We start from the raw sequence: 57,671 nt of genomic DNA on the forward strand, positions 1-57,671 counted from the left end.
TCTTAATCACTTTTGTAGAATCGATTTCTCGAGTTTCGATATTATGAACATCATTTCTTCGTGCTCTACGTTTCAGTTCTTTTAGTTTATTTCCGTAGATATCAAGTGCAATAATTTGCCCTTTGTTTTCCATTTTAGCAGCCAAGTGAAGCGATTTCCCACCAGCCCCAGCGCAAGCATCTGCAACACGCATTCCTGGTTGTACATCTAGATATTCTGCTACCAATTGAGAAGAAGCATCTTGAACCTCAAAAAATCCGTTTTTAAAAGCCTCTGTTCTAAAGATATTACCACGTTCTTTTAGCTGAATCGCATCTGGATATCCTTCAATAGATAAGGTATCTATACCTTCTTCCATTAAAAGGTCTTGCAATGTTCTTTTATTAGTTTTAAGTGTGTTTACACGTAAAATAACACTGGCTTGCTCATTAAGGGCGTGTAATTCTTTTGTCCAAAGCTCTTCTCCAAGTTCTTTCTCTCCGATAGCATCTAACCAATCTGGAACCGACTCACGGTATTTTCTAACTCTTGATAGCTCATCAAATCGACCTTTAATTTTTCTAGAAGGAGTCCCCTCTAATTGTTTCCAATCTGGAAGTTTTATACCTTTTAAAGTAGCCCAAACAGCAAAAATACGCCATAAGTTGTCTCTTGTAAAAGGTTCTTTTACTTCAGCAATCTCGGCATACAGACGTTTCCATCTAACAATATCGTAGGTAGTTTCAGCAACAAAACCTCTATCTCTAGCGCCCCATCTCTTGTCGCGCTTAAGAAGTTGTTCTACAACTTTATCGGCATATTTATTTTCATTAAAAATAAGGTGTAGCCCATCAATAACGGCAAATACAAGATTTCTGTGAAGACGCATATAATTCTATTTTTAAAAAGTAATTCGCAAGAGTTTATACAAGCGAATGTTATAATGATATTATCTTTTTTCTGACACACGGGAAATGGATTATAAAACCAGTTCGAATCTGTCAAAAAATAATTGTTTGCAAAGGTATTGCTTTGTAAGCGATAAAACTTATTTTTAAAGCAAATTATACTAGTTTGAAGAAAATATTTGCCTTTTGTTTATTTATAGTCGTTTCCTGTGGAAAGGAAAAGTATGTGCCTCATAATTATACAGATGTTTCTGTGGAGGAAGTTTTTAATGATTCTATAAGTATCCGTGCCATCACCTTGATGCAGGGGAGCGTTGGTTTTGCAGGATCGAATAATACTTTTGGGATTTATAATATTGCTGATGATAAAGTAATAACTCAAAAGATGAATCAAGATTCACTAGCAATAGAATTTCGTGCCGTAGCCAGTACCAATAGCGATTTTTATATGCTCAGTATTGGGAATCCTGCGCTTTTATATAAAACAGGAGATACAGGAAAAATGGAATTAGTGTATCGTGAAGACCATGAAAATGTATTTTATGATGCTATGAAATTCTGGAACGACCAAGAAGGAATCGCCATGGGAGACCCAACCGATGGGTGTTTATCTGTTATTGTAACAAGAGATGGCGGTAAGAGTTGGAATAAACTTTCTTGTAATGTATTGCCTGCCGGGAATGATGGTGAAGCAGCCTTTGCAGCTAGTAATACTAATATTACCGTTGTAGGGGACCATACGTGGATTGCAACAGGAGGAGCAAAAGCAAACGTTTTTTATTCTCCTGATAAAGGGAAAACATGGCAAGTTTATAAGACTCCAATAGTGCAAGGGAAATCAACACAAGGGATTTATTCCATCGATTTTTATGATGAAATGAATGGTTTTGTAATTGGTGGTGATTATACCGATCCAACTGATAATAAAGCAAACAAAGCCGTTACTATTGATGGTGGGAAGACTTGGAAGTTAGTAGGAGAAGGGCAAGACCCTGGATATCGTTCTTGTGTACAGTATGTTCCTGGAGGAGAGGCAAAAGAGCTTGTTGCTGTTGGCTTTAAAGGAATTTCTTTTTCTAATAATAGCGGAGAAACATGGAAACAGATTTCAGATGAATCTTTTTATACCATTCGCTTTGTAGATGATAGTACAGCTTATGCCGCAGGTAGTAATAGAATTGCTAAATTACGCTTTAAATAATACCATATAGGGGCAAAAGTTGCCTCATAAAACCCCAAAACTAACCTTTAAAATGAAATTAATTGTAAAGTGCCCTAATTGTAATACCGAGAATAAAGCACCCCACACAATGGATAATAGAATTGATTACGCCATGAAATACGGTGATAATTTCTCTGTTAAATGTGTTTCTTGTGGTGAGACAACAACCTATCATGTAGATGAAATCCGAGCTGTAGATTATTCTTTTAGCGAACTGCTAATAAACAAACTATTAATTTTTGGAGTGGTGTATGTTGCTACTTTAGTTTTAGGGATATACTTGGTAGGAGCTATCGGAGGAATAGTGATTTCTTTTGTAGTAATATTATTGGCCTTCTTTTTAGCTAAGAGGAATGATACCTCTAAAAACCTAACGTTTAATAGGCATAAGCTAAAAAGAAGAATGGCCAATGTAAATCTACGTAAATAGACTTACTAAAATCAAAGTGTGTCAATTTTTGTTCCTGTTGCGATGTTCGCTACGGAGTTTGTCTAAAAGTTTTCTATTAAAATCATCTTCTAATTTTTTTAGATAGATGATTTTTTTTGCTGAAAGCACTTGGTCTAAGTCGCTCACAAACTTTTTATTAAGCTCGAATTCATTTCTTTCTATCTCTTCGAGTTTTTTTAGCAATACTTTAGCTTCGCTCTCTGTGAGTTTTTCGAAACCTTCATGCTTTAATTGATGCTTTATGTTTTTATATGCTAAATACTTTGCCTTATACATAGCTTCATCATAAGCATTGTAGATAGGCCAGAACTTTTCTGCCTCTTGTGGAGTAAGTTCTAAGTGCTCGGTTAGAAACCCGATTTTAAGAGACTTTATATGATCTCTCTTGCTGTCTTTTTGTGCCTGTAATTGGAACGAAAAGATGCTTAATAATATTATTAGCAGGTATTTTTTCATGTTTTTATATAATTAAAACTATGACTTTATTAGTTATCGTCTGTAATTGTTGCCCCGTAGGTGCTCATATTCTCATCCAGATAATCAAAGATATCATCTTCACTTAAATTGGAGGCGATATCTATATCTGTTAGCGATATATCGCTAAATGTATCTGTTATTTCAAAGGTATTTAAAGGGAAATAACCATCTTCTATATAGGCATCAATCTCTGAAATTGCTAGTCCGTCGAAATCTGCATCCGATTGCTGAGGGATGAATTTACTGATAAAAAAACCTATAATAAAAATAGCGGCTATTCCTGCGGCATTATAAAACCATGATAGTTTGATAACACGAGATTTATCTTTTGGCTTCACTTTAGATAAAATAGAATCTTCTAAAGTATCAAAATAAGTCTCCGGAACTTTAAAACCAGATTTTTCAGGAAGAATTGCTTCAGAAGCTAACCTTTCTGATAAATGATTTTCAAATTCCGAGAAATAATTCTCTGGAACCTTAAAACCATCTTTTTCTATATGTAGCTTATCGTTTTTCATTTAATCCTTTAAAAATGTTTCAATCTTTTTTACTGCATGATGGTATGATGCTTTTAATCCTCCAACGGAAGTATCTAAAATTGCTGAAATTTCTTCGTATTTCATCTCTTGAAAATATTTCATATTAAAAACCAATCGCTGTTTTTCTGGTAATGTGGCTATGGCTTGTTGCAATTTTAGTTGTATCTCATCTCCATCAAAATAGGTATCTGCTTTTAAGTTATTTACTAATTGTGTTTGTATTTCTTCACTTGTTGTTTTGTATTCATTAGCTTTCTTTTTTATAAAGCTAAGCGACTCATTGGTTGCTATGCGGTACATCCAAGTGTATAATGTACTGTCTTCTTTAAAAGAATGGATGTTTCTGTAGACCTTTATAAAGGTATTTTGTAAAACATCATCAGTATCATCATGATCTAGCACTATTCTTCGAATATGCCAATATAAACGCTCCTTGTAAAAAGACACAAGATCTTTGAATGCTGCTTCTTGTGTGGCATCATCCTTTAGGTTTTTAATTAAAATTTCTTCTTGCAATAGCGTTTATTTATTCTTTGACTCTAAATTAATAAAAAGGTTTAAAATAGTATATAAAGTTATTCTTTTCCGAAAGACTTAATAGCTTATATGAAGCTATAATTGTGTTTTTTAATAATAGTCGGTATTGGGAAATAGGTAAATTAAAAAAACCTCGAGTGTTGATTCTCGAGGTTTCTTGCTTTGTATACTATATATGAGTTTTGTTTATTCGAAAGATTGCATTTCTACTAATTTCTGATAAACACCTTTTTGGTCTAATAACTCTTGATGTGTTCCTTGTTCTACAATGATTCCCTTTTGCATCACGGCAATGGTATCTGCATTCTGGATTGTAGAAAGACGGTGAGCGATGACAATAGAGGTTCTATTTTTCATCATATTTTCTAAGGCCGTTTGTACTAGCTTCTCGCTCTCAGTATCGAGTGCAGAAGTGGCCTCATCTAAAATCATAATTGGAGGGTTTTTAAGTACGGCACGAGCAATAGAAAGACGTTGCTTTTGTCCACCACTTAATTTCCCACCGGCATCACCAATATTAGATTCGAATCCATCAGGGAGTTCTTTTATAAAATCGTAAGCGTTAGCAATTTTAGCAGCCTCTTCAATCTCTTTTTGTGTAGCGTCTGGCTTACCGATGCGGATGTTATTGGCAACAGTATCGTTAAAGAGAATAGAATCTTGAGTTACGATTCCCATTAAAGTACGTAAGCTTTTAATAGAGATGTCTTTAATATCAGTCCCATCAATTTCTATACTTCCTTTATTAACATCGTAAAAACGAGTTACTAAATTGGCAATCGTACTTTTCCCGCTTCCCGATTGTCCCACTAAAGCAACTGTTTTACCTTTAGGAATAGCGAGGCTGAAATCTTTTAAGACTAATTCATCTTCGTATTTAAAGGAAATATTTTTGATGTCTATTTCTTTATCGAAGCTTGTTTTTTCAATAGCATTTGGTGCGTCTATTATGGTGTTCTCTGTTTCAAGAAGTTCTAAAATACGCTCTGCAGCACCGTTTCCTCTTTTTAAACTATAACTAGCTTTAGATATTGCTTTGGCTGGTGTTAGGATATTGTAAGCAAGCATAATGTATCCTAAAAAGAAACTAGCCTGCATACTTTGATCGATAAAGACAAGATATCCGCCATAAACTAATAAAATAGCTATAACGATAATACCTAATAACTCACTCATTGGAGAAGCTAAATTCTGTCTGTTTAATACCGAATTGGAATACTTATAAAAACGTTCGTTAGATTCTGAAAAACGTTTGTTAAAAGAATCTTCCGCAGTAAAAGCTTTTATTACGCGCAGTCCCGACATTGTTTCTTCTAAGATAGAAAGGAAGAAGCCTTGTTCTTGTTGAACTTTTATAGATTTTTTCTTTAATGACTTTCCGATTTTTGAAATAGCAAAACCTGCAATAGGAATGAAAACAAAAACGAAAAGAGTTAATTTCATGCTGAAGAAAAACATGAATATTAAAGAAAATAGGATTGTTAAAGGTTCTCTCACAATCATTTCTAATACGGAGAGGATGGAGTTTCTTACTTCTTCAACATCACCACTTACACGAGAAATAGTGTCTCCTTTTTTCTTTTCAGAATAGAAAGAAAGAGGAAGGGAAACGATCTTTTTATACATGCTAGATCGAATATCTTTTAAGACCCCATTCCTTAAAAAGGTAATGTAAAACATCGCCATATAATTGGAGAGGTTTTTAAGTAAAAATAAGGTGATGATTACGGAAACCATGACCATAAGTGCATAAAAGCTTCCTTTTTCACTAATTAAATCTGATAGGAAATAATTAAGGTAATCTTGAGCGAAATCTTTTATGTGATTTATTCCTTCGAATACAGGTTTTTTAGTAATTAACTTGTTGTCACCAAAAATAACTTGAAGCACAGGAATTAGCGCTACAAAAGACAGTGTGCTAAATAATGCGTAAAGAATATTAAAAAAGATGTTTAGGTAACCATACTTTTTATATGGCTCAGCAAAACGTAGTATTTTCTTGAAGTAATTCATTTAATATTTTTAAATAAAATATTTATTTATGCTAAAATAAAACAGTTGCAAATGTACGTTTTATTATGAAATTAAGCCTGCCTATATTAAAAGGCAGGCTTAAGGAATTTTATAATTATAGATAAAAAATATTATTAACTCAGCTTTAATTCTTCGATAATACGACTTATTTTTTCATCTAGTTTTTCTGTTTCTTCATTATAATGAGCAACTTCTTCTAAGTTTCCTTTAACGCTGAAATAGAATTTTATTTTTGGTTCTGTACCACTCGGTCTAGCGGCAATTTTAGTTCCGTCTTCCGTATAATAGATTAATACATTTGAAGAAGGGATATCAATATCTTCTTTATCTCCAGTTAATAAGTTGATTCTAGTAGAGCTTAAATAATCTTCTACATAGCTAACTTTAGAACCGTCTATAACTTTAATAGGATTCTCTCTTAAATCGATCATCATTTGTTTGATTTCTTCGGCTCCAGAGATACCTTTTTTTGTGATAGAGATAAGTTTTTCTCGGTAAAGTCCAAACTCTTCGTAGGATTTCAAAAGGTCTTTATAGAAAGAGCTTCCTTTAGCTTTAGCATCCGAAGCAATCTCGCAAGCAAGTAGGGAAGAGGTAACAGCATCTTTATCTCTAACAAAATCGCCCACCATGAATCCGAAACTTTCTTCACCACCACCAATAAATTCTTGCATCGGGAAGTCTTTTATCAGCTTAGCGATCCATTTAAAACCAGTGAGTGTTTCTTTATATTCAACTTTATAACTTTTAGCTAAAACGTTCATCATTGGAGTAGAAACAATAGTAGAAGCTATAAACTGATTTCCATTGATGCGATCAGATTTCTTCCATTTATCCAATAAGAAACGCGTCATTAAAAGCATGGTTTGGTTTCCGTTAAGAAGCACCATTTTACCTTCGTTATCTCTTACTGCGATTCCTAATCTATCACTATCAGGATCGGTACCAATAACCATATCAGCATTAATCTCGTCGGCCTTTTTTATAGCTATAGCAAGTGCTTCAGGTTCTTCTGGATTTGGAGATTTAACAGTAGGGAAGTTTCCGTCTGGCTTACGTTGTTCTTCTACAACATGCACATTATTGTAACCAGCGCGCTTTAAAACCTCTGGTAAAACGGTAATTGATGTTCCATGTAAAGAAGTGAAAACAATAGAGAAATCATTTTTTCCTTTTGCGCCAAAACTTCCATTTTCTACGGAAGCGTTTATAAATGCCTCATCAACCTCTTTATCGATATAATTAATCTTACTGTTGTCTGCGTTAAAATTAATCGCATCAAAAGAAAGACTTTCAATTTCCTTTATAATTTCGTTGTCTTGAGGAGGCACTATTTGTCCGCCATCTTTCCAATATACTTTGTAGCCGTTATATTCTGGTGGGTTGTGAGAAGCAGTAAGAACAATACCGCATTGGCAATCTAAATGTTTTACTGCAAAAGATAACTCAGGAGTAGTTCGTAATTCAGAAAACAAATAAACTTTGATTCCGTTAGCGGAGAAAACATCTGCAACTACTTTAGCGAGGGTGTCGCTATTATGGCGACAATCGTATGCAATAACTACTTTAAGCTCTTCATTTGAGAAGGATTTCTTTAGGTAATTACTAATTCCCTGTGTGTTCTTTCCTAAAGTATATTTATTAATACGATTGGTTCCAACGCCCATTGTTCCACGCATTCCTCCAGTTCCAAACTCTAAGTTTTTATAGAAGCTTTCATTTAATTCTTCTGAATTGGAGTCTATAAGTTGTTGGACTTCTTTTTTTGTATCGGCATCAAAAAAATCTGTTAACCAAGTTTTAGCATTTTTTAAATTCTCTTCTGATATCATCTTTTTCGGTTAATTTTTCAATAGGATTTTAAGGTAAGAAATTATGAGGTTATTTCTACTTTAAAATTATCTAAATTAATGGTTTGTTGTATTTTATATCTTTTCTCTTGATTTTTTGATCTTAAAATGAGTTCTCCTAAAAAACCAGCAATAAATAATTGTGTACCAATAATCATAGCTGTTAAAGAAATATAGAACTGTGGTCTTTGCGTAATAAGTCGGCCATAGGGACTAAAAAACAGTTTATCGATTCCTAAATATATAGCAAAGCAGCACCCAATTATAAACATAAGAACCCCTAAAGCTCCAAATAAATGCATGGGTTGTCTTCCAAATTTGGAGATAAACCATATAGTAATAAGGTCTAGGAAGCCATTTAGAAAGCGTTCCATTCCAAATTTTGTAGTACCATATTTTCTCGCTTGATGTTTTACAACTTTCTCTTGAATATTTGTAAAACCAGCATTTTTTGCAAGAACAGGAATATAGCGATGCATTTCGCCGTGTACATCTATAGTTTTTATAACCGCTTTACGGTATGCTTTTAATCCGCAGTTAAAATCGTTTAGCTTAACACCAGAAGTTTTTCTAGCAGCCCAGTTAAATAGTTTAGAAGGTAAGTTTTTAGAAATTACAGAGTCGTAACGCACTTTTTTCCAACCAGAAACTAAGTCAATGTTATTATCTTTTATAAGGTGGAATAATTCTGGGATTTCCTCAGGGTTATCTTGGAGATCGGCATCCATGGTTATAACAACATCTCCTTGTGCCATTTCAAATCCAGCATGCAGGGCTTGAGATTTCCCGAAGTTTTTAAGGAAACGGATTCCTTTTACAGCGCTATTATTGGCAGAAAGTGTTTGTATGGTATTCCAAGAATCGTCTGTACTTCCGTCATCTATAAAGATGATTTCATAAGAAAAACGATTGGATTGCATAACCTTTACAATCCAATCGTGTAATTCTTTTAAAGACTCTTGTTCGTTGAGTAGTGGTATTACTACTGATATATCCATGAATTCCTTTTATCTAAAATAAATTCAAAGATATAAATTACAATTCACTTTTAGTTTTTTTCATTACTAAAGCAGGAATAAGGGTTAGAACAAACCCTAAAAATATACTGAATATTAGTCCAAATGCAGCTTGAATGAAAGGACCTGACATTTTTTTAGAAATTTCAAGCTGACTCTCAATTTGTTCTTGTGTCATTCCATAGTCTACCATTTTGGCTTTAGCAATTTCCATTTGTTTATCTACCATACCTGGGTCGATTACGTTAGATAATAGTAATTGAAAAAGCATACTTATTACACCTCCAATAAGACACAATCCAATTCCGATTTTTAAAGCCTCTCCAAAGGTCATATATCCATCATTTGCTTTTTTAAATTGGAATAGAGCAATAAGAATTACAGCAAGCATAATAGCAATACTTATTACTAAGGTGCTAATTTCTTGTTGGTAATGCATATCTGTTAAGTAAAGCATTATTCCGAAGGTAACGCTCACCGCACCTAGTAATAGCCCGTATCTAAGCGCGAATTTCCCTGTTGTTGGTTGTTTGTTTTCCATTTTTAATAGTTGAATAGTTTTATATAAAATTAGTAGATATTCTTGTATATTTGTTACAGAATATTAGAATAAAAAAAATACTTGCAAATTTCCATATAAAAATATGGTTTATATAAAATAAATTGATAAATTTGCACCTCGAAAAAAAATCTGAAGTTTAAAAAATATATAGCGATGAGAAAAGGTATACATCCAGAAAATTATAGATTAGTAGCATTTAAAGATATGTCTAACGATGATGTCTTTATTACAAAATCTACAGCAGATACGAAGGAAACAATTGAAGTTGATGGTGTTGAATATCCTGTGATCAAATTAGAGATTTCTAGATCATCTCACCCTTTCTATACTGGAAAGTCAAAACTTATAGATACTGCTGGACGTATCGATAAGTTCAAAAACAAATACGCAAAATTCAAAAAATAATAGATTTCTATTTATAGAAATACTAACCTCTGATATTTTCAGAGGTTTTTTTGTTTTCCAAAATCTAACCTTCATATTCTGATATTTTTTGATCTTTTTTTAGCATTATTATAATGATCATTAAACTATCTTTATCTTAAAAATTTATAGCTATGAACTATATTCTTTTTGATGGTCCTGTTCGCAATGCTTTATTGCCTTTTACATATACGCGTCCTGTTGCAGATATCCGTATTGGGATTCTGACGATTAGAGAAAAATGGGAAAAATATTTAGGATACACGACCACTACAGTTACTGAAGAATATCTAGAAGAGAGCTATCCAATGGTAGAAATGGAGGAGAATATTCTTATAAACTCTTCTTTTATACCAAATGAAGGTGTTGTAGAGTTGGTGAAAGATCTAAAAGAGAATCAGGCTATATTTTTTGGAGAAGAGGTAATTGCATTTTATACAAAAGAGGGGCAAGAAGATGTAGATTTAAGTACCTATGAGGCTTTTGAGTACGAAGGAGAATGTTTGCAGTTGCAAAACACTTGGGATATTTTTTCGAAGAATGGAGAGGCTATGGAAGCCGATTTTAAACTGTTGACTTCAGGAAGGAGAAGTGAGCCGATCCCGAGTAGTAATAATGTGATTGCTCCAAATAATATTTTCTTAGAAGAAGGAGTAACGATAGAGTTCTGTACGCTAAATGCTACAAACGGACCTATTTATTTAGGGAAGGACTCTTTAGTTATGGAAGGGAGTATTATTAGAGGAGGTTTTTCTCTTGGGGAGAACTCTATTGTTAAAATGGGAGCTAAAATATATGGTCCAACTACTATTGGGCCAGGTTGTAAAATAGGAGGAGAGGTTAATAATTCTGTTCTTTTTGAAAACTCAAATAAGGGGCATGAAGGATTTTTAGGGAATTCAGTCTTAGGAGAGTGGTGTAATATTGGAGCAGATACCAATAGTTCAAACTTAAAGAATGATTATTCTCCAGTTCGTTTATGGAATTATGAAACTGAAAATTTTGCTAAAACAGGATTGCAGTTTTGTGGAATGATGATGGGAGATCATAGTAAGTGCGGAATCAATACAATGTTTAATACTGGGACTGTTATTGGTGTAAACGCTAACATTTTTGGAAGCGGTTATCAGCGTAATTTTATACCTAGCTTTAGCTGGGGTGGTGCTAATGGTTTAACTACATACCAACCTAAAAAAGCTTATGCAGCTGCTGAAGCAATGATGAAGAGAAGAGGGGTTGCGTTTACAGAGGCTGATAAAGCTGTGCTAGATCATGTTTTTGAAACTAGTAAAAGGTGGCGTAAGGAGTAAATCTAATTTCAGTCACTTTTTTAAAATTTATTAATGTTTCTCGAGCTTATCTTATTCGAGATCATTTACTTTCAAATAATTAAAATATTAAAAACCAAAAGGCTAGTACTTTAATACCTCCAAATAAGTTGGTATATTTGTACGCTTTTTTCTGTGGCTCTATATGTGTTTCAGAAAGGTTTAAAATTTGTCCAAAATGGAAAGAAAGAAAGTTGCATTTTATACTTTAGGTTGTAAGCTGAATTTTTCAGAAACATCTACTATTGCTCGTAATTTTACTGAAGAGGGATTTGATAGGGTTGATTTTTCTGAAAAGGCAGATATTTATGTTATTAATACTTGTTCTGTAACGGAAAATGCAGATAAGCGTTTTAAAACAATAGTAAAGCAAGCACAAAAGGTAAACGAAAATGCTTTTGTAGCTGCAATTGGATGTTATGCTCAATTAAAGCCAGAAGAGTTAGCAGATGTTAATGGAGTAGATTTGGTACTTGGAGCAACCGAGAAGTTTAAAATTACAGATTACTTAAACGATCTTTCTAAAAATGATTTTGGAGAGGTTCATAGTTGTGAGATTGAAGATGCAGATTTCTATGTTGGAAGTTACTCTATTGGAGATAGAACACGTGCATTTTTAAAAGTTCAAGATGGGTGTGATTATAAATGTACTTACTGTACGATTCCACTTGCAAGAGGAATTTCTAGAAGTGATACTTTGGAGAGTGTTTTAAAGAACGCTAAAGAAATCTCTGAGCAAGGAATAAAGGAAATTGTACTTACTGGAGTTAATATTGGTGACTACGGTAAAGGTGAGTTTGGGAACAAAAGGCATGAGCATACTTTTTATGAATTGGTAACTGCTTTAGATGAAGTGGAAGGAATAGAGAGACTCAGAATTTCTTCTATTGAACCGAATCTTCTTAAAAATGAAACGATAGATTTCGTTTCTAAAAGTAGAACGTTTGTTCCTCATTTTCATATTCCATTGCAAAGTGGAAGTAACCATATTCTCGGATTGATGAGAAGACGTTATAAAAAGGAATTATATGTAGACCGTGTAAGCCAAATTAAAGAGGTGATGCCGCATGCGTGTATTGGAGTGGATGTTATTGTAGGTTTCCCTGGGGAGACGGAAGAGCATTTTCTTGAGACTTATAATTTCTTAAATGAATTAGACATTTCATATTTACATGTATTTACTTATTCAGAAAGAGATAATACTGTAGCTGCTGAAATGGATGGTGTTGTTTCTAATAAAGTTCGTGCTAAGCGTAGTAAAATGCTGAGAGGATTATCTGTTAAGAAAAGAAGAGCTTTTTATGAAAATCAAATAGGAACAACAAGAACAGTTCTTTTTGAAAGTGAAAATAAAGAAGGATATATACACGGATTTACAGAGAATTATGTGAAAGTAAAAGCACCTTGGAATCCTGGTTTGGTAAATACGTTGCAAGAGATAACTCTTACTAAAATCGATGAAGATGGTATGGTGAGAATAGCATTTGCAGAAGAGCAAGTAGCTGTAAATTAATAAAAGAAGTCTTTCTTAAGGAGGTAGTTTAATCGCTGCCAATTAGAGCAGTTTCGAAATATTTGTATTATAAAATAAGATATTTCGATGCTGCTCGAAAAGACAGTAATTGTCGTTCTAGACAATTTTTTAAATTCTAATTCCTACTGGTAATAAATCTTTAAATTCTTTGTGTTTTCTAAGAAAACCAGCGATTTGGGGACTTGTAGGAACTACACTTAAATTTTTCTCTTCAATATGCTTCAAAACAGTTGTAATGAATGCATCCTTGAAGTCTGGATCTGTTACCTCTTCTGGGATAACAAGTTTTGTTAAGAAGATTTTTCGTTCTTGAGAAGCATACTCTATTTTAGCTAGCTTATCATCAATTTTTGTTTCAAATTGGCGCAAAAACTCATTGTCATTAATTACTACTTCATTCATTATTATGAGGTTTAAAAATCATTAATAATTAGTGCTCAGAATCCTATTTGCTATTACGAAACGTATATTTCGTAAAGTAAGTTCCATCGGATTCGATATAATTAATTTAAGGTCGGTAGTCTTATTGAAGGAGAATTATATACCTTTAGCAGCGCAAAGGTACGAAAAAAATAGCTAACCTTCTATTTTTCAATTATTAATATCGATGAAAGCAGAGTTAATACATGTTTATTTGATGCCAGGCATGGCCGCGAGTTCTTCAATCTTTGAAAATATTAAGTTGCCTGAAGATGTTTTTAAAATTCACTATTTAGAGTGGGAAGTTCCTAAGCCAAAAGAAACTTTGGAGGAATATGCTGAAAGAATGGCAAAGACCATTCCTTATGAATCGCCTGTATTAATAGGGGTTTCCTTTGGAGGGATTCTTGTGCAGGAAATGGCTAAATATATTTCAGCAAGAAAAATAATAATTATATCCAGCGTTAAAAGTAATAAGGAACTTCCTAAGCGAATGCTTCTTGCAAAGTATACGAAGCTTCATAAATTATTGCCTACAGGATTGGTTAGTAATATCGAATTGCTTGCTAAGTATGCATTTGGTGATGTTTCTAAAAAGAGGTTGCATTTGTATGAGAAATATCTTTCCGTTAGAGATAAGTTTTATATAGATTGGTCTATTGATAATATTGTAAATTGGCAGCAGTGCGATGCTCCATTAGAAGTGATTCATATTCATGGAGATAAAGACCCTGTTTTTCCTATCGGAAGAATAAAAAATGCTATTAATATTAAAGGTGGAACTCATATAATGATCATCAATAAATATAAGTGGTTTAATGAGAATTTACCTTTGCTAATCTTAGGAAAATAAAAAATCTAATTTTGTATATTTATAAAAAAAAGAGAAAATAATGAAACGTTTAAAAAATATAATCATTTTAGGAGGTGTAGTTGCTGTTTCTGCAGTTTTTATCAATGCAGTTCAAAGTACAAACACTGGGCAGACATATAGCAAAGAGGTGACAAAAGTTGTGGATAGCACGAGTTTTGTTAATGATTATAATGTATATGCATTAAAAATTCCTGATGGAATAAATTTTGCTGGTGAGCGCGCTCCTATCGAAGATCCAGACGTAAAAGAGAGAATGGATCGTGAGTTAATGGTGAATACTTATTGGCAGTCTAACGGTTTGTTGCTTATAAAGAGAGCCAATAAATACTTTCCGATTATAGAGCCGATTTTAAAAAAACACGGCGTTCCAGACGATTTAAAATATATTGCAGTTATAGAAAGTGGACTTACGCAGGCTGTTTCTCCAGCTGGAGCAACGGGATTCTGGCAGCTAATGAAGGGAACTGCACGTGAATATGGTTTAGAGGTAAATGATAATGTAGATGAGCGTTATCACATTGCGAAAGCTACGGAAGTTGCGTGTGAGTATCTTAAAAAAGCGAAAGCTAGATTTGGTAATTGGACAATGGCAGCCGCAGCATACAATGCAGGTCAGTTTGGAATGGCAAAACAGTTGGAGAGACAAGATGTAGAAGATTATTATGATGTTTTATTGGGGGAAGAAACTGGGCGTTATGTATTTAGAATTTTAGCAATTAAAGAAATATTATCACACCCTAAAGAGTACGGTTTTAACTTTGAAGAAGAAGATTTATATACAAATATTCCAGTAAATAAAGTGGAAGTAGATACTGTGGTTACAGATTTCCCTGCGTTTGCAAAGAAATTTGGAATCAATTATAAGATTTTAAAAGTTCATAATCCTTGGTTAAGAGATGCACACCTTAATAATGCATCAAGAAAGAAATACTTTATAGAAATCCCAAAGGATGGGTATTACCCAGCTGTTAACTAATGTGGTATTATATAAAGGAACATCTTTGGGAGTTTTTATTATTGCTGAATTATATCTTGGCGTTAATTGCTGCGGTAACAATTTTGTTAAAAAATATTAACCCCACAAAGACTCTTTCTTATTTAATAGCGCTTTTAGCCTTTCCTTTTGTAGGTCTTATAGTTTATTATTTTTTCGGACAAGATTATCGGAAGTTTAAAATATTCAAGAAAAAGAATGTTTTAAATCAGAAGAATATAAAAGATTGGGCACAACAGCTTATTTTAAATAAAGAAGAAGCTTACGATATAAGTGCGGATGCTTTACATGGAAATACTAAAATAATAGAGCTTGTAGATAGCGAAAAACGTTCACCGCTAACTGTTAATAATAAAGTAGAGATAATAATTAATGGAGAAGAGAAGTTTAAAAGGCTCTTTGAAGATATTAAAAAAGCTACGTCTAGTATTCATTTAGAATATTATATTATTAATGATGATGAAATTGGCGGGGAGTTGATTGATTTACTTTGCGAAAGAGCAAAGGATGGAATTCTGGTTAGAATTAACTACGATTCTGTTGCGAGTTCTTTTACGCAGAAATCAATCCGCTGTTTAAAGGAAAGTGGAGCAAAAATGTATCCTTTTATGCCTGTGTACTTCCCAAAGTTTGCTAGTAAAGTAAATTATAGGAATCATAGGAAAATAGCGGTTATAGATGGTAAAATTGGTTATGTTGGAGGTATTAATATAGCCGATGAATATGTAAATAAAGAGGGAAGACGCTATTGGAGAGATACACATTTAAGGATAGAGGGTCAGGCTGTTGGAATTCTTCAGTTTCATTTTTCTTTAGATTGGGACTTTGTTACGGATAACGATATCGAGATTGACGAAACTTGGTTTCCAGATACGGAGATTACTCATAAAACACCAATGCAGATCGCTGCAAGTGGTCCAGATACAGAATGGGCTAATATAATGGAAGCGATGTTTACGGCCATTAATTCCGCTAGTAGATATGTTTATATTACAACACCATATTTTATTCCTAATGATGAAATGACTTTAGCGATGTCTACTGCATCGAGAAGTGGTGTAGATGTTCGTTTGATAATTCCTAAGAGTTGTGATTCTTGGGCTGCAAAATATGCTACCTATTCTTATTTAGAGACTTTATTGAAGGCAGGAGTTAAGGTTTATTTATATGACAAAGGGAATATTCATGCTAAAACTATGATTGTAGATGATGTTTTTACTACGGTAGGAACTTCTAATATGGATTACCGTAGTTTTCATATAAATTTTGAAATAAACGCTCTGATTTATGATGAAAAGATAACGAAAGAGTTGTTGGAGATTTTTATAGATGACCTTCAGTATAGCGAACAAGTAGATGCAGAGAGGTGGATGGATCGTGGACTTTCACAGCGATTAAAAGAATCTTTCTGTAGATTATGGGCTCCTTTATTATAAAAGGTATGGGTCGAAAAAAAAACCTAGAAAAGAGCTTTTTTAAAAAAGCTCTTTTCTAGGTTTTTTTGTTTAAGTCGTTAATATAGAAGAAGTAATATTTTCTGCTGAAAAGAATTAGATTTTCTTCATTTGCTGTTGCATCATTTTAATTTGATCTTTCAGCATATTTTGTTTGTCGAGTTTTTTCGCTTCATTTAAAAGCATTGTAGCCTCTCTTTTTCTACGTTTTTGCATTGCAATACCAGCAAGACTTAATTTTGCCATTGCCAAATCATAATCCATACTCAATCCTAATTTTATAGCTTTTTTGAAGTATTTTTCAGCAGCAGTAAGATTAGTTTGAGAAGATATAATCCCTTTTAGGTAATTATAATACCCTTGTTGTTTTGTAATTAATGCAGTTTCTGGGTTCTTAATTTTGTTAAGCCATTTTTCAGTTCCTGCCATATCTTGCTTTCTCATTCTTAAAAAAGCAAGCAAAATCATCTCGTTTCTAAAGTAAAGGAAGATAAAAATAAGTGAAAGTAGAATTAAAAAAATCCCATTACCTATTTGGCCTTCAATGAATTGATAAATCGCGTAAGCAATGATTAACGCTGCAATAACTAATTTTATATTTTTGTTGAACATATTGGGTATTTTCAATTGAAGTGCAAAGGTAAGAAAATAAATAAAAATATTTTTAAAAAGGTATTTGTAAAAGTAAAAAGTCTTTGTATATTTGCGCCGCGCTTTTGTGAAGTATATTGCAAGCCGAAAGAGATAGAATTACCAAAGAGATAAAGATATTACAATGAGTAAAAGAACATTTCAACCCTCGAAGAGAAAAAGAAGAAATAAGCACGGTTTCAGAGAAAGAATGGCCTCTGTTAACGGTAGAAAGGTGCTTGCTAGCAGAAGAGCAAAAGGTAGAAAAAAGATATCAGTTTCTTCAGAACCTAGACACAAGAAATAATGGTCTATTTTGATTATTAAAATATAAGGTGTTACTTTTATGAGTAACGCCTTTTTTTATACCCAACAACATCTTATATTTATACAATACGTTATTAAAAAATGCCAAAAAGAGAAAACTTAAAGAGTATATTGTTAATAGGTTCAGGTCCTATTATTATCGGGCAAGCATGTGAATTCGATTATTCTGGTTCGCAAGCATTACGATCACTAAGAGAAGATGGAATAGAAACTATTCTGATTAATAGCAATCCAGCTACAATCATGACAGATCCATCAATGGCAGACCATGTCTACTTAAAGCCATTAACTACAAAATCTATTATTGAAATCCTTAAAAAGCATCCAAATATTGATGCAGTTTTACCTACAATGGGAGGACAAACTGCACTTAATCTTTGTATTGAAGCTGATGAAAAAGGAATTTGGGAAGATTTTGGAGTAGAGATTATTGGAGTTGATATCGACGCTATTAACATTACGGAAGATAGAGAGCAGTTTCGTGAATTGATGCTTAAAATAGGTATTCCAATGGCGCCACAAGCTACCGCTACATCTTTCCTAAAAGGAAAAGAAATAGCGCAAGAGTTTGGATTTCCATTGGTAATTAGAGCATCTTATACTTTAGGAGGAGCTGGAGCATCTATTGTTCATAAACCTGAAGATTTTGACGAAATGTTGAGTCGCGGTCTTGAAATCTCTCCTATACATGAGGTGATGATTGATAAGGCTCTGATGGGATGGAAAGAATACGAGCTAGAATTACTTCGAGATGATAATGATAATGTTGTTATTATCTGTACAATCGAGAATATGGACCCAATGGGGATTCATACAGGAGATTCTATAACTGTTGCACCAGCAATGACACTTTCTGATAGAACGTTCCAAAGAATGCGTGATATGGCTATCCATATGATGCGTAGTATTGGAGATTTTGCAGGAGGATGTAATGTACAGTTTGCAGTAAGTCCAGACGATAAAGAAGATATTATAGCGATAGAAATTAACCCACGTGTATCTAGATCTTCTGCATTAGCTTCTAAAGCTACAGGATATCCTATCGCAAAAATAGCTAGTAAATTAGCTATTGGGTATAACTTAGACGAACTTAGTAACCATATTACAAAATCTACTTCTGCTTTATTCGAGCCTAGTTTAGATTATGTGATTGTAAAAATACCTCGTTGGAACTTCGATAAATTTGAAGGATCAGACAGAGAATTAGGGTTACAAATGAAAAGTGTTGGTGAGGTAATGGGAATTGGACGTTCTTTCCAAGAGGCATTACATAAAGCAACACAGTCTCTAGAGATCAAAAGAAATGGTCTTGGAGCAGATGGAAAAGGATATAAAGATTACGACCAAATAATAGATAAATTAACGCATGCTAGTTGGGATCGTGTTTTTGTAATTTATGATGCCATCCAAATGGGAATTCCATTGAGTCGCATTCATGAGATTACTAAAATCGACATGTGGTTCTTAAAACAGTATGAAGAGTTATCATTCTTAGAAAAAGAGATTTCTACATTCAAAATAGAAACTATTTCTAAAAGCCTATTGCTAGAAGCAAAACAAAAAGGTTTTGCAGATAGACAAATAGCACATATGCTTGGATGTTGGGAAAGTGAAGTTCATACGAAGCGTGATGAAATGAATATTAATAGAATCTACAAATTAGTAGATACTTGTGCTGCTGAATTTAAAGCACAAACGCCATATTATTATTCAACTTTCGAAGATGTTATCGAAACAGCAGACGGAAAAGTATATTCTGAGAATGAAAGTGTTGTAACTGATAAAAAGAAAATTATAGTTCTTGGTTCTGGACCAAATAGAATTGGACAAGGAATTGAGTTCGATTACTGCTGTGTACACGGAGTTTTAGCTTCTGCAGAGTGTGGTTATGAAACGATCATGATTAACTGTAATCCGGAAACTGTTTCTACAGATTTTGATACAGCAGATAAATTATACTTCGAGCCTGTTTTCTGGGAGCATATCTACGATATTATCCGTCATGAGAAGCCAGAAGGTGTAATTGTTCAGCTTGGAGGGCAAACGGCGCTTAAATTAGCTGAAAAGCTTGATAAGTACGGAATCAAGATTATAGGAACTAGTTACGACTCTTTAGATCTTGCAGAAGATCGTGGTAGCTTCTCTACTTTATTAAAAGAAAACGATATTCCTTACCCAGAATTTGGAGTAGCAGAAACAGCAGATGAAGCTCTTGCTTTAGCAGATAAGCTTAACTTCCCAATTTTGGTGAGACCTTCTTACGTATTAGGAGGACAAGGAATGAAGATTGTTATCAATAAAAAAGAGCTAGAAGAACACGTAGTAGATCTTTTAAGAAAGATTCCTAATAATAAACTTCTTTTAGATAATTATTTAGATGGAGCTATCGAAGCAGAGGCAGATGCAATTTGCGACGGAGAAGATGTCTACATAATAGGTATAATGGAACATATTGAGCCTTGTGGTATTCACTCAGGAGATTCTAATGCTACTTTACCACCGTTTAACTTAGGGGATTTAGTACTTGAGCAAATTAAAGATCATACTAAAAAGATTGCCTTAGCACTAAATACAGTAGGTTTAATTAACATACAGTTTGCTATAAAAGATGATAAGGTTTATATAATTGAAGCCAATCCTAGAGCTTCTAGAACAGTGCCTTTCATTGCAAAAGCTTACAAAGAGCCGTACGTAAATTACGCTACAAAAGTGATGCTAGGAGCGAAGAAAGTAAAAGATTTTAACTTCAATCCGCAACTAGAAGGATATGCAATTAAGCAACCTGTTTTCTCTTTTAATAAGTTCCCTAATGTAGATAAGAAATTAGGACCTGAAATGAAGAGTACAGGGGAGAGTATATTGTTTATCGATAGCTTGAAAGACGATGCTTTTTACGATCTATATCAACGTAGAAAAATGTATTTGAGTAAATAATTCAGATATTATATCATACAAAAAAGGCTGTTGAAATCTCTCAACAGCCTTTTTTATGTTGTAATTTTATTATGAACAATAGGTAATAAGGAGTGAAGTTATAATAGCAATTCCGAAGCTTAAAAGCGTTCCTATTAAGATGTATTCTGTTAACTTTCTATCTTTTGCTTCTGTAAGATCACTAAATCTAAAAATTGATTTAGCTGCAATTAAAAAACCAACTCCTTCCCAATGGTTGGTAAGAATAAACGTGAAAACTAATAGGCGTTCCAGCATTCCGATATATTTCCCTGCATTTTCTAAAGAATCTCCCTTGTCCATTTCTGTTTTAGGGGTATAAATAGATATGATTGTTTTTATTAAAATGGATGCAGGCTGTGTTAAAAAGATGATTCCTGTTCCTATTAATAGTGTTTTCTGATTTATAATGTCTGTAATTATTATTTCTGATGGACTACATATAATACAAATAATAGCAATTACAATAATGTGTAAAAGCTGGTCTATAAAGAATAATAATCTTCTGTTTTCTTTTGTCTGAAGTATGAGTTTAGCAGCATCGATACAAAAATGTGTGATTCCTATAATAAGAGGGATATACCATAGTTGAAGATCCCATATAAATAGATATGACAGTAAAACATGAATAAATGTATGAAGGTATAGCTTGGGTGATTTTAATTTTTGATCCTCCTTTTCAGCAACCCATTTTTTAGATTGAAAAGTAAAATCTCCCAATAAATGTGCTAAGAATAGCTTTAAGAATAACACCATATCTCTATTTTTTTATAACATGCTTATTTTATGTCGGTACATTAAATCGAGCTCCATAATTTCATCAAAAGAAGCTCTTTTTATACGCTCACTAACAGCACTTTGTTTAATTCCTATTAAATCCCCTAACTCTTCCTGTGACAAACCGGGATTTTCTATAGCGGTTTTTATAATCTCCGCAGAGTTTGTTGTCCAGTTATCCATTGCTATTAATGCGAGCTTAAAGTAAAGATTGAGTTCTTTATTTATGGTTTCACTAGCAGTCATAATAGCGAGATTTATTTTTTGTTGCTTTAATTTCTCAAATTGTAGTCCCGAATTTACAAAAGCACTCCCATTAGATTCAGAAATTGATTTACCTTCATAGGTTTTCTCTCCAATCCCAATTGAAATCCGAACATCAATCCCTTTTATACTTCTCATAGTAGACTTTATTAAAACAGCCATTAAAAAAGTGCTATATATGTCTTCTATTTCTACTTGAAAACTATCACCTCTATATACCTCCCAAGAAGTATCAGAAGTAGTAATCTTACTGAAAACCTCTTTTAAAGGGGTTAACCATTTCTCAGGGTCTTTGCTTCCTCTTGAATTTATAATATCTCCTGTTAAAACACCTGTCATAATCTTTTGGTTAAAGTAGGATGTAAAAAATCGTTCATAGTTTAAACTATTGTTTTAAACGTCAATAATTCACAATAACGGGTAATTAGTCAATAATAATTAATATTGGTTTTTAACCCAATAATGACAAATATCGGTTTTTTAATCAATAATTACAAATATTCTTTTAGGAGTAGGAGTTTTTAGATATCAATCTTTACATTGTAGCCTTCCAATTCATGGATAAGCTCATTAACAGTATAATCAAGTTCATTAGCATAATCATGACGCTCTTTGCGGAGTTGATTTCTTTTTACACTTTTAAAGAAACGTTTTAAATCCTTTTCAGACTCTAAAATTAAACCAGGAACTTTGACACTATTTCCTTCATCATCTTTAGCTACCATTGTAAAATATGAAGAATTACAATGTTTAACGGTTCCATTTTGAATGTTTTCTGCTTCCACACGAATTCCAACTACGATAGAAGTATTCCCCACAAAGTTTACAGAAGCTTTCATGGTTACGAGCTCTCCAATCTCTATTGGTTTTAAGAAATCTACGGTATCTACAGAGGCGGTAACACAATAGGAACCACTGTATTTAGAAGCGCAAGCAAATGCTATTTGATCTAAAAGAGATAATATAAAACCTCCATGTATTTTCCCACTAAAGTTTGAGTGGGAGGGAAGCATTAATTCCGAAATTTCTAATCTAGAATCGCTTACAGGTTTAAATTTTGGAGTCATGTATAAATTGGTGTTTTAATTAAAGATATGGATGTGAAATTATAATAATTTATTTTGGTTGGTTCCTGGTAGTTCTTCAATATCGTCGTCGTCAGAAGCACGATTAAGCCATTTTTGGTCTATTTGTTTGCTTGCTTTGGCGCCTAATTTTTTTAATTTTTCTACACGTCCTAATAAGTTTCCTTTACCAGTAAGTTTGGTCATAGAACTGCTGTAGGTATTCTGAACTGTTTGTAATTGTTTACCTACCTTTTCAAGATCGTCTAGAAGGTTTTTAAACTGATCGTATAGACGTCCCGCTTGAATGGCAATTTCCATGGCATTTTTATGCTGCTTGTCGTTCTGCCACATACTATCAATAGTGCGTAATGTAGCTAAAAGTGTAGAAGGCGTAACAATAATAATATTTCTCTCAAAGGCAATATTATAAAGCTGTGGTTCCTGTTGTGATGCTATAGCAAACGCAGGCTCCATTGGAATAAAAAGTAAAACGAAATCAGGACTTTCAATTTTATACAAATCATGATAATTCTTTGCACTCAATTGATCCACGTGTTTTTTAATAGAATTTACGTGCTCTTTCAATAACGCAGGCTTTAGCTCATCATCCTCTTCATTTACATAACGTTCATAAGCTATTAAAGAAACCTTCGAATCGACAATCATTTTCTTATTGTCAGGCAAATGGATAATTACATCTGGAAGTACTCGTTTTCCTTCATCCGTAGTAAAACTATTTTGAACAGTATATTCACTTCCTTTTTCTAATCCAGATTTTTCTAATACCCTTTCTAAGACTAATTCACCCCAATTACCTTGCATTTTAGTGTCTCCCTTTAATGCTTTTGTTAAGTTGGAAGCCTCTTTTGTTATTTGCTGATTGAGTTCTTTAAGGTTTACTAATTGTTGTTGTAAGGCAGAATGACGAGTAATACTTTCTTTATTACTATCTTCAACTCGCTTCTCAAAATGCTGTATTTTTTCTTGTAATGGGTCTAGAATGTTTTTAATATTTACTTTGTTCTGAAGCGTAAATTTTTCTGATTTTTCTTCTAAAATTTTATTGGCAAGAAGCTGGAAGTCTTTAGTAAAACGTTCTTGAAGTTTTTCTACTTCTTCTTTTTGTTCTTTGTTTTTTTCTAATAGATTGTCAAAATCTACTTCCTTTCTAGAAAATTGAATCGCCAAAGAATCTTTTTCTTGTCTGATGGCTTCTTTAGCTGAAATTTCTTTTTCTATAGTATTGTTAAGTTGAGCGATTTGTTGAAGCAGTTGATTTTCTCGTTCTTCAAAAGCACCTTGATTGTTATTACTTTTTAATTTCTGAATATAGATCCCGATAAAGATTCCGAAAGCAGCAAAAATAAATGCGACAATTATTAAAAGAAGATTTTCAGTCATTATATGTATTTTCGTTGAAACTTTAAGTTTTTAATTAAGACGTAAAGATAAAAGATTAGCATTAATTAAATGCTTTCCATATTAATAATTGACAATTCATTGTAAAGTAGTATTTTAAATAAAAATAAAGAAACCTATGCCGCTCCAGCGCTTGTTATATACACTAAAGTACTTCATAATATTTTTTTCTGTTTGCCAAATATTTGGACAACGGAGACCTCCCATTCATAACTTTAACATTCACGATTATCAAGCAGGAATTCAGAATTGGGGAATCGCCTATGGAGATAAAAATGTATTTGTTGCCAATAACGAAGGACTGCTTGAGTTTGATGGAAACACCTGGAGGTTTTATGAGTTGCCTAATAAAACAATTGTTCGTTCTGTAGCTTATTTTGATGGAAGAGTATACACGGGTTCTTATGAAGAGTTTGGTTATTGGGAGAAAACAAAGACTGGAGATTATAACTATGTGAGTCTTAGTGAGCGTATTTCAGGGAAAAATATTGAAACAGAGTCTATTTGGAGTATTTATAAGCTTAAAGAAGCTATTATTTTTAAGTCTTTCAGCGGCATCTTTGTATATGAAAATGGAAGGATAAAAACGATCAAAGCGGGAACTACAATTTTAGGAGGTAATGTGGTTAATGATGAGTTTTTTGTCTTCGGAAGAGAAAAAGGAATTTATAAACTTAAAGATGATAAGCTACTTCTGGAGTCAGAAACAGCACTTTTAAAAGACTTCAAAGTACAATCTATCGCTCCTTTTGAGGAAGGTAAAGTAATGATAGGAACTTCTTTAAATGGTTGTTTTATATGGGAAAATGACAGGATAACGCCATGGAAACATCCATTTAATGAGCTGATGAAAGAAAATCAGCTAAACAAAATTAGTATAGAAAAAGATTATATTTTTCTAGGAACCATAAAAAATGGGGTTTACGTATACAACCGTAAAAACAATCAATTTTATAACTTAAATGTTCGGAACGGACTTCAGAATAATACAGTTTTAGGAATTTTATTTAACGAGAGAGGAACATTGTGGCTTTCTTTAGATAATGGTATTTCTGCGGTGCCTATAGATTTTGATGGGTACTATTTAAATCCTTCTCAACAAGATATTGGAGGAGTCTACGATATGGTTTCCTATAATAATAAAACATATATAGCTACAAATACTGGAGTGTATGTAGGAAATCAAGATGGAATAAAATTTATAGAAGGTTCTCAAGGGCATATTTGGAACCTTAGTTTGGTTGACGATGTAATTATCTGTGGGCATAATCTTGGAACTTATGAGATAAAAAATGATAAATGGACAAGTATATCTAATCAGAATGGTGGTTATGTATTTAAAGAGCTGGAGGGAGTTCCAGATACGTATTTGCAAGGGAATTATTCTGGACTTACTTTATATAAGAAAAACGGAAACGGTTGGGATGTAAAGGATGTAGAAGGAATAGATTTTCCAGTTAAAAATTTAGTTTTCGAAAAAGACCATATCGCATGGGCTGCACATACCTATAAGGGAGTGTATAGAATTCATTTTTCAGAAGATTATTCTAAAGTAATAAGGGTAGAGGAGCAGTATAATAAATATTTCCAGAACAGTTATTTGATCAAGTTGTTTAATATAGAAGGTCAGATTTCATTCTATAATGAAGGGAAATGGTTTATGTTTAATCCTTTAGAAAGTAAAATTGTAGATTTTGAATCGCTAAATACTATTTTAGGAAAAGATAGTGATGCATACCCAATTACCGATGAAGGGGTGAATCCTATTCTTTTTAAGAAGTCAGATGGGACTTTATTTATTAGAGAGCAATTAAATAATGCGGAAACTCAATTTTACTTACCAACACGATACTATCAAAATCGATTATTAAAAAATGACGAGCGCGCAATTGTTGTAAACGATTCTATTATTCAGATAGCGCTCTATAATGATATTTTAGCTGTTAATACAAATAGAATTAGTAGTCAGAAAGAACCTGAAGCTCCTTCTATTCATAGGATTTTGAAAAATGGTACACCTTTAACTTTAGATAGCTTACCTACGTTTAAACAACGGGATACTATTGTTATAGAGACCTCGCTACCTTTTCTATCTAATAGTACAATTGTTTATTCACTTCCTAATGTAATGGATTCTGAATATAGAGAAGCTAAAGATGGAAAGATCGTAATTACTAATTTGCCTTATGGGGAAACGACTGTAGATATACGAACAAAAGTGAAATCTAAAATTTCAGATACAGGTGTAAAACTAGCAATTGAAACACAAAAGCCATGGTATTTAGGTGTTTGGGGAATACTATTAGCAATTTTGATATTCTTGATTATAGGTCTAGTGGTGCTTACAATTAATAAGTATATGCTCATCCGACATAAAAAGTATTTAGAGGATCAATTTGAGCACCAAAAGGAGTTGAACCGAAAAGAGGAAGCATTAATACATGAGAAGAAACTCAATGAGCTTCAAAAATTACAGCATGAAAAAGAGCTTAAAGGTAAAACCAAAGAGTTGGCAAATACAGCTCTAGAAATGACAAAAAAGAATGAGATACTTTCAGATTTAAGGGAAGAATTGGTTTATTTTAAATCTGAAATAATTGATAAGTTACGCTTTAATAAGCTTTTAAAGAAAATAGATCGAAATATTAATAATGCAAACGACTGGGAGATTTTTGAGTCTAACTTTAATCAAATACACGATTCATTTTTTAAGAATCTAATAAAACTGCACCCAGAGAAATTAACTTCAAAAGATCTAAAATTATGTGCCTACCTCAAGATGAATCTATCAAGTAAAGAGATAGCTCCATTAATGAGTATTTCGGTAAGGGGAGTTGAAATTCATAGATACCGACTTCGTAAGAAACTCAACCTTTCTTCAGAACAAAACCTTAACGAATATCTAATGAATATCTAATTCCTAATTTTAATAGTTAATATTAAGTACTACACTTTGTTTTGAAAAGGAGCTTTAATTAGCTCTTATTACGTAACCTATTTTTAAATTAAATTCTTACACGTATTTAAGGGCGATTTATTGCAATTTATTCAGTTAAAAACAGGAGATATGTGAGCTTTAGGTAATAAATTTTAACAATTATAGTAATGTTAAACTCACAAAAATTTAAGTTTTAATCGAAAATTCATTATTTTTTAGTGTCTCAAATTGAGAATTAGGCAACAATAAATTACATCATTACTACATCAAAATACTGTTTTTAATACTTCATTGTATGTTTTAACACCTACTTATCTCTTTAAATACAGGGGATACAAACAATTCGAGTTAATGATGTATTTAAGGTGAGGTGATTTACAACTACATCGTTGTAGTTTATAATAATTTTAAGAAGCTAACTTTAATATTTAAGAATAATGAAAAATTATTTATTGACATTTATATTGTTATGCTGTTTTTCTGGGTTCGCCCAACAGCAAACAATAACTGGTGTTGTAACGGATGATCAAAACTTACCGTTACCAGGAGCATCAGTTTTAGTAAAAGGGACAACAAACGGAACCCAAACAGATTTTGATGGTAACTATACATTAGATGCTTCGAGTGGGGAAACCCTCGTTTTCTCATACGTAGGTATGGATTCTAAGGAAGTTGTAGTAGGAAGTTCATCAACCATTAATACAACTTTAGTAGTATCTACAAATCAACTCGACGAGGTAGTTGTTGTGGGTTATGGTACGCAAAAGAGATCAGATCTAACAGGTGCTATTGTTTCAGCAAAGTCTGAAGATATTGCTGAACAGCCTGCTTTAAATGCAATGCAGTCCTTACAAGGAAAAGTATCAGGGGTTAATATTATTAATAGTGATGCACCTGGAACTGATCCTAAAGTAGTAATTAGAGGAGTAGGTACTGCTTCTGCTGGTAGTTCTCCTTTATATGTAGTGGATGGAATTACCGTAAGTAATATTCAGAATATTAGTCCTAGTGATATCGAAAGTGTAGATATTATGAAGGATGCTTCTTCTGCGGCAATTTATGGTAGTGATGCTGCGAATGGTGTGATTATCATCACTACTAAAAAGGGTAAGTCTGGAAAAGCTAGAATTAAAGTAGAATCATTTTACGGTGCAAAATCAGTTTTAAACCCTGTTAAAATGGCTAATGGAGAGCAGTATGCCACTTATTTTAATGAGAAACAGAGCTCAATAGGTGGAGGGTATCAATTACTAACTAATCAAAAATATGATACAGATTGGTATGATGAGCTAATTGGAACTGCTTTTTCAAATAATAATAGTGTTTCTGTTTCTGGAGGATCTGATGTAGCAGATTACTTTTTTAGTGTAAATAATTACAATGAGGACGGATTATTAAAAGATCAGAAATACAATAGGACAACTGTAAGAACAAATAATACTTTTAAGTTATTTGATGGAAGGTTAAGATTAAGTCCTAATTTAAATTTATCCTTTACTAACGAAAATCCAAAAGGATCAAGTCCTTTTAATGATGCTTACAGACAGTCACCTTTGGTTCCAGTTTATTATGAGTCAGGACAATTTGGACAAAGCTATGTAAATCAAACAACAGGAGAGGTTACATATATAGCTGCTCCAGGAGAGTCTATTGGGAGTCTAAATTCTATTGGAAATCCTGTTGCGAATGAGTATTTTGATAATCAAAAAATTCAAACAACTAATATTCAAGGGATATTCAATGCAGAGTTTGATATTACAGATTGGCTGAAAGTAAGTTCACGTTTTGGAGCTACAAAATACTATTATACCAAGAGAGTTTTTAATGATACAAAAGGAAGATGGCTTGCAGCAAACCCAAATAGAACGTCTGAACAATTTGATCAGTTAAAAGAAGATAATCCAACTTCTTTGGAATATGCAAATAATGATATCTCTTATGAAGATTTAGAGCAATTCCGTTACAATTGGGATAGTTTTTTGACTTTTGATAAAACTTTTGATAAGCATAGTGTAAATATTCTTTTAGGGTTAACAAAAGACTTAAGAAATGATAATTCTAGAATGTATGTTAAGGGCTATGATGTGCCAGACCAAGAGCAGTATTGGAATGTAGATTTAGCTTCTTCTCAATATGCGAAAATTGCAGAACAGAATTTATCTAATATCAGAACAAAGCTTTCTTATTTTGCAAGACTTCAGTATAATTATGATAATAAATATTTTCTTACTGCAAACTTTAGAAGAGATGGTGATAGCTACTTTAAAGAAAATAAAGAATATTGGGGGAATTTTCCATCAGTAAGTGCTGGTTGGGTAATTTCTCGTGAAGAATTTATGAGTGATTCTTGGATTGATTTTCTTAAGTTACGTGGAGGTTATGGTAAACTAGGAAATGCAAATGTGCCACAATTAAATACGAGTACAATCTCTACAAGTACAGGAAGTAGTAGTAACAACTATGTGTTTGGACCTAATCAAGACTTAATTTTTGGTTCTAGTTTTGGAACTCCAGTGACTGAGCTTACTTGGGAGAAAACGAATGAAATTTTTGCAGGGATGGATATCAGTATATTTAATAGTCGTTTAACTGCAAATTTTGATTACTACGATAGAACTACAGAGAATGCAATAATGAATGTAAAACCGTTATTAAATTCAGCTTATCAACAATCTTATTATGACCACGGAGGGAAAGTGAAAAATGAAGGTTTTGAAATTGCTCTAACATGGAAAGATGATGTTTCTGAAGATTTCTCTTATAGTATCGGTGTAAATTATGGATATAATAATAACACTTTAGAGAATGTAAAACCAGCATATGATGGTAATACTGGAGGAAGTTTGTCAAATGGACAGATAACTAAGCGATTAGAGGAAGGCCAGCCACTGTATGCTTGGTGGATGTATGAAGCAGAAGGTGTGTGGCAAACTCAAGAAGAGATAGATAATACCACAGCTTATCCAAGTACTCCTAAGCCAGGATACTTAAAATATAAAGATCAAAATGAAGATGGTGTAATTGATGACAGAGATAAGAAATTCTTCGGATCTTATTTACCGTCTTTTAATTATGGAATTAACTTAGGTTTGAATTATAAGAGATTTGATTTTAATTTAGATGCTTTTGGAGTAGGCGGAAACAAAGTGTATAATGGGTTAAAAGGGGTAAGAATAGATGGAGGAGAGAATGTTACTCAAGACGTATTTAATGAGAGATGGACAGGAGAAGGATCTACAAATGTAAACCCAGGTGCAGATAGAGATGCTTTAGCTTCTAGTTATTATCTTGAAGATGGAGATTATTTAAGGATTAATAATATATCTGTGGGATACACTATTCCAGAAGATGTATTGAAAGCTTTTACCAAAATAAGAATTTATGCGACCGCTCAGAATCCATTTCTTTTTACTGATTACAGCGGCTTTACTCCAGAACTATTATCCTCAGGATCTCCAAATGGGACTGCAGGTATAGAGCTTTCAGCATATCCTAATGTAAAAACATTCTTATTAGGTGTTAATATTGAATTATAAAAATATAAAAGCAATTATTATGAAAATAAAATTAAATAAATGGCTTTATCTTCTTGTAGCAACTGCTTTTTTAGCAGCTTGTAGTGAAGATTATTTAGATGTAGATTCTAGAGAGGATATTTCTTTAGAAGATTCTGGGGTTACTTTGAAAGCAGAGAATTTTGTTACTGCTACTTATGGTATGTTAACAGAGTGGCCTTATGCCTTTTCTTATCTAGGGGTTACAGAAATAATTTCTGATAATGCAGATAAAGGGGGAAGACCAACGGATAGCGGTGCAGATAAAGACGTACTTGATGAGTTACAACACAATTCTTCATCTCCTTCTATTAGAGCTATGTGGGAGCACTGGTATAAGTCAATAGGTAGAGCAACTTCTGCAATAGAGTTTATAGAAGACTCTGAAGCTACAGATAATGAATTAAATACAAGATTGTTAGGTGAGGCAAAGTTCTTAAGAGCTTTAAATTATTTTTGGTTAGTGCGTTCTTTTGGAGATGTTACTATTCAAGGAATTACAGATCCTATCAGTAGAGCGCCTAAGGATGATGTTTATGCATACATAGAACAAGACTTACTTGACGCTATCGAACATTTACCTGTTAAAAGTGGTTATGCGAGCAAAGATCTTGGAAGAGCAACAAAAGGAGCTGCACAAGCATTATTGGCAAAAGTATATTTATACGAAGAAAAGTGGCAGCTTGCTTATGATTATTCAAATGAAGTAATAAATTCAGGGGAATATAGCTTAGAGCCAAATTATGAGGATTTATGGCGTGTGTATGCCGAAAATGGTGTAGAATCTATATTTGAAGTTCAAGCTAGAGGGGAATCGATAGCACATGGAGTTCAACAATACTCTCAAACTCAAGGCGCCAATGGAGGTAGCAATGGTTGGGGTTGGGGATTTAATAGTCCTTCTCAAAATTTAGTTGATGCTTATGATGCAGAAAACGATGAGATAAGAAAGAATGCTACAATAATTTTTGCTGGTGAAACATTATGGGACGGTAGAGAAGTGAGTGCTTCATCTCAGAATCCTAGATATAATGAAAAAGCATATTCTAGCGCCAATGCTGGCTCTAGTGATGGGGATAAAAATGTAAGGATCCTACGTTTTGCTGAAGTTTACTTGTTAAAAGCAGAAGCAGCAAACGAATTAGGGAAATCTTCAGAAGCATTAACTTCATTGAATATGGTTAGAGCTCGAGTAGAGCTAGATAACGTAACAGTTACAGACCAGGCTTCATTACGTCAAAAAATATGGAATGAAAGAAGGCTGGAATTGGCTTTTGAACATGATCGTTGGTTTGATTTAATAAGAATAGGAGAAGCAAAAGAAGCAATGGCAGCAGATGGTAAAACATTTGTAGAAGGGAAACATGAGTTATTTCCTATTCCAAATGATCAATTAATTCAAACTCCAGAGATGACTCAAAATCCAGGATATTAATAAAAAACAATAAACCCTCATGCGATTAATATTAGCATTTTTAGCTGTCACATTCACTTTGGTAGGATGTGACAGTTCAAAAAAAACAGATAAAAAAGAAGCTTCAGAAGTTACTAATACGGAAACTTCAACTTTTACACCGTCAGCCTCAGATAAGGAGTTGATGGACAAAATTCAGAAGCAAACCTTCGAATATTTTTGGGATGGAGCTCAGCCTAACTCTGGGTTAGCGGCAGAACGTATTCATCTAGATGATATTTATCCTTCAAACGATAAACATATTGTTACAACTGGAGGAAGTGGTTTTGGAGTAATGGCTATTTTAGTTGGTGTAGAGAGGGGTTACATTACAAAACAACAAGCCTTAACGCGCTATATTAAGATTGTCGATTTCCTTAAAAAGGCAGACCGTTTCCATGGGGCATGGCCGCATTGGATGGATGATAATACAGGAAAAGTAAAGCCATTTAGTAAGTATGACGATGGTGGAGATTTGGTTGAAACGGCATTTTTAATTCAAGGGCTTTTAACTGTTGCTGAATATTATAAAGCTGATTCTACTGAAGAATCAAAACAATTAGTTGCAGATATTCAAAAACTATATGAAGATGTAGAATGGGATTGGTATACTAAGGGAGAAGATGTTTTATACTGGCATTGGTCGCCAAACAACGGTTGGAAAATGAACTTTGCAGTTTCGGGGTATAACGAATGTCTTATTATGTATATTCTGGCTGCTGCATCTCCAACACATCCTATTTCTAAAGAAGTTTACGAAAAAGGATGGGCAAAGAGTGGTGCTATTGCAACAGATACTACATATTATGATTTAAAAACAGTATTAAAGCATAATAGTGATACGGTAGGTCCTTTATTTTGGGCTCATTATTCATATTTAGGATTGAATCCAAAAGGATTAAAAGATCAATATGGAGATTATTGGGAACTAAATAAAAACCATGCGCTTATAAACTATAAATACTGTGTGGACAACCCTCAAGGGTATAAAGGTTACGGAGAAAATTGTTGGGGATTAACCGCTAGTTATTCTGTAAACGGATATGCCGGACACCATCCTGGAAAAAGTGATTTGGGAGTAATTTCTCCTACAGCTGCACTTTCTTCTATGCCTTACACTCCAAAAGAGAGTATGCAGTTTTTAAGATTCATGTATAAGGAGCAAGATTCTTTAATTGGAAAATATGGACCCTATGATGCCTTTAGTATTGAGGAGGATTGGTTTGTACCAAGATATCTAGCAATCGATCAAGGGCCAATTCCTGTTATGATTGAAAATTATAGAACTGGATTGTTTTGGAAATTATTTATGAAGAATGGAGATGTTCAAAACGGACTAAATAAATTAGGATTTACATATGAAAAATAACAGCAAATTAGTTTTATTAGTATTGCTTTTCTTGCCAATGCTAATAATAGCACAAAATGAACTTTATCAAAAAGATAATTTTGTTGTAGGTAAGGATACCTTGAAGTATAGAATCTTATTACCAAAGAATTTTTCAAATCAAAAGGAATATCCATTGGTACTTTTCTTGCATGGTGCAGGAGAACGAGGAAATGATAATGTAAGTCAGCTTACACATGGGAGCTCTTTATTTACAAAAAAGGAAAATATGGAAGACTATCCTGCCATTGTAATTTTTCCGCAATGTTCAAAAGATGATTACTGGTCGAATGCTGACGTAGATCGCTCTGGTAGTGATGGTGTGAAATTGGTTTTTCATGATGATAAAAAGCCAACGAAATCTTTAGATCTAACAATGAGTTTACTAAATCAATTTTTAAGTAAATCTTTTGTGAAGAAAGATCAAGTCTATATTGTAGGGCTTTCGATGGGTGGAATGGGAACTTTTGAATTGCTTTCTAGAAAGCCAACAACTTTTGCTGCTGGAATTCCAATTTGTGGAGGAGGTAGTACAGAAGCCGTAAGCAAATATGTAAACACACCGCTTTGGGTATTTCATGGCGCGCAAGATAATGTGGTAAACCCAATGAACTCTATTAAAATGGTAGAAGCGCTTTTAAATGAAGGTGGTCATCCTAGATTCACCCTTTATGATGATGCTAATCATAATAGTTGGGATCCAGCTTTTAGTGAGCCTGATTTTTTATCGTGGTTGTTTTCTCATGAGCGCAATCAATAGTTTATAATGTAGAGTTTGAGTAAGATGTTTGTTTGAAAAATAAACTCAAAAATAAAAATAGTCCCTTGTTTGGGATCAAAAAATGTTAGAATGAAAATAGTAAAAGCCTTAATATTAGTTTTTATACTTGGTGCCACAACAACTGTAATGGCACAAAATAAAGATAGAATTCCAGAAGTAGAATCTCTATTGGATAAAATGACTATTGATGAAAAAATTGGTCAATTAAACTTATTAACTCCTGGTGGCGGTGTAGCAACAGGTTCAGTAGTTAGCGAAAATGTAGAGGCTAAAATTAAAGCAGGTAATGTAGGTGGACTTTTTGGAGTTGCTAGTCCGAAGAAAATGAAAATAGCTCAGGACTTAGCAGTTAAAAAATCAAGATTGCAAATCCCTTTGCTTTTTGGTTCCGATATTATCCACGGATATAAAACAACGTTTCCAATTCCACTTGGTCTAGCTGCAAGTTGGGATATGGACTTAATAAAAAGTACCGCACAAATTGCTGCAAAGGAAGCTACAGCAGATGGTATTAATTGGAATTTCTCTCCAATGGTAGATATTTCTCGCGATCCTCGTTGGGGAAGAATTTCTGAAGGAGCAGGAGAAGATGCTTATTTGGGCTCAGCTATTGCTAGAGCAATGGTAACAGGTTATCAAGGAGATAATCTTATGGATACAAATACAATGTTATCTTGTGTTAAGCACTTTGCTTTATATGGAGCGGTAGAAGGTGGTCGTGATTATAATTCTGTTGATATGAGTCGCGTAAAAATGTTTAATCAATATTTACCTCCTTATAAAGCGGCTATAGATGCTGGTGCAGCTAGTGTAATGACATCTTTTAATGATGTAGATGGAATTCCAGCAACTGGAAATAAATGGTTGTTAACAGATTTATTACGTGACTGTTGGGGTTTTGAAGGTTTTGTAGTTTCAGATTATACTTCTTTAAATGAAATGATAGCGCATGGTTTAGGAGATCTTCAAGCTGTATCGGCATTGGCTTTAAAAGCTGGTTTGGATATGGATATGGTTGGAGAAGGTTTTCTTTCTACACTTAAAAAATCTTTAGAAGAAGGAAAAGTTACAGAAACCGAAATAAATAATGCTTGTAGAAGAGTATTAGAAGCTAAATATAAATTGGGGTTATTTGATGATCCTTATCGCTATATTGATGATTCTCGTCCTGAAAAAGATATTCTTACTGAAGAAAACAGAGAGGTAGCAAGAAAGGCTGCACAACATTCTTTTGTATTGTTAAAAAATGAAAACAATGTTTTACCTCTAAAAAAAGCCTCTAGCATTGCATTAGTAGGACCTTTAGCAGATAGTAGAAATAATATGCTAGGAACTTGGGCGCCAACAGGGGATGTGAAAAATGCAATCACAATTTTAGAAGGATTTAAAAATGTCGCTCCAAATGCAACTATAAATTATGCAAAAGGAAGTAATATTTTAAATGATGAAGAACTTGCGAAGAAGATTAATGTTTTTGGACCACGTGTAGAAATCAGTAAAGAATCTCCAGAAGCATTGTTAAAAGAGGCTTTAGCGATGGCTAATAAATCTGATGTAGTAGTTGCAGTGGTTGGAGAAGCTACAGAAATGAGTGGAGAAGCAGCAAGTAGAACAGATATTACAATACCAGAAGCTCAGAAGAAATTAATAAGAGCTTTGGTTGCTACTGGAAAGCCTGTAGTATTGGTATTAATGAGTGGTCGTCCGTTGGAAATCCCAGAAGAATTTGATATGCCTGTTAGTATTTTGCAGGTTTGGCATCCAGGAGTAGAAGCAGGAAATGCTATTGCAGATGTCGTTTATGGAGACTACAATCCATCTGGGAAATTAACAGCTACTTGGCCACGTTCTGTTGGGCAGATTCCAGTATATCACAGCATGAAAAATACAGGGAGACCTGCTCCAGCTTCAGAAGAATTTCAGAAATTTAAGTCTAATTATTTAGATGAGAAAAACTCACCTTTACTTCCTTTTGGATATGGATTAAGTTATACAACTTTTGAATATTCAAACATAAAACTCAACAAAGAAAAAATTTCACAAGGGGATGCAGTTGAGGTTTCTGTAACTTTAAAAAATACTGGAAATTATGATGGAGAAGAGACAGTACAATTATATTTACATGATGTTGTAAGAAGTATAACACCACCTAATCGTCAGTTAAAAGGATTTAAAAAAGTGTTTTTAAAGAAAGGGGAAAGTAAAACAGTAATGATTACTTTACAACCAGAAGATTTGAAATTTTATAATTCAAACATAGAGTTTGTTGCCGAACCTGGAGCTTTTGAGGTTTTTGTTGGAGGAGACTCTGATGCTAGCTTAAAAGCATCCTTTATTTTGCAATAGAGAATGGTTAGCTCGCTTTATACTTTATAACGATCTCAGTTAAGATTCTATTAAACGTATAAAGCGAGTTTATAATAAGAATAAAAATGAAAACAAATACACTAGTTTTATTAGTAGCTCTTTTTCTTTTATCGCTTCAAATAGAAGCACAACAATATAAAGATTATGTTTCTGATGAGGTTACATCGGAAACATTCACGTATTCTGACACATTAAATCTAGATTTCTATTCTTCAGAGGAAAACATATCTTCAAAGAGACCATTGCTTATTTTGGTTCATGGAGGAGGTTTTTCATCAGGGAAACGAGATAATCCTTTAGAAAAAAAGTTTTGTATAGATATGGCAAGACGAGGTTATGCGGTAGCTTCAATGAGTTATAACCTTACAAGAAAAGGGAAGTCATTTGGATGCGATTATTCTTCAGTAGGAAAAATGGTAACTTTTAATTCTGTAACTAAGGATATCCTTAATGCTACAAGTTTCCTAACTGATAAAGCATCAACTCTTAATTTCAACGCTAATAAAATCATTTTGGTAGGAAGCAGCGCTGGCGCCGAAGCGGTTTTAAATACCGTTTATATGCAAGGAAGCCCTAAAACGAAAGATGTTCCATTTGGAGCTGTAAAATATGCTGGAGTTGTTTCATTTGCTGGAGCGCTTGTGAGTACAGATTATATAACTGAGAAAAATGTTATTCCTTCGATATTCTTTCATGGAAAGAAAGATAATTTGGTTCCTTATTATATTGCGCCTCACCATTATTGTAAACCTACTAGTCCAGGTTTTATAACCTTATTTGGAGCTAAAGCTATTACAGATAAGCTTAATAAATTAGGAGGCTCTTATTTACTAGCAACGGATCCTGAAGGGAATCACGATTGGGCAAACCTAGCATACAATTATACAGATGAAATTGCAGGTTTTATATCAGAGACGATAGTTAATAAGAAGCATATAGTGTCGAACATACAAGTATCATCAAAAAAATGATAAACCTATACTCATGAAATTGATATTTAAATTTATACCTTTTTTAATCTTAGCAGTTTTATTTACAAGTTGTAAAGAAAAAAAAGAGCAGAAACCAGAAGTAGCTACCATTACTCAGAAGCCTAATATATTATTTATTATGGCAGATGATCATGCATTTCAGGCGATAAGTGCTTATAATCATCCAATCGGGAAATTAGCTCCAACTCCAAATATTGATAGAATAGCAGAAAATGGCGCTATCTTTAATCATACATATTGTACAAACTCTATTTGCGGACCAAGTAGGGCTGTTATTTTAACCGGGAAGCACAGTCATATAAATGGTTTCAGACAGAATGGAGAGCGTTTTGATGGGAGTCAGCCTACATTACCTAAAAAATTAAAAAAACTGGGATATGAAACTGCATTGGTTGGTAAATGGCATCTTTACGGATATCCTCAAGGGTTTGATTATTGGAATATAATAGACGATCAAGGACACTATTATAACCCTGATTTTGTGAAGATGGGCGACTCCATAAAGATTGATGGATATGCAACAGATATTATTACTGAAGATGCTATTAATTGGCTAGATAAAAAAAGATCTAATGACAAACCTTTTTTTATGATGCTTCACCATAAAGCTACGCATAGAAACTGGATGCCTCCTTTACGTTATTTAACGGTGTATGACACTATTAAATTTCCTCTTCCTGATACTTATTTTGATAAGCATGAAAATCAAGTTGCCGCACAAGAGCAAATACAAACTATTTATGATGATATGTATGAGGGACATGATCTTAAATTGAGCAAGAAATTTGCTAGTACAGAGCTTTCTAATAATCCGTGGACAAACGATTTCGATCGAATGAGTCCTGAGCAACGTAAAATTTGGGATGAAGCTTATTTACCAAAAAACAATGCCTTCTGGGAGGCTGATTTACATGGAAAAGAATTAGCAGAATGGAAAGGGCAACGTTATTTACATGATTATTTAGCAACAGTAAAGGCTGTAGATGATGGAGTTGGCGAGGTTTTAGATTATTTGGAAGAAAATGGTTTATCAGAAAATACAATTGTAGTTTACACTTCTGATCAAGGATTTTATTTAGGAGAAAAAGGTTTTTTTGACAAGCGTTTTATGTATGAAGAATCGTTTAGGATGCCTTTTTTAATTCAATATCCAAAGGCAATAAAACCAGGGACTGTTGTAGATGCGCTTACTCAAAATTTAGATTTTGCTCAGACTTTTTTAGATTATGCTGGCGGAAACGAATTAACAGATGGAATGCAAGGACAATCTATAAAACCACTTTTAGATGGTACTGTTGAAGATGATAATTTTAGAGATGCCATTTATTATCATTATTATGATTTTCCAGCTTTTCATATGGTTAAAAAACACTATGGTGTAAAAACGAAACGATATAAGTTGATGCATTTTTATGATGATATAGATGCTTGGGAGTTTTACGATTTAGAAAAGGATCCGCAAGAGTTGCATAATGCTATTAACGACGAAGAATATGAAGATGTTATTGCAGAAATGCATACAAAGTTAGATACACTTCAAAAAGTATATAAAGTTACTGAAAAGGAGTATGAACAAGCTCCAAAGAGGAAAATTGAAAATAGTTACAAGAATTTTGATAGAATGCGAGGGACTCCAATTAAATAATTTAAAGATTTTATAACTATACGACCAGATTATTTTTGGTAGTTTAGTTCAATCTAAACTTAATAAAATGAAAAGATTTTCACTCCTGTTATTATTTTTTGCATGCAGCTTTTTAAGTGCTCAAGATTTAAAAGTAATGACCTACAATATTAAATACAATAACCCTTCCGACGCTGAAAATAATTGGGATAGTAGAAAGGATTTTCTTATCTCTCAATTAAACTTTTATGCTCCAGATATATTTGGAACACAAGAAGGACTCCATGATCAATTAGAAGATATTCAGCATGCTTTGAAAGACTATAAGTATATTGGAGTAGGAAGAGATGAAGGAGATACAAAAGGCGAATATTCAGCTATTTTTTACAATGTTAAAAAGTATGATGTTGAAAATGGAAGCACTTTTTGGTTATCACCAACATCAAATAAACCTTCAAAAGGTTGGGATGCTGCTTTAAATCGTATTTGTAGTTATGCTACTTTTAAGGACAAGGAGTCTGGCAAAGAATTTATGGTTTTTAATACTCATTTTGATCATGTAGGTCATGTTGCTCGATTGGAAAGTTCAAAGCTTATTTTAAAGAAAATGAAAGAACTGAATCCTAAAAATTTACCGATAGTCTTAACGGGGGACTTTAATTTGGATAGTAATTCTGAAGGTGTGGTGGCTATTAAAAAGGAAATGCTTGATAGTCATTTAGAAGCTGGAAAAAATGCTTTTGGTCCAGATGGAACTTTTAATGGATTTCATTTTGAAAAACCTGTAGACAATAAGATTGACTTTGTGTTTATTTCAGATAATGATTTTGAAGTATTAAAAAGTGGAATTTTTAGTGATTCTAAGAATTTAAAATATCCATCAGATCATTTTCCTGTAATGGCATATCTTAACTTTAAATAATTATTTTTTAATCTTAAAAGATCCTGTTGCAGGATCAAAAGATACTAAATCTTCGGGGAAGAGATTTTTGAAGCTTCCTTTTTCGATTAGCGAACAAGGTTCTCCAAATGCTGATTTTTCAGTATCTAAGATTAATATTTTATCACATAACTGAATAGCCAGATCTATTTCATGCGTTGAAAATAGGATGGCTTTTCTTGTTTTTTGAGCGATTGTTTTTAGCAGTTTTAAAATATAAGCCTTGTGGTAAATATCGAGATGGGTAGTGGGTTCGTCTAAAATAATAATAGCAGTGTCTTGAGCGAGCGCTCTAGCAATCATTACCCGTTGCATCTGACCATCACTTAATTCAAAGCACTTTTTATCTTTTAGAGCCTCTAATCCTACAAGTTTAATAACTTCCCTTACTTTTTCAATATCTGTCTCGGAAAGTGTCCCTATCCAGTTTGTATAAGGTTGTCTTCCCAATGCGATGACTTCTAAAACACTTAAGTTTCTTGCTGGAATATGTTCTGTTAAAACAATGCTTATTTCTTTAGCTAAATCACTGTTTTCAAAGGATTCTAGTGCTTTGTCTTTTATAGCTATTTCTCCTTTTAATTTAGGTTGAACGCTGGCTAGAGTTCTTAAAAGTGTAGACTTTCCAATACCATTTGCGCCAACAACGGCAGTAAGTTCTCCAGTTACTAATTCAAAATTAATCTCTTTAGCGATGGAATTACTACTTTTTTTAGAAATATATCCTACTTCTAAGTTTTTTGTTTTTAGTATTTTAAGTTTTTCGTTCAACTGATTTATCAAAATAGATATATCTTTTAATAAAAATTAAATCCCCACAATTAGCAGTTAATTATGGGGATTTAAAGTTAAGGTTTTTTTGTTTATATTATTTCATAACCTTAATATCTGTCAATAATCTTCTTGAGTTAATTGCAGTAAGCTTGATAGCTCCTTTTTTACCATCTTGAGTTTCAAATAATACAACAACAGGAAAATCTAATGTTCCTATAGCACTATTATCTTGAACTACCTCAATGTCATCAAAGTCTGATGCATCATCATAACTATCAAACATTTCAGCGGTAATTCCAGTTTCATAATTCATAATTTTAGTAGATCTAGCATTAGGAATTTCCAATTCAGTAAAGTTTATGTAATCTGGACTAGTAAAAAAGATAAAAGCTGATTCAGATCCATAATATGAGAAGTCAATCACATCTCCGTTTTGCAGAGCCATTTCAGGCGTGAAAGTTTCACCAGTAGCTGTAGAGAAAAAAATACCAATTTCAGAATCAAATGTTTGACCAAATTCAACATCATTATAAACTAACAATGTTTCTTCAATTTCGACTTTCTCAGAATTGTCATCATCACTGCTACATGACATAGTAGTTAAGCCTATAAATAATAGGCTAAGGATAAAATAATTTTTCATTTAATAAGATTATAGGGTTAATATTAACCACAATTATAGTCATATTAATCGGATTGATAAAATATTCTATATTATATTAATAAAAAACATTTATATTTTGTATTTAATCGCCTTAAATGAGTGTGTAGTGTTTTTGTGAGTAGAAATATTAATCACTAATTGAAGTTTAAAACACCATTTTACGTTTCCTAACCAATAGCCATATCACTACGGGAGCTCCAATAATAGAAGTGATTGCATTAATTGGAAGTGAATATTCACTTGTTGGCAATTGCGCAATAGTATCGCATATCAGCATTAAAATAGCTCCGAATAAAATAGTTGCAGGTAACAGGATATGATGATTTTGTGTATTGAATAATTGTCTTGTTAAATGTGGAACTGCTAGGCCAATAAAAGCAATTGGTCCAGCAAAGGCTGTTATACTTCCTGCGAGAATGCTTGTTGCTATAATGATAAGATATCTAGATTTTTTTAGTTGAACTCCCATACTTTGAGCATAATTTTCTCCTAATAGAAAAGCATTAAGTGGTTTGAGTACGGTTATTGTAATTAAGATTCCTATAATGAAAAGTATGAATAGCAGCAGCAGTTGACTCCAACTAAGGTTTCCTAGACTTCCAAACGACCAAAAAATATATTGTTGTAGTTTTTCTTTGCTTGTAAAATAGGAAAGCACACTTACAACGGCTGTAGTGATACTCCCAAACATGAGTCCAATGATAAGTAATGCCATGGTGTCTTTTACTTTATTTGCGACTACAAAAATGGAAAGTAGCACTAAAAAACTACCCATGGTTGCAGCAATTGTAATAGAAATTCCGCTTAAAAAAAACGAACTAAAAATACTAGCAAATAGGGAAGAACCCATAATAAGAATTGCAACCCCAAGGCTAGCTCCAGAGCTTATTCCTAGCACAAAGGGTCCTGCCAAAGGATTTCTAAAAAGTGTCTGCATTAGTAAACCGCTAACGGAGAGTCCGCTACCTACCAAAATTGCTGTAAATGCTTTTGGGAGTCGGTAGTTTAGAATTATATATTGCCATGATTGTTTCTCGATTTCATTTCCAATAAGAGAATTTATAATCTCTTTGATTGGAATATTAACAGATCCTAAACTTATATTTATAAGAAAGAATATTATCAATAAGACTGCGAGTATAATAAACTGAAATCGATATGTTTTTATTGAATTCAAGGTTGCAATGGCTTAAAAAATACAGGTTCGTAATCTGGTAATACTTCAGGGTGCAAAATATGAATTATATCTTTTAAAACGATATCTGGTCTGTTTGGAGCCAATTCATAATAAAGAATACCACCTGTTGCGCCTGTAGTTAAGCTATAAGTATATATTTTTTTATTGGCATAAGCATCAAATTGAGTATAATGTACGTTATTATCTTGCAGCTGACTATAGCTTGTAAATTGCCCAGGACCAATCCAGAAAACCGCTGATTTTGATTTTTCAAGCACACTTTCGAAGTTTAAAGATAAGCTCCCATTTCCAAAGGTATCTTTCCATATATAATTAGCATTTGCATCATTTAAAAAATGAGCAACCCAACTTTCTCCAGCAGGAGCGTACCAAATATCTTTAAACATAGAGCCGCTAAAAACAGTAGGCTTGTTATCAGTATTTGCCGCTAATGCTTTTGCTTCATTATAAGATTTAGCGATGTTATTAAAAATACTATCGGCAAGTTTTTCTTTATTAAAAAAAGCTCCAAAAAATTTAATCCACTCTGCCTTTCCAAGGGGAGTAGCTTCTATCCAGTCTCCATTGTAAACAACAGGAGTACCAGAATTTACGATATTTTGATAAGTTTTATTTTCGCCTTCAACAGTAAAACCCATTACTAAATCTGGCTCTAAATTTATTAATACCTCAGTATTTATAGATTCATTTAACCCCAGCTCTTTTACTTTTCCAGCTTCAATTTTTTCTCTTATTGGCTTAGAAGAGATATAATCTGTTCCAGGAAAACCAATCAGAGTATTTTCAATTCCCAATGCTTCAATAGAAGGAATATGCGTAGTTGAAGTTGCAATCATTCGTTTTACGGGTGTTTTAATAATAGCATCGTAAAGAGAATCATCAAGGCTAATAGTTTTCAAATCCTTTTCAGGAACTAAAGCATATGTAAAGGTTTTATTTGCACTTGGCCAAGGTGCATTTACTTTGATAATTGTAATTTTATCTTGCTTTGTTATGCTAAAACCCTTTGCGTAACTAATGGGAGTGCTAGTAACATTCTGTTCTATTACTTTATGGGATGGAGTTGTTTGAGTGTTTTCTTTGGGTGTTTCTTTACAAGATAGGAACAGGAGAATTGTTAGAAATAATAGATTTTTCATTTATAAGGAGTTCTTTAGTATGGTAGTCAATAATATTTCAGCAATAAAATTAAGATTAATATCTCTTTTAATGGTAAGCTTATTTAAAATGTTTAATTTTGTGGCGAATTTATGGTTTTAAATCTGTTTTCAATAGATTTAAATTAAAAGGGAATACGGTTAAAATCCGTGGCTGTTCCCGCAACTGTAAGCTTTATCGTTACAATAAGTTTATTATTAGTAGCGTATCTTTTATAAAGTGTGTTATTTTCTTCGAAAACCACTGTTAAGGCAATTTTGCTAAGATGGGAAGGTAGAATAACATAAAAGCAAGCCAGGAGACCTGCCAAGATTCAAAATTTATTTATGTCAAACTTTCGGGATAAAGGTTTGCGTATGGGTAAACTCATACTTTTTTCCCTTTTATAAAACTTTTAGAATGAACAAAAGAATTTTTTCTCTTTGTGCAGCAGGATTTATATGCACACTTGCGACTGCACAAGAAAAAAGTAACCTCCAACAGGATGAAGATATCCAGCAGTTGGAAGAAGTAGTAGTATCTGATTCACGATTTTCATTAAAGCGTGAGAACTCAGGTAAAACAGTAATTAAAATCTCCCAAGAAGAATTACAACGTAACCAAGGGCGTTCTGTGGCCGAAGTAATAAATACCAAGAGTGGGATAGAAATTAATGGGAGTAGAAGTAATGCTGGTCAGAACTTATCTTATTTCGTTCGTGGGGGAAACAACCGACAAGTATTAGTATTGATAGATGGAATTCAAGTAAGTGATCCATCTCAAATAGCTATGGATTTTGATTTGAGATTATTAGACCTTAATCAAATTGAATCTATAGAAATTGTAAAAGGTGCAGCGAGTACTTTATATGGAAACCGTGCTGCTACAGCCGTAATAAATATAACCACCAAAAGCGCAGGAGCGAATAAAATAGGAGCTAATTTTGAGAGTAGCATAGGTTCTAATCAATCATCAGAAGAAAACGATTACAATTTATCCGACTTTTCTAATAGAGCTTCTGTTAATGGAACTTTAGGGAATTTTACATATTTAGCAGGATTTGGAAATCAATATACAAACGGACTTTCCGCAGTAATCGGTGAGGAAAAAGACCCGTTTAACAGAATTAATTCTAATATTAATTTAGGCTATAAATTCTCAGATCGTTTTTCATTTAAAGTATTAGGATACTATGATAAATTTAAAGCAGATTTTGATAGTTCTTCGCCTCAACAAGATAGCGATGACTATTCGGAAAGCGAGCAATTTAGAGTTGCTATAACTCCAGAATATACCTATAACAATGGTAGCGTAACTTTAAATGCATCTTACAATACTATTGATAGAGATATTTATTCTTCTTTTCCAAATTCTTATGAAGCCAATAGCACTGTAGTAGATTTATTTAATAAATATAATTTTAGTGATATATTCTATACTATAATCGGTTTTAATTATATGAAAAGCGAAGCAACTTTGGGTGCTGATACCGATTTTTCTACTTCCGATCCTTATGCAAATGTTGTTTGGGTTTCCGATTTTGGATTAAACATGAATGTTGGAGGGAGAATGAATAACCATAGTGAATATGGTACTAATTTTACTTATAATTTTAATCCATCATATACATTAAAGTTTAATGATGATTACTTAAAATTCTTGGGATCTTACAGCACATCTTATATAGCGCCAACACTTTCTCAGCTTTTTGGAGCTTATGGTGCAAATCCAGATTTAGAGCCTGAAGAAGATAGAACTTTAGAAGGAGGAATGGAGTATAACAACGAAAAATTTAGAATTAGCGGGGTTTATTTCAATCGATATGAAGAAAATTTTATTAGTTATACTGATATTGGATATGAAAATTCTGATGATGACTTTACGGTGAATGGGGTAGAGGTAGAAGCTACGGTAACACCAATAGAATCTCTTATTATTGATGCTAACTATACATTTACAGAAAATAGAGATAAGGTTGCATTACGAATCCCTAAACATAAGGTAAATGCAGGTATTCAATACGAGTTATTGAAGAAAACTAATTTTGGACTTCAATATCAATTTACAGGAAAGCGTTTAGATATTCAGTACAATCCAGATTTTACATCTCAGAATGTTGAATTGGATGCTTTTTCTCTATTGAATTTTAATGTGAATCACCAGTTATCAAACAAGTTTACAGTTTTCCTTAATCTTGATAATATTTTTAATGAAGAATATGAAGAACTTTTAGGATACACTACTAGAGGGAGAAACATACGAGTAGGATTTAGGTTAGGTTTGTAGAGCCTCCGGGGTGTTGAGGGGCATCCCGAGTTTTTGCTATGTTTAAACAAAAAAGTCTCAGATATTCTGAGACTTTTTATGTTTTATGTAGTGACTTTATTATTTCATTCTGTAAAAATCATAATTTGAAATGTTTCTATATGGCATAAAGTCGTTAGAACTTTTAATCGTATTAATATTTAATTTATCAGAAGTTCTTAGATTTAAAGACTTGTTTGAAACTCCAGTAATTTGCTCAATGACAACAGCAAGAAGAGGTTCATTAGGATCTCCTAAAACTCCTAAATCTCCTAACACTTCTAATTTTTCAATATCTGGATCTAATCCATCTGTAAACTCAGAAAATCCAGCAGAATTTTCATTGGTTCCAACTAAAGGCTGCAAAGCATACTTATGATTTGGGTTTACACCTGCTAATGAAGCGCTTCCAGTATATGCGTATGGACTACTTGTATTAGGGTTATCTATAAGTGTTATAGAAAATTCATTTTTACCAACTGTTTTATCCCCAATATGGGTTACTCCTATCCATGGATCCAAACCATTAATAAGTAATTCACTTGCAGAAGCACTTGCGTCTGTAGCAATTATATATACTCTTGATAGATTTAAGCTATTTAGTGCTGTGCCATCAATATTGTCTACGAAATTATTGTCTTCATCAAAATCACTCCATTTAGGATTCCAAGTGGCTTTAGAAAATAGCTCTCCAGTAAACTGTCCAGTAATGAGACTTGCTAACCTTGTAGAAGATGCTACTGAACCACCAGGATTGTATCTTAAATCTACAACTAAGTCTGTAACACCGTCAGCTTTAAATTCACTGAATACATTATTTAATTCTTCATCGAAATCACCAACAAACCTGTTATACATCAAATATCCTATTTTAGCGTTGTTAACATCCAGTGTTTTGTGGATATGAATAGGATTCTCAGTAAGTTCACTTTTATTAAGTTCAATGTTTACATTATTAGAAACAACTAAGTCGTTTTCAATAGTAGCAAAATTCATGGTATAACTTTCTTGATTGAAAAGGCTAAAATTACTTTCAATTATAGAGCCATTACTATCAGTAATAGCATATAATTCAGTACCATCAATAGCGTTAAAAAGGTCGCCCCTTTTAACATTTTTATTACTAGCATCACTTCCATTTATAACATAAGTAACTACACCAAGTACTTTATTTCCTCCTTCTGGAGGTCTTGTAACAACAAACTCAACTCCGTTGGTTGTAGCCACTCCCGAGAATGAGTTGAATAAATTATCATAATCGCTCTCAATGTAACTAAAACGATCTTTAGCAGATAATACATCAGAAAAGATACCTTCTGGGGTTCCATAATTACTTAAGAAAGCATTATACTGTTCATTATTATCGTCTTTAGAATCAGAAAGATTTTCTACTTCAGGTTGCCATAAATACCAACTATTCATGCTTTTCCATATAAAATCTTGAATTTCAAGATCGCTACTTACAGGTGGTTGTGGTTGTACAGGATTGTCATCTTGATCGGAGCAACTGTAGGTAAATATTAATGTAAAAATTAAAGCCCATTTTAATTTAAATAGGTGTCTCATAGGTTTGTTTTTAAAAGGATAAATTAGCTTCATATTTATATGAGTCGTATTAAAGACTAAAAAATATCAAAATTAATGCCAGTTTATGATTTGCGTTATCAGCGTAATATTACTTACATTTATTTTAATTATAAAATTATTGTAACAAAATCTATTCTTGTTCGTCTAGAAAGTAGAAAGCAGTTTTAAGCGATCTAATTAACCAACAAAATGCAACAAACGGAGTTTTTACATACTGTAATGCCTTTTAAGGATAAACTGTTTCGGCTGGCAAAGCGGTTATTGGTTTCTACGGAGGAGGCTGAAGACGCTACGCAAGAAGTATTATTAAAATTATGGTCTAATAAAAAGAAGATTAACAATTATAATAATGTAGAGGCGTTTGCTATGACGATGACAAAGAATTTTTGTTTAGATCGTTTAAAATCGAAGCAAGCAGGAAATTTAAAATTGGTTCATACCAATTATGAGGACAATAATACATCTTTGCAAAAGAAAATAGAGGTTGATGACAGCCTAAGTTGGATGCAAAAAATAATGAATACCCTCCCTGAGCAGCAGCGTATGGTATTACAATTAAGAGATGTAGAGCAATATGAATACAATGAAATAGAAGAAATGTTAGGAATGAATCCTACTGCAATTCGAGTTACTTTATCGAGAGCAAGGAAAGCAGTTAGAGAACAATTACTAAAAAAGCACAGTTATGGCATCAGCAAATAATAATAACAATTCTAATGATAAGCATGTGAGGAATATTAATCCTCAAACAGCTAAAAAAGAATTCTCACTTAGTGAGATTGAAAAACTACTGGAAAAGTATTTTGAGGCAACTGCAACTGTTGCTGAAGAAAACAAACTAAAGGAGTATTTCTCTCAAACAGATGTGGCGCCACATTTAGAGGAATATAAACCTATGTTTGAGTATTTTTCTGTAGCCAAAGAAGAGAAGAGCACGCAAGACATACCATTAAAACCTAGAAAAAATAGAAATTATTTAAAATGGATATCTGTCGCTGCCGTTGCTGCCATCATTTTTGGTGTTTACTTAAATAGACCTATAGATACTCCATCTCCTGAAATTGCTTTAGAAGAAGAGTATACCAAAGAAGAAATTCAATCTGCACAATTGGCATTTGCCTTATTAACAGATAATTTTCAGAAGGGAACACAAGGAGCATCCTATTTAAAAGAGTTTGAAAGAAATACAAATCGTTTTATTAATAACTAATAAATTAAAAAAGACTATTAACTGATACAAGGTTTTTTAATAGTTAGAAACAAATAATTACGCTAAAAAGGACTTAAAGAAATAATAAGAAAATATGAAAAAGATAATTTTAATTATAGCATTAACGGTAGCGCCGTTTATATCTCAAGCACAATCAATTTTTGATAAATATTCGGAGAGCAACGATGTAACATTTGTAGCATTACAGCCAAAAATGTTTCAGATGTTAAGTAAAATTAATATCAGTACCGACGATCCAGAAGCGGATGCCATATTTGAACTTGTAAACAACGTTACAAGCTTCAAGGTAATCACAACAGAAAGTGCTACAGTAACAAAAGATATTGATGGTTGGGTTACAAATCATTTAAAAAAGTCTTCTTTTGAAGAATTGATGCGTGTTCGTGATGGTGAGTCTAATGTTAAGTTTTATGTAAAGGAAGGTAAAGATGAAAACCACGTACAGGAGCTTTTAATGTTTGTTACGGATCTTAACTATGAAGAGTTAGAATTTAATGGTAAAAAGCCAGAAACAGTTTTACTTTCTCTTACTGGAAATATAGATTTACGTCAGATTTCTAAGCTTACCAGTAAAATGGATCTTCCTGGGGGAGACCAATTAGGAAAAGCTGGAAGTCAGCAATAAGACTTTTATAACCTCCAATATCGCTATAGTTTGTTCGCTATTGGAGGTATAAAATATTAACTAAAAACATCAATCAATAATTAATAGAAAATGAAAAATCTTAAAAGTATATTTTTTCTCCTTGCTGTTACAATTCTAGCAGCGTCATGTGGAGACGGAACTCCGAGTTTACAAGAATATTATGTAGATAAAGCAGAGAACCCTAATTTTATCTCCATAGACCTTCCAACAAGTTTATTAGGTGTTGCAAGTAGTTCTTTAACTGAAAAGCAAAAAGAAGCTTATGAGTCTGTTAAGAAGCTAAATGTGTTGGCTTTTAAAGTTAATACTGAAAATAAAGCAGCTTATGAAGAGGAGAAAACTACGGTACAGACAATCTTAAAAGATGATAAGTATGAAGAGTTGATGGTGATAAATAGTGGAAAATACAAAGGAACAGTAAAATACCTTGGAGATGACGAAGCTATAGATGAAGTTATTCTTTTTGGAAGTGATGATGAAAATGGATTTGCACTTGTACGAGTGCTAGGAAATAAAATGAAGCCAGAAAATATGATGTCTCTAGTGGAAGCGGTACAAAAAGGAGCTGTAGATTCTGGTGCTTTAGAGTCGCAATTAGAAGGTATTTTTAATTAACGAAAAGCTTTTTAAAAAAATAACCCCAAAAACCTTTTAAAGGTTTTTGGGGTTATTTTTTTCTAAATCCTATTAAAGATTATATTCCAGTATAATTAGCAGGTGTAATTGCTTTTAATTCTGCTTTTATAGCATCAGAAACATCAAGAGTTTCTATAAAAGAAGCAATAGACTCCTTGTTTATTACTGCATTTGTACGTGTTAGACCTTTTAAAGCTTCATAAGGATTAGGATAAGCTTCACGTCTTAATATGGTTTGAATGGCTTCTGCAACAACCGCCCAATTACTTTCTAAATCAGCTTCAAATTTAGGAGCGTTAAGTAGTAATTTATTCAATCCCTTGATAGTAGATTGAAAAGCGATAAGCGTATGTCCAAAAGGAACTCCTATATTTCTTAGAACGGTACTATCTGTTAAATCTCTTTGTAAGCGAGATACAGGAAGTTTAGCCGAAAGGTGCTCAAAAATAGCATTTGCAATTCCTAAGTTTCCTTCTGAATTTTCAAAATCTATAGGGTTTACTTTATGTGGCATAGCAGAAGAACCTACTTCTCCAGCTTTAATTTGTTGCTTAAAGTAATCCATAGAAATATACGTCCACATATCTCTATTAAAATCGATAATAATAGTATTGATACGTTTTAGCGCATCAAATAAAGAAGCCATATGGTCGTAATGCTCAATCTGTGTAGTTGGAAAAGAGTGTCTTAATTGCAAACATTCTTCTACAAATTCAGTTCCAAAAGTTTTCCAATCGATAGTTGGGTAAGCAACTTTATGAGCATTATAATTTCCTGTAGCACCTCCAAATTTAGAAGCGATAGGAATATTTTTTAATCCGTTGAACTGTTCATTCAAACGAACAATAAACACTTCAATCTCTTTTCCTAATCTTGTTGGAGAAGCTGGCTGTCCGTGTGTACGTGCCAACATAGAAACATCTTTCCAATCTTCTGCCAAACGACTTAAAATAGAAATTATTTCTTCATAAACAGGTAAATATACTTGCTCTAAAGCTTCTTTTAAAGAAAGAGGAATAGCAGTATTATTAATGTCTTGAGAAGTTAATCCAAAGTGAATAAACTCTTTATATTCTTGAATTTCTAAAGCGTCAAATTTCTCTTTTATGAAATACTCAACAGCTTTTACATCATGATTGGTTACCTTTTCGATATCTTTTATCGCTTGAGCATCAATAGTTGTAAAATCACTATAAATTGCTCTTAAATCGCTATATAGATCTTTATTGAAATCTTTAAGCTGCGGAAGCGGGATTTCACATAGTGCAATGAAATATTCAATTTCAATACGAACTCTATATTTTATAAGTGCTTCTTCAGAAAAGAAGTCAGCTAATTTTTCTGTTTTACTACGGTATCTTCCATCTATTGGAGAAACAGCGTTTAATGGTGTTAGTTGCATGTCGATATTTTAAGAAAGAGCAAATTTAACCTTCTCCATTAAAAGGGTCAACTATTTTAGGTAAAACTTATTAAGTTAAGAGCGTTAATAAGTTAAAGATTTAAAAACTTGATGAAATCTAGCGCTTTTTGACATTATATTTTATTTAGAATGTGCCTAGCTCGCGCTTTATATGCTGAAGAATGGTTGGGCATATCTTTTAAAAGAATAGGTTTCAACTCTGGATAAATCCAATCGTATTTTTTTCCTAGAAAATATAAATTTCTCATAGCGTATGCTTTGGTTGCTACTTTTGCATCAGAAATGAGCCAATCGAAGTTAGTTTCTGTAAGATGCTCTAAGATCGGATTTGTTAAATGAGAAATAGTTTCTTTATTTTTCTTCTGAAAGTATGATTCGCATAAAAGCTCACAAATTTTCGCCATAGGTCTAATAGAAGAATCGTTGGTTAGCGTAGATAAGTTCTTTATAAAATATTCAAGTTGAGGAAAAAGTATATCCAATTCACTTTTACAAACAAATTCAGTTACCCAACATGCTTTATGAGAAAGCTCTTTATTTTCGGCAAAGCATAAATCCAATAATTCAGGAAAAATTGCTTTGTTTTGAAGGACCATATTAGCAACCTTTATACGGTTTTCTCTATAGCCGTTTACATAAGAAAGTTGATGTTCTAAAGTCGGATTCAATATTTATTCATTAAATTTAGCTCTATAAAGATACTAACATACCTACTTTATTTCTTATTTGGAAGTATTGTTTTTTCAAAAAAATAGAAAATGATTAAAAAAATTCTAACCCTGTTAATTATAATATTAATTGTAATGCAATTTTTTCCTCCTGCGGAAAACAAATCTGATACTACGCCGCCTACAGACTTATTATTAGTAGAATCAGTTCCAGAACCTGTTGAAGCAGTATTGGTAAATACGTGTTACGATTGTCATTCTAACAGTACAAATTACCCTTGGTATGCAGGAATAGAACCAGTTTCTTATTGGTTGGCAGGTCATATTAATGATGGAAAGAAGCATTTAGATTTCTCTCAATGGGATTTATACGCTCCTAAGAAAAAGGCGCATAAGCTTGAAGAAGTAGCGGAAGCTGTTACAGAAGGTTGGATGCCTTTAGACTCCTATAAATGGTTGCATAAAGACGCTAACTTAACAGAAGCAGAAAGTAAAGCTGTAGCCGATTGGGCAAATATGCTTCGTCTTAAGTACGAGACAAAAGAGAAACCGCAATAGGAACACCAACGGTTGCTTTTTCAGCAATTATTTCAAGTCCTGTCATAACTTTATTAGACATGGTGGGCTTCGGATCTATAAAATAAACAGGAATTTTAGATTTCTTATAATTTAATAGGCCTGCAGCTGGATAAACTTGCATAGAAGTTCCAACAATCATAATAATATCTGCTTTGCTAACCTCTTCAATAGCAGCATCTATTAGCGGAACAGCTTCACCAAACCATACAATGTGTGGTCTTATTTGATGGTTGTGTTCGCAAAAATCACCTATGTTGATATCCTTAGTCCAATCGAAAACTAGATCTTCATCAAACGAACTTCGAGCTTTTAGGAGCTCTCCATGTAAGTGAATCACATTTTTACTTCCCGCTCTTTCATGGAGGTCGTCTACATTTTGGGTTATAATAGTTACGTTATAATCTTTTTCTAATTTAGCTAAAGCAAAATGAGCTTCATTAGGTTTCGCTTCCAAGAGTTGTCTTCTTCGCTGGTTATAAAAATCGAGAACGAGTTCCATATTATTTCTCCAACCTTGTATAGAAGCAACTTTCATTACATCATGTCCTTCCCAAAGTCCATCTGCATCTCTAAATGTTTTAAGTCCGCTTTCTGCACTAACTCCAGCTCCGGTAAGAACAACAATACTCTTCTTCATTTTATTTTTTAGTTGAAGTTATTGTTTTCTATGCAAACCACCAAGCTAAGAAAGGTTGAAAGCTGATAATGAAAGATTTTTTAAATTTACTACCTATAAACAAAGTGAATGTCATTAGATTTATTAGAATATTTAGAGGGTTTTATTACTGAAGAACGAAAACAACGATTTCTAGAAGTATTGGCACAACGTACCAATCATTTTACCGTAGCGATTGAAGATGTATATCAATTGCATAACACAAGTGCGGTTATTAGAAGTTGCGATGTCTTTGGTGTTCAGCATGTACATATTATAGAAAAGGAATATGGAGAACGATTGGATAAGAATATAGCTATGGGTTCCCAGAAATGGGTAGATGTTTCTAAATATAAAAGTGCTTCTAGCTGCGTGAATACTCTACGGGAAAAAGGTTATCAAATTATTGCGACAACACCACATGAAGATGCCTCGGTATTGGAGGGTTTTGATATAAATAAGAAATCAGCTTTTTTCTTCGGAACAGAAAAAAGTGGACTAACCGATGAAATAATGGAACAGGCAGATGGTTTTTTAAAAATCCCGATGTACGGTTTTACAGAGAGTTTGAATATCTCTGTTTCGGCTGCAATTATTCTTCAACAACTCACCTCTAAATTGCGATCTTCAGAAATTCCATGGAAATTATCAGAAGAAGAAATTTTAGAAAAGCGTATTGATTGGACTAAAAAATCAATAAAAAGTATCGAAGATGTGTTAAAAAGATACTAACTTATTTACTATGCGTTAGAAATTATCACTATCTTTTTGTTAGGTTTATGAATGATAAAATTTGTAAATATGATTTTTACAATTATGTACATACTTGGCGGTGTTATACTTTTGGTAACTTTTTTAGGGTTAATAGCACCGAAATCTTATAATGTGAGTAGGAATATCCAGATAAGAAAACCCCTTCCAGAAGTTTTTACCTATATAAAGTATTTAAAAAATCAAGATGATTGGTCTCCGTGGACAAAGAAAGATCCTAAAATGATAAAAAGCTATAAAGGTATTGACGGAACCGTTGGTGCAATTTGTTCTTGGAAGGGGAATAGTGATGTGGGCGAGGGGACACAAGAGTTGTTAGAAATAGTTCCGAACGATTACATACAAACAGAATTACGATTTATAAAGCCTTTTAAATCTAACTCCAAAGCTTTTATAAAAGTAGAAAAGGTATTGCCAGAAGTTACAACGGTAGTTTGGGGCTTTTATGGCGATTATAAATTTCCTAAAAATATTTTTATGATTTTTTATAATATGGATAAGGCTATTGGAGATGACTTTGCTCAAGGATTGCAAGATCTAAAAGAGGTCTTGGAAAGTTAATATAGGTTTGTGATTATTCATAATACCAAGTAGTTACGGGTTATTCTGTGTGTGTAGAAGTCTTAATTTATAGAATATAATAATTTGTGTATAGGATAATGAGAACGATTTTCAAACTTTTATATTTAATGTTTTTGATGTCATTCTTATCTATGAATGGTCAAGAGGAACAGATGTCTCCAAATTTTATATTTCAGCAAAAAAATATAAAACAGGAATATATTGGAGTGGGGTATTATAAGTATTACAATAATGCCTTGTCCATGAGGAGTGGTAATTATAAGGTTACATTAAATGCAGGAATTGTAGAGCAAGGGCTTTATGATGGATCCAGTTTAGGAGGGCTGCCAATACTTCAAAATTATGTTGGAGTAGAAGCAGAATATTCTTTAAATAGGTGGATAGCCATGTACGTTAATGGTCAATATGTAGACGCTCCATTTTATAATGCTAGATCTGAAATTACCGATATTTATATGAATCCATTATTTGCACAAAGTGGCTATAATATGGGATTTCGTGGTGAAGTTAATACAATGAAATTCGATTTAGGTGTAGGTTCACTTAATGACACTCAATATAATATATCTGCTCCTAAGGCTAGATTAAATATGAAAGTATTAATAGGGTTTTAGAAGACTAATTTTAAAAAGCAAAGCAGATAACAAACTAGTTACGTCTATTTAGTACTTTATATTCTTCGTAGCAATTACTAATAGCATCAAGAATTTGTAGATCGTTTGCTGTTTCTATAAAACTATCAGAATAATTACAATTGATAAGGATTTCTTTAATTTCTTGTTTGTCTACTTGAAGGAGTGCCATAAGCGTTTCTCTATCAAATTTTGAAGACAAAAGATTCCGAATTTTATCATCTTCTTGCATTTTACGAAGCTTTTTCATCTGTTGGGGCTTCTTTCCGAAGAGGTTATGGAGAAAATCTGCGGGATTAAAAATAGAACCTAATACTTTAGAAAAGGCACCAGGATTTCCACTTCCACCTTCATAACCTATATTTAAACCAGAGATGCTATATCTAGCAGATTGATTGATGGGAATGTTCTTTGCGTCAATATCTAAATATCCTGTTAGTTGAAAAGGTCTTACAACTACTTCTTCTAAGGCAAATGCCAACTCTGTTAATCCAATTTTAGTATTTTGGAATTTAAGCATATCATTAGTTACACGAACTTTTATAGCTTTAAAACCAATATAAGATAGGTATAATGTATCATTTACACGCGCAGGAATGGTAAAGTCACCAGCTTCATCAGTAATAGTTCCAATTACTTGATTAAGGTTTAATACATGCACATTATTAATGGGAGTATCATCACTAGTATTTACCACAATACCTTTAAGTTCTTCTCCGCTATTTTGCGAAAAGACTAGAGTAGTAGTAAATAGGGCAATTATAATTAATATTTTTTTCATTACTTCAAACATACTAAAAAGTAAGCTGATGTCTAAAGAATGTGATTGGTTTATATACATATATAGTAGGGATCACAGTAGACCAACAGTTTGTTAGATAGTTATTAATCGGTGCTAAAAGTAATAAACAAAAGAAAAAAATGCGCCATATGGCGCATTTTTTAATTTATTATTAACTAAAATCTTTTTTTAGACCTTCTGTTTCCGCCGTTACTTCCGCCAGAACTATTTCCTTTACCGCCTTTTTTTCCGTAACGTTTTTCTCCAAAACCGCTTCCAGAAGAATTGCTATCGCTTCTACGACTTCTTCTTCTGTCACCGCCTCCGCCGCCAGATCTTCCGCGTCCTCCGCCAGATCTACCACGAGAATTCTCTCTAGAATTTTTAGATACTTCTACATTTACAAAGCGTCCATCTAATTTAAAATCGTTGAAGAATGCTAATATTGCATCTGTATGATTTGCATCTGTATTAAAGAAAGAAAAACTTTCTTTTACATCAACTTTAAATACATCATCCTGACCCAATTGAAGTTGTTCTTTAAGGAAATCCTTTAAAGTCATCCAATCGTAACCATCACGAGAACCTACATTTATAAAGTAACGTACTTTTCCGTCTCCAGAATGAGATCTATCTCTTCCGTCACTTTCTCTTGAGTTTCCAGAAACATTAATATCGACTGCTTTTTTGTAGTAATCAGCAAAGCGTCCAAATTCAACAGAAACCATTTTCTTAATAAGTTCCTCTCTTTCGATACCTTCAAAAACATCATTAATAGCAGGTAAATAGTGTTCTACTTCCTTATTAACTTCCGTGTTTTTAATTTTGCTAGCTAGGTGATAAAGTTGAATTTCACAAATCTCTTCAGCACTAGGTACTTTTTTCAATTCGAATTTCTGTTGGATAATACGCTCGATTGCGCTTATCTTACGAGATTCACTTTTGGTAATAATTACCATAGAGATTCCCGATTTCCCAGCTCTACCTGTTCTACCACTACGGTGCGTATAGGTTTCTATTTCGTCTGGAAGTTGGTAATTTATTACGTGAGTAATATCATCAACATCAATACCACGAGCAGCAACATCTGTTGCAACAAGCATTTGTATTTGTTTGCTTCTGAAAGATTTCATTACCATATCACGTTGATTCTGACTCAAATCTCCGTGTAATGCACCTGCGCTGTATCCATCTTCAATTAGTTTCTCTGCAACCTTTTGTGTATCACGTTTAGTTCTACAGAAAATAACAGAAAATATATCTGGATTGGTATCAGCTAATCTTTTTAAAGCTAAATAACGATCTCTACCTCCTACAACATAATATTCA

At 33.0% G+C, this 57,671-nt stretch carries 52 protein-coding genes and 1 riboswitch (2 of these 53 cut by a window edge); of the genes, 28 read left to right on the forward strand and 24 right to left on the reverse strand.

The features are described from left to right. Positions 1-868, reverse strand: partial view of an RsmB/NOP family class I SAM-dependent RNA methyltransferase gene (locus tag JM658_RS10280; RefSeq protein ID WP_236959174.1) — the 5' portion only. It extends 344 nt beyond the left edge of the window; only the first 868 of its 1,212 coding nucleotides appear in the window; it begins with the start codon at positions 866-868; the stop codon falls past the left edge of the window. 185 nt (positions 869-1,053) lie between these two features. On the opposite strand from JM658_RS10280, the gene JM658_RS10285 reads away from it, so the two are divergent. Together JM658_RS10285 and JM658_RS10290 are read left to right on the forward strand one after the other, a co-directional pair. Then, complete coding sequence (locus JM658_RS10285; protein ID WP_236959175.1) at positions 1,054-2,088, forward strand: WD40/YVTN/BNR-like repeat-containing protein; 1,035 nt, start codon at positions 1,054-1,056, stop codon at positions 2,086-2,088. Positions 2,089-2,140: 52 nt separating this feature from the next. After that, positions 2,141-2,539 (forward strand): hypothetical protein, encoded by a 399-nt coding sequence (locus JM658_RS10290; RefSeq protein WP_236959176.1) that lies wholly within the window; start codon positions 2,141-2,143, stop codon positions 2,537-2,539. A gap of 21 nt (positions 2,540-2,560) precedes the next feature. Here the strand turns inward: JM658_RS10290 and JM658_RS10295 are convergent, their stop codons facing one another. From JM658_RS10295 to JM658_RS10325, 7 genes are all read right to left on the reverse strand, one after another. Continuing rightward, positions 2,561-3,016: a hypothetical protein gene (locus JM658_RS10295; protein ID WP_236959177.1), complete on the reverse strand. Its 456-nt coding sequence runs from the start codon at positions 3,014-3,016 to the stop codon at positions 2,561-2,563. Between the two features lie 29 nt (positions 3,017-3,045). Beyond that, positions 3,046-3,555 (reverse strand): hypothetical protein, encoded by a 510-nt coding sequence (locus JM658_RS10300; RefSeq protein ID WP_236959178.1) that lies wholly within the window; start codon positions 3,553-3,555, stop codon positions 3,046-3,048. Continuing rightward, positions 3,556-4,092: an RNA polymerase sigma factor gene (locus tag JM658_RS10305; protein ID WP_236959179.1), complete on the reverse strand. Its 537-nt coding sequence runs from the start codon at positions 4,090-4,092 to the stop codon at positions 3,556-3,558. A 207-nt stretch (positions 4,093-4,299) separates the two neighbouring features. Beyond that, a complete protein-coding gene (locus JM658_RS10310; RefSeq protein ID WP_236959180.1) occupies positions 4,300-6,126 on the reverse strand; it encodes an ABC transporter ATP-binding protein in 1,827 nt (608 codons plus the stop codon). Between the two features lie 134 nt (positions 6,127-6,260). Next, positions 6,261-7,979 (reverse strand): phospho-sugar mutase, encoded by a 1,719-nt coding sequence (locus JM658_RS10315; protein ID WP_236959181.1) that lies wholly within the window; start codon positions 7,977-7,979, stop codon positions 6,261-6,263. Positions 7,980-8,020: 41 nt separating this feature from the next. Then, the gene (locus JM658_RS10320; RefSeq protein WP_236959182.1) at positions 8,021-8,995 is read right to left on the reverse strand and encodes a glycosyltransferase family 2 protein; all 975 of its coding nucleotides are present in this window, start codon (positions 8,993-8,995) and stop codon (positions 8,021-8,023) included. A 37-nt stretch (positions 8,996-9,032) separates the two neighbouring features. Then, positions 9,033-9,554 carry a DUF4199 domain-containing protein gene (locus JM658_RS10325; RefSeq protein WP_236959183.1) on the reverse strand — a complete coding sequence of 174 codons (522 nt, stop codon included), beginning with the start codon at positions 9,552-9,554 and terminating at the stop codon, positions 9,033-9,035. 174 nt (positions 9,555-9,728) lie between these two features. On the opposite strand from JM658_RS10325, the gene JM658_RS10330 reads away from it, so the two are divergent. The 3 genes from JM658_RS10330 to mtaB all read left to right on the forward strand — a co-directional run bounded on the left by JM658_RS10330 (position 9,729) and on the right by mtaB (position 12,839). After that, the gene (locus JM658_RS10330) at positions 9,729-9,980 is read left to right on the forward strand and encodes a type B 50S ribosomal protein L31 (RefSeq protein WP_236959184.1); all 252 of its coding nucleotides are present in this window, start codon (positions 9,729-9,731) and stop codon (positions 9,978-9,980) included. Positions 9,981-10,132: 152 nt separating this feature from the next. Then, on the forward strand, positions 10,133-11,308 hold the full coding sequence (locus JM658_RS10335; RefSeq protein ID WP_236959185.1) for a GlmU family protein: 1,176 nt from the start codon (positions 10,133-10,135) through the stop codon (positions 11,306-11,308). Between the two features lie 196 nt (positions 11,309-11,504). Next, on the forward strand, positions 11,505-12,839 hold the full coding sequence (gene mtaB, locus JM658_RS10340; protein ID WP_236959186.1) for a tRNA (N(6)-L-threonylcarbamoyladenosine(37)-C(2))-methylthiotransferase MtaB: 1,335 nt from the start codon (positions 11,505-11,507) through the stop codon (positions 12,837-12,839). Positions 12,840-12,968: 129 nt separating this feature from the next. Here the strand turns inward: mtaB and JM658_RS10345 are convergent, their stop codons facing one another. Beyond that, positions 12,969-13,262: a GNAT family N-acetyltransferase gene (locus JM658_RS10345; RefSeq protein WP_236959187.1), complete on the reverse strand. Its 294-nt coding sequence runs from the start codon at positions 13,260-13,262 to the stop codon at positions 12,969-12,971. 205 nt (positions 13,263-13,467) lie between these two features. Here JM658_RS10345 and JM658_RS10350 point away from each other — a divergent pair, with 205 nt between their 5' ends. The 3 genes from JM658_RS10350 to cls are packed head-to-tail and all read left to right on the forward strand — an operon-like array spanning position 13,468 to position 16,584. After that, positions 13,468-14,133 carry an alpha/beta fold hydrolase gene (locus JM658_RS10350; protein WP_236959188.1) on the forward strand — a complete coding sequence of 222 codons (666 nt, stop codon included), beginning with the start codon at positions 13,468-13,470 and terminating at the stop codon, positions 14,131-14,133. A gap of 40 nt (positions 14,134-14,173) precedes the next feature. Further along, positions 14,174-15,130 carry a lytic transglycosylase domain-containing protein gene (locus JM658_RS10355; protein WP_236959189.1) on the forward strand — a complete coding sequence of 319 codons (957 nt, stop codon included), beginning with the start codon at positions 14,174-14,176 and terminating at the stop codon, positions 15,128-15,130. Further along, the gene (gene cls / locus JM658_RS10360; protein ID WP_236959190.1) at positions 15,130-16,584 is read left to right on the forward strand and encodes a cardiolipin synthase; all 1,455 of its coding nucleotides are present in this window, start codon (positions 15,130-15,132) and stop codon (positions 16,582-16,584) included. Before JM658_RS10355 ends, cls begins: the two co-directional genes overlap by 1 nt. Positions 16,585-16,698: 114 nt before the next feature. Here the strand turns inward: cls and JM658_RS10365 are convergent, their stop codons facing one another. Beyond that, positions 16,699-17,214 (reverse strand): DUF2892 domain-containing protein, encoded by a 516-nt coding sequence (locus JM658_RS10365; RefSeq protein ID WP_236959191.1) that lies wholly within the window; start codon positions 17,212-17,214, stop codon positions 16,699-16,701. A gap of 163 nt (positions 17,215-17,377) precedes the next feature. On the opposite strand from JM658_RS10365, the gene rpmH reads away from it, so the two are divergent. Both rpmH and carB read left to right on the forward strand, forming a co-directional pair. Further along, entirely contained in the window at positions 17,378-17,539 is a 162-nt protein-coding gene (gene rpmH, locus JM658_RS10370; protein WP_236959192.1) for a 50S ribosomal protein L34, read from the forward strand. Positions 17,540-17,640: 101 nt separating this feature from the next. Continuing rightward, positions 17,641-20,493, forward strand: a complete 2,853-nt coding sequence (gene carB, locus JM658_RS10375; RefSeq protein ID WP_236959193.1) for a carbamoyl-phosphate synthase large subunit — start codon at positions 17,641-17,643, stop codon at positions 20,491-20,493. Between the two features lie 69 nt (positions 20,494-20,562). On the opposite strand, the gene JM658_RS10380 is transcribed toward carB, so the two are convergent. The 4 genes from JM658_RS10380 to JM658_RS10395 form a co-directional block, all read right to left on the reverse strand. Beyond that, a complete protein-coding gene (locus JM658_RS10380) occupies positions 20,563-21,267 on the reverse strand; it encodes a DUF3307 domain-containing protein (protein ID WP_236959194.1) in 705 nt (234 codons plus the stop codon). Positions 21,268-21,279: 12 nt separating this feature from the next. After that, complete coding sequence (locus tag JM658_RS10385; RefSeq protein ID WP_236959195.1) at positions 21,280-21,891, reverse strand: SatD family protein; 612 nt, start codon at positions 21,889-21,891, stop codon at positions 21,280-21,282. A gap of 182 nt (positions 21,892-22,073) precedes the next feature. After that, the gene (locus JM658_RS10390; protein WP_236959196.1) at positions 22,074-22,619 is read right to left on the reverse strand and encodes an acyl-CoA thioesterase; all 546 of its coding nucleotides are present in this window, start codon (positions 22,617-22,619) and stop codon (positions 22,074-22,076) included. A gap of 39 nt (positions 22,620-22,658) precedes the next feature. Beyond that, a complete protein-coding gene (locus tag JM658_RS10395) occupies positions 22,659-24,020 on the reverse strand; it encodes a DNA recombination protein RmuC (RefSeq protein WP_236959197.1) in 1,362 nt (453 codons plus the stop codon). 136 nt (positions 24,021-24,156) lie between these two features. Between JM658_RS10395 and JM658_RS10400 the strand changes: the two genes are divergently transcribed. From JM658_RS10400 to JM658_RS10440, 9 genes are all read left to right on the forward strand, one after another. After that, on the forward strand, positions 24,157-26,955 hold the full coding sequence (locus JM658_RS10400; protein ID WP_236959198.1) for a helix-turn-helix and ligand-binding sensor domain-containing protein: 2,799 nt from the start codon (positions 24,157-24,159) through the stop codon (positions 26,953-26,955). Between the two features lie 458 nt (positions 26,956-27,413). After that, a complete protein-coding gene (locus JM658_RS10405) occupies positions 27,414-30,512 on the forward strand; it encodes a SusC/RagA family TonB-linked outer membrane protein (protein WP_236959199.1) in 3,099 nt (1,032 codons plus the stop codon). A 19-nt stretch (positions 30,513-30,531) separates the two neighbouring features. Next, on the forward strand, positions 30,532-31,965 hold the full coding sequence (locus JM658_RS10410; RefSeq protein ID WP_236959200.1) for a RagB/SusD family nutrient uptake outer membrane protein: 1,434 nt from the start codon (positions 30,532-30,534) through the stop codon (positions 31,963-31,965). Positions 31,966-31,984: 19 nt separating this feature from the next. Then, complete coding sequence (locus JM658_RS10415) at positions 31,985-33,352, forward strand: glucoamylase family protein (RefSeq protein WP_236959201.1); 1,368 nt, start codon at positions 31,985-31,987, stop codon at positions 33,350-33,352. Continuing rightward, positions 33,342-34,130: a carboxylesterase family protein gene (locus JM658_RS10420; RefSeq protein WP_236959202.1), complete on the forward strand. Its 789-nt coding sequence runs from the start codon at positions 33,342-33,344 to the stop codon at positions 34,128-34,130. The genes JM658_RS10415 and JM658_RS10420 overlap by 11 nt, the downstream gene beginning before the upstream one ends. A gap of 90 nt (positions 34,131-34,220) precedes the next feature. After that, positions 34,221-36,497, forward strand: a complete 2,277-nt coding sequence (gene bglX, locus JM658_RS10425; protein WP_236959203.1) for a beta-glucosidase BglX — start codon at positions 34,221-34,223, stop codon at positions 36,495-36,497. 86 nt (positions 36,498-36,583) lie between these two features. Next, on the forward strand, positions 36,584-37,489 hold the full coding sequence (locus JM658_RS10430) for a carboxylesterase family protein (protein ID WP_236959204.1): 906 nt from the start codon (positions 36,584-36,586) through the stop codon (positions 37,487-37,489). Between the two features lie 13 nt (positions 37,490-37,502). Continuing rightward, positions 37,503-39,155, forward strand: coding sequence for a sulfatase family protein (locus tag JM658_RS10435; protein ID WP_236959205.1), 1,653 nt, complete (start codon positions 37,503-37,505; stop codon positions 39,153-39,155). 67 nt (positions 39,156-39,222) lie between these two features. Further along, the gene (locus JM658_RS10440; RefSeq protein WP_236959206.1) at positions 39,223-40,056 is read left to right on the forward strand and encodes an endonuclease/exonuclease/phosphatase family protein; all 834 of its coding nucleotides are present in this window, start codon (positions 39,223-39,225) and stop codon (positions 40,054-40,056) included. On the opposite strand, the gene JM658_RS10445 is transcribed toward JM658_RS10440, so the two are convergent. The 4 genes from JM658_RS10445 to JM658_RS10460 all read right to left on the reverse strand — a co-directional run bounded on the left by JM658_RS10445 (position 40,057) and on the right by JM658_RS10460 (position 43,849). Then, positions 40,057-40,845 (reverse strand): ABC transporter ATP-binding protein, encoded by a 789-nt coding sequence (locus tag JM658_RS10445; protein ID WP_262911753.1) that lies wholly within the window; start codon positions 40,843-40,845, stop codon positions 40,057-40,059. Positions 40,846-40,942: 97 nt separating this feature from the next. Then, complete coding sequence (locus JM658_RS10450) at positions 40,943-41,443, reverse strand: hypothetical protein (RefSeq protein WP_236959207.1); 501 nt, start codon at positions 41,441-41,443, stop codon at positions 40,943-40,945. 214 nt (positions 41,444-41,657) lie between these two features. Next, entirely contained in the window at positions 41,658-42,689 is a 1,032-nt protein-coding gene (locus JM658_RS10455; protein ID WP_236959208.1) for a FecCD family ABC transporter permease, read from the reverse strand. Further along, positions 42,686-43,849: an ABC transporter substrate-binding protein gene (locus tag JM658_RS10460; protein ID WP_236959209.1), complete on the reverse strand. Its 1,164-nt coding sequence runs from the start codon at positions 43,847-43,849 to the stop codon at positions 42,686-42,688. The genes JM658_RS10455 and JM658_RS10460 overlap by 4 nt, the downstream gene beginning before the upstream one ends. Positions 43,850-43,944: 95 nt before the next feature. After that, positions 43,945-44,192: riboswitch (cobalamin riboswitch) on the forward strand. 75 nt (positions 44,193-44,267) lie between these two features. Between JM658_RS10460 and JM658_RS10465 the strand changes: the two genes are divergently transcribed. After that, the gene (locus JM658_RS10465; RefSeq protein WP_236959210.1) at positions 44,268-46,133 is read left to right on the forward strand and encodes a TonB-dependent receptor plug domain-containing protein; all 1,866 of its coding nucleotides are present in this window, start codon (positions 44,268-44,270) and stop codon (positions 46,131-46,133) included. Between the two features lie 99 nt (positions 46,134-46,232). On the opposite strand, the gene JM658_RS10470 is transcribed toward JM658_RS10465, so the two are convergent. Then, positions 46,233-47,717, reverse strand: coding sequence for a S41 family peptidase (locus JM658_RS10470; RefSeq protein WP_236959211.1), 1,485 nt, complete (start codon positions 47,715-47,717; stop codon positions 46,233-46,235). Between the two features lie 210 nt (positions 47,718-47,927). Here JM658_RS10470 and JM658_RS10475 point away from each other — a divergent pair, with 210 nt between their 5' ends. The 4 genes from JM658_RS10475 to JM658_RS10490 all read left to right on the forward strand — a co-directional run bounded on the left by JM658_RS10475 (position 47,928) and on the right by JM658_RS10490 (position 50,230). Beyond that, positions 47,928-48,440, forward strand: coding sequence for an RNA polymerase sigma factor (locus JM658_RS10475; protein ID WP_236959212.1), 513 nt, complete (start codon positions 47,928-47,930; stop codon positions 48,438-48,440). Then, complete coding sequence (locus JM658_RS10480; protein WP_236959213.1) at positions 48,424-48,948, forward strand: hypothetical protein; 525 nt, start codon at positions 48,424-48,426, stop codon at positions 48,946-48,948. Before JM658_RS10475 ends, JM658_RS10480 begins: the two co-directional genes overlap by 17 nt. A gap of 94 nt (positions 48,949-49,042) precedes the next feature. Continuing rightward, positions 49,043-49,594, forward strand: a complete 552-nt coding sequence (locus JM658_RS10485) for a DUF4252 domain-containing protein (RefSeq protein WP_236959214.1) — start codon at positions 49,043-49,045, stop codon at positions 49,592-49,594. Positions 49,595-49,684: 90 nt separating this feature from the next. Further along, positions 49,685-50,230 carry a DUF4252 domain-containing protein gene (locus JM658_RS10490; protein ID WP_236959215.1) on the forward strand — a complete coding sequence of 182 codons (546 nt, stop codon included), beginning with the start codon at positions 49,685-49,687 and terminating at the stop codon, positions 50,228-50,230. A gap of 79 nt (positions 50,231-50,309) precedes the next feature. Here JM658_RS10490 and purB read toward each other — a convergent pair whose 3' ends face one another. Together purB and JM658_RS10500 are read right to left on the reverse strand one after the other, a co-directional pair. Next, positions 50,310-51,653: an adenylosuccinate lyase gene (purB, locus tag JM658_RS10495; RefSeq protein ID WP_236959216.1), complete on the reverse strand. Its 1,344-nt coding sequence runs from the start codon at positions 51,651-51,653 to the stop codon at positions 50,310-50,312. A 134-nt stretch (positions 51,654-51,787) separates the two neighbouring features. Then, entirely contained in the window at positions 51,788-52,342 is a 555-nt protein-coding gene (locus JM658_RS10500; protein ID WP_236959217.1) for a hypothetical protein, read from the reverse strand. A 90-nt stretch (positions 52,343-52,432) separates the two neighbouring features. On the opposite strand from JM658_RS10500, the gene JM658_RS10505 reads away from it, so the two are divergent. Then, entirely contained in the window at positions 52,433-52,900 is a 468-nt protein-coding gene (locus JM658_RS10505; protein WP_236959218.1) for a heme-binding domain-containing protein, read from the forward strand. Here JM658_RS10505 and JM658_RS10510 read toward each other — a convergent pair. Next, entirely contained in the window at positions 52,869-53,558 is a 690-nt protein-coding gene (locus tag JM658_RS10510) for an SIR2 family NAD-dependent protein deacylase (RefSeq protein WP_236959219.1), read from the reverse strand. The two genes, JM658_RS10505 and JM658_RS10510, sit on opposite strands and share 32 nt — an antisense overlap. 108 nt (positions 53,559-53,666) lie before the next feature. Here JM658_RS10510 and JM658_RS10515 point away from each other — a divergent pair, with 108 nt between their 5' ends. The 3 genes from JM658_RS10515 (at position 53,667) to JM658_RS10525 (ending at position 55,543) form a co-directional block, all read left to right on the forward strand. Next, complete coding sequence (locus JM658_RS10515) at positions 53,667-54,308, forward strand: TrmH family RNA methyltransferase (RefSeq protein ID WP_236959220.1); 642 nt, start codon at positions 53,667-53,669, stop codon at positions 54,306-54,308. A 69-nt stretch (positions 54,309-54,377) separates the two neighbouring features. Beyond that, positions 54,378-54,908 carry an SRPBCC family protein gene (locus tag JM658_RS10520; RefSeq protein ID WP_236959221.1) on the forward strand — a complete coding sequence of 177 codons (531 nt, stop codon included), beginning with the start codon at positions 54,378-54,380 and terminating at the stop codon, positions 54,906-54,908. 137 nt (positions 54,909-55,045) lie between these two features. Continuing rightward, positions 55,046-55,543, forward strand: a complete 498-nt coding sequence (locus JM658_RS10525; protein WP_236959222.1) for a hypothetical protein — start codon at positions 55,046-55,048, stop codon at positions 55,541-55,543. Between the two features lie 34 nt (positions 55,544-55,577). Here the strand turns inward: JM658_RS10525 and JM658_RS10530 are convergent, their stop codons facing one another. Continuing rightward, positions 55,578-56,342: a carboxypeptidase-like regulatory domain-containing protein gene (locus JM658_RS10530; protein ID WP_236959223.1), complete on the reverse strand. Its 765-nt coding sequence runs from the start codon at positions 56,340-56,342 to the stop codon at positions 55,578-55,580. 176 nt (positions 56,343-56,518) lie between these two features. Continuing rightward, positions 56,519-57,671, reverse strand: the 3' portion of a protein-coding gene (locus JM658_RS10535) for a DEAD/DEAH box helicase (RefSeq protein WP_236959224.1). It continues 656 nt past the right edge of the window; only the last 1,153 of its 1,809 coding nucleotides appear in the window; its start codon lies off the right edge, out of view; its stop codon occupies positions 56,519-56,521.

The sequence above is a fragment of the Joostella atrarenae genome (genome assembly GCF_021764745.1).
In the GTDB taxonomy this organism is placed as follows: Bacteria; Bacteroidota; Bacteroidia; order Flavobacteriales; family Flavobacteriaceae; genus Galbibacter; species Galbibacter atrarenae.

Bases quoted from the DNA above. Each gene is read 5' to 3' on its own strand.
- JM658_RS10290 (WP_236959176.1), top strand. From the start codon at position 2,141: ATGAAATTAATTGTAAAGTGCCCTAATTGTAATACCGAGAATAAAGCA.
- JM658_RS10295 (WP_236959177.1), bottom strand. From the start codon at position 3,016: ATGAAAAAATACCTGCTAATAATATTATTAAGCATCTTTTCGTTCCAA.
- JM658_RS10300 (WP_236959178.1), bottom strand. From the start codon at position 3,555: ATGAAAAACGATAAGCTACATATAGAAAAAGATGGTTTTAAGGTTCCA.
- JM658_RS10310 (WP_236959180.1), bottom strand. From the start codon at position 6,126: ATGAATTACTTCAAGAAAATACTACGTTTTGCTGAGCCATATAAAAAG.
- JM658_RS10315 (WP_236959181.1), bottom strand. From the start codon at position 7,979: ATGATATCAGAAGAGAATTTAAAAAATGCTAAAACTTGGTTAACAGAT.
- JM658_RS10320 (WP_236959182.1), bottom strand. From the start codon at position 8,995: ATGGATATATCAGTAGTAATACCACTACTCAACGAACAAGAGTCTTTA.
- JM658_RS10325 (WP_236959183.1), bottom strand. From the start codon at position 9,554: ATGGAAAACAAACAACCAACAACAGGGAAATTCGCGCTTAGATACGGG.
- JM658_RS10330 (WP_236959184.1), top strand. From the start codon at position 9,729: ATGAGAAAAGGTATACATCCAGAAAATTATAGATTAGTAGCATTTAAA.
- JM658_RS10335 (WP_236959185.1), top strand. From the start codon at position 10,133: ATGAACTATATTCTTTTTGATGGTCCTGTTCGCAATGCTTTATTGCCT.
- mtaB (WP_236959186.1), top strand. From the start codon at position 11,505: ATGGAAAGAAAGAAAGTTGCATTTTATACTTTAGGTTGTAAGCTGAAT.
- JM658_RS10345 (WP_236959187.1), bottom strand. From the start codon at position 13,262: ATGAATGAAGTAGTAATTAATGACAATGAGTTTTTGCGCCAATTTGAA.
- JM658_RS10350 (WP_236959188.1), top strand. From the start codon at position 13,468: ATGAAAGCAGAGTTAATACATGTTTATTTGATGCCAGGCATGGCCGCG.
- JM658_RS10355 (WP_236959189.1), top strand. From the start codon at position 14,174: ATGAAACGTTTAAAAAATATAATCATTTTAGGAGGTGTAGTTGCTGTT.
- cls (WP_236959190.1), top strand. From the start codon at position 15,130: ATGTGGTATTATATAAAGGAACATCTTTGGGAGTTTTTATTATTGCTG.
- JM658_RS10365 (WP_236959191.1), bottom strand. From the start codon at position 17,214: ATGTTCAACAAAAATATAAAATTAGTTATTGCAGCGTTAATCATTGCT.
- rpmH (WP_236959192.1), top strand. From the start codon at position 17,378: ATGAGTAAAAGAACATTTCAACCCTCGAAGAGAAAAAGAAGAAATAAG.
- carB (WP_236959193.1), top strand. From the start codon at position 17,641: ATGCCAAAAAGAGAAAACTTAAAGAGTATATTGTTAATAGGTTCAGGT.
- JM658_RS10380 (WP_236959194.1), bottom strand. From the start codon at position 21,267: ATGGTGTTATTCTTAAAGCTATTCTTAGCACATTTATTGGGAGATTTT.
- JM658_RS10385 (WP_236959195.1), bottom strand. From the start codon at position 21,891: ATGACAGGTGTTTTAACAGGAGATATTATAAATTCAAGAGGAAGCAAA.
- JM658_RS10390 (WP_236959196.1), bottom strand. From the start codon at position 22,619: ATGACTCCAAAATTTAAACCTGTAAGCGATTCTAGATTAGAAATTTCG.
- JM658_RS10395 (WP_236959197.1), bottom strand. From the start codon at position 24,020: ATGACTGAAAATCTTCTTTTAATAATTGTCGCATTTATTTTTGCTGCT.
- JM658_RS10400 (WP_236959198.1), top strand. From the start codon at position 24,157: ATGCCGCTCCAGCGCTTGTTATATACACTAAAGTACTTCATAATATTT.
- JM658_RS10405 (WP_236959199.1), top strand. From the start codon at position 27,414: ATGAAAAATTATTTATTGACATTTATATTGTTATGCTGTTTTTCTGGG.
- JM658_RS10410 (WP_236959200.1), top strand. From the start codon at position 30,532: ATGAAAATAAAATTAAATAAATGGCTTTATCTTCTTGTAGCAACTGCT.
- JM658_RS10415 (WP_236959201.1), top strand. From the start codon at position 31,985: ATGCGATTAATATTAGCATTTTTAGCTGTCACATTCACTTTGGTAGGA.
- JM658_RS10420 (WP_236959202.1), top strand. From the start codon at position 33,342: ATGAAAAATAACAGCAAATTAGTTTTATTAGTATTGCTTTTCTTGCCA.
- bglX (WP_236959203.1), top strand. From the start codon at position 34,221: ATGAAAATAGTAAAAGCCTTAATATTAGTTTTTATACTTGGTGCCACA.
- JM658_RS10430 (WP_236959204.1), top strand. From the start codon at position 36,584: ATGAAAACAAATACACTAGTTTTATTAGTAGCTCTTTTTCTTTTATCG.
- JM658_RS10435 (WP_236959205.1), top strand. From the start codon at position 37,503: ATGAAATTGATATTTAAATTTATACCTTTTTTAATCTTAGCAGTTTTA.
- JM658_RS10440 (WP_236959206.1), top strand. From the start codon at position 39,223: ATGAAAAGATTTTCACTCCTGTTATTATTTTTTGCATGCAGCTTTTTA.
- JM658_RS10450 (WP_236959207.1), bottom strand. From the start codon at position 41,443: ATGTCATGTAGCAGTGATGATGACAATTCTGAGAAAGTCGAAATTGAA.
- JM658_RS10460 (WP_236959209.1), bottom strand. From the start codon at position 43,849: ATGAAAAATCTATTATTTCTAACAATTCTCCTGTTCCTATCTTGTAAA.
- JM658_RS10465 (WP_236959210.1), top strand. From the start codon at position 44,268: ATGAACAAAAGAATTTTTTCTCTTTGTGCAGCAGGATTTATATGCACA.
- JM658_RS10470 (WP_236959211.1), bottom strand. From the start codon at position 47,717: ATGAGACACCTATTTAAATTAAAATGGGCTTTAATTTTTACATTAATA.
- JM658_RS10475 (WP_236959212.1), top strand. From the start codon at position 47,928: ATGCAACAAACGGAGTTTTTACATACTGTAATGCCTTTTAAGGATAAA.
- JM658_RS10480 (WP_236959213.1), top strand. From the start codon at position 48,424: ATGGCATCAGCAAATAATAATAACAATTCTAATGATAAGCATGTGAGG.
- JM658_RS10485 (WP_236959214.1), top strand. From the start codon at position 49,043: ATGAAAAAGATAATTTTAATTATAGCATTAACGGTAGCGCCGTTTATA.
- JM658_RS10490 (WP_236959215.1), top strand. From the start codon at position 49,685: ATGAAAAATCTTAAAAGTATATTTTTTCTCCTTGCTGTTACAATTCTA.
- purB (WP_236959216.1), bottom strand. From the start codon at position 51,653: ATGCAACTAACACCATTAAACGCTGTTTCTCCAATAGATGGAAGATAC.
- JM658_RS10505 (WP_236959218.1), top strand. From the start codon at position 52,433: ATGATTAAAAAAATTCTAACCCTGTTAATTATAATATTAATTGTAATG.
- JM658_RS10510 (WP_236959219.1), bottom strand. From the start codon at position 53,558: ATGAAGAAGAGTATTGTTGTTCTTACCGGAGCTGGAGTTAGTGCAGAA.
- JM658_RS10515 (WP_236959220.1), top strand. From the start codon at position 53,667: ATGTCATTAGATTTATTAGAATATTTAGAGGGTTTTATTACTGAAGAA.
- JM658_RS10520 (WP_236959221.1), top strand. From the start codon at position 54,378: ATGATTTTTACAATTATGTACATACTTGGCGGTGTTATACTTTTGGTA.
- JM658_RS10525 (WP_236959222.1), top strand. From the start codon at position 55,046: ATGTCATTCTTATCTATGAATGGTCAAGAGGAACAGATGTCTCCAAAT.
- JM658_RS10530 (WP_236959223.1), bottom strand. From the start codon at position 56,342: ATGAAAAAAATATTAATTATAATTGCCCTATTTACTACTACTCTAGTC.